The following is a 56,786-nucleotide window of genomic DNA, read 5'->3' as shown; positions in this document are numbered from 1 at the left end:
CGTACGAGCAGAAAACGGCATATATGAGCGATTTGATGAGCTTCATCAGCAGCGTACATTTCCGCCTGATTTGTATAAAAAGTGGCTGGATGAAGCAGGTTTTACGATTGAAGCAGTCACCGCCGATTTTACAAATGATGCACCAACAAGTGAGTCAGAACGGATTTTTTTCAAAGCGAAAAAGAGCAGCTAAACCGCCGCTCTTTTTTTGTTTTGTAAAGACTTTGTAAAGAAGAAGGAACTGAGTTAATCTTGTCGAATTGATGTATCAATGCCAAAAGTGGCAGAAGCCTCTTTTCTGTCTTCAGCGGCTTTTTGCTGCGTCATTTTGCAGAGCGATGAAAACAAGTCACCCGCAAATTCTTCGATGACTACAATTCCGCGTCCTGTTACGCCGCCTTTAGCAGCAGTCCTCTCTGTCAGCATATCCAATGACCAATTTTTCTTTTTTAACAACTCGCCAAGACCGATCATCATGTGCACCGACATTTTTTCCGCTTCTTCATCTGTAAGCCCGTATTTCATCGCCTCTTTTGCATACATGCTTGCCATTTTAGAGAAAAAAGCAGGCCCGCAACCCGTTAAATCAGATGCCGCCCGGATCATCTCATCGTTCGTTTCAAATGAAGCGCCAGCTAAGTTATTTAATAAATCGATGATTTTTTTCTGCCAGTCTGTTCCACACGAGTCGCCAAATGAATAAAGGATGCCACCGGCTGAAGCGGTGTTCGTGACAGCAGGAATGACACGTGCACACGCGCATGGAAGAACGGATTCCATCTGTGCCGTGGAGACCGCACTTGCAGTGGAGATAAGGCAGTGGTCTGCTGTGACGTATGGAGCAATGGATTCAAGAAGAGGCTTTAAATCAGGCTGACGAACTGCAATGAATAGCAGCTGTGTCTGTTCAGCTACTTGTTTTACGTTTTGGCAAACGTGAATACTTGGAAAAGATTTTTGCAATCGGTATGCTTTTTCAATTGAACGATTGTATACGTAAAGAGATTCAGGTGGAATGGTATGGGATGTAATGAATGATTCAGTCAGTACCGTACCGATGCTCCCTGTTCCGACAATGCCAATGTTCATGACGTAATCTCCTTCCTAGTTCATCTTTTAACTATACGTGCGAAAAAAATGATTTATTCCAGTTGAAAAGGAGGATCAAACATGGATATGAAGCAGCTTCTTCACAAGTACAAAATTCCAGCAGCAGGAGGTCTAGCTGTTCTTATGTTTTGGTTGTACGGTTTAACGGAAGAAGAAGCAGTCCCTCCTGAGCCTGCGCTAGTTGAAGAAGCACCTGTAGAAGTGATGGCAGAAGAAATTCTAACTGAAGAAGCGGTACCGGTTGAAGTAGCGATTGATGTAAAAGGAGCAGTTACAATGCCTGGCATTTATAGGATGACGAGTGATCAAAGGGTGAATGATGCGATTAATAAAGCAGGTGGGTTGACGGAAACAGCGGATGCTGCAGCGGTAAATTTAGCACAAAAAGTGCAGGACGAGATGGTCATTTATGTGCCGGCAAGAGGGGAAGAGGTGCCGCCGATCATCGCTTCATCTACAAACGGTGGAGCATCCGCAAAAAGCAATGAGACTGCAGAAGGTACTCTTATTAACATTAATGAGGCAGATTCATCCGGTTTGCAGAAACTTCCGAGTGTGGGGGAAGTGAAAGCACAGGCCATAATCGATTACAGGGAAACGGAAGGTCCGTTTGCGGCCGTGGAAGAATTAAAAAACGTGTCGGGAATTGGAGACAAAACATTTGAAAAGCTAGAATCGCTCATTACAGTGCAATAAGCAGACATGAATTTGACGAAACTCAGGATTTGCCGCTAAACTAAAAGCAAAAACCGGTTAAGATCGGAAGAGACAGAAAAGAGGGTTTTTATGGAAAGAAAAAGCTGGGATGAATACTTTTTAACGATTGCAGAAGCCGTTGCCACACGTTCTACGTGCAACCGGTTAAATGTTGGCTGTGTCATTGTCAAAGATAAACATATTGTATCGACCGGATATAACGGCTCGATTCACGGTCATGAACATTGTGATGAAGCAGGATGCTTATTGTCTGAGCAAGGACGGTGTATCCGTTGTCTACACGCTGAATTAAATGCAGTACTGCATGCGGAGCGTGACAAGCTAAAAGGGGCTTCAGCTTATGTTACCCATGAACCTTGTGAGAATTGTGCGAAAACACTTGCGCAGGCCGGTATCGAACGAATTGTGTACCGGAATGCGTATCCAAACAAATGGAACAGTCATTTTTTGAAAGATATTGACGTTTTACATGTACCTTCGCTGAATTGAAAGGATGATGTGAATGACCTTTCTCCGGATCGGCGTTGCAGCGCTTTGTTCGGTTTTATATGTACTTCATGCACCGGGCTTCATTATCTTTTTTTTCTTTATATTATCCGTTACACTTTGGAGCGGAGCAGAGCGCCGCGATCGTCTCTTTATGGTGGCAGGGCTGCTTCTTGTATACGGAACCTCCCTGTTTCATGAAGCACGTCACATATCACAATTTACCGGTGAAGAAGCGGAATGGACTGTTGTTTTTACGAATGATGTACGGATTGACGGCGACCGGTTAAATGCAAGCGTGAAAGATGTACAGACTGGTGAACCATTCCGTCTTTCCTATCGAATCGAATCGGAAGAAGCTAAAAAGCATATTGCGGCAGTCCTATCTCCTGGTTTGACGTGCCGGATGAAGGCAGAAGCTATCAAACCAAATGAAGCACGGAATGCCGGTGAGTTTAATTATCGGGCCTATTTATCCACTCATCATACTTATTTTATTTTAACTCCTGATTTGATCTCCACGGATCAATGTATGATGAATAATTCCATCCGTTATGTGCCTGCTAGATGGCGCACTGCTGCACTTGAACGAATTCATAATCAGTTTCCAGATCCACTTAACGCGACCGCTGCTGCGCTTTTATTCGGCGATCGCTTGTTGAGTAGTGAAGATGTCAATGAAGATTACGAACGGCTTGGCATCGTTCATATTTTATCGATTTCGGGCTTGCATGTTACGATGCTGTCAGGAATGCTATTTTACGGGTTTATTCGTATAGGTATTACACGTGAGCGGGCGAGGATGATCATTTTAATGGCATTGCCGCTTTATGTGCTTTTAACCGGAGCCTCTCCGCCTGTCGTCCGCGCCTGCTTGATGACGGGAGCGATTTTAACTGCGTCATCTTCACATGTACGTCTGAAGCCGGCATCAGCGCTTGGAGCGGTGTTTATCGCTATGATAGTGCTAGATCCTTATCAAGTGTTTCAAGTGGGGTTTCAACTATCCTATGCGGTTACATGGGCGCTCGTTTTATGCACAGGTGCCATTTTAAAACGTTGTCGGAATGCAGTTGAATTGTCAGTAGCGGTCTCGATTTTGTCACAAATGGCGGCCCTTCCTTTTTTAATTTATCACTTTTCTGAGCTGTCGATTATTGCACCAGCAGCTAACCTATTATTTGTACCGTTTTATTCGGTCGTGATGTTGCCGTCACTTTTTACTGCATTTGTTCTTTCTTTTCTAATGCCTGTGCGGATGATAATAGATCCTTTAAATGTGTTGCTGAAAATGATGGATAGCTTGGCCGCGGAAATGGCGGATCTTCCGTTTGCGGTTTTGGTTACCGGACAGCCGGATGTACAATGGATCGTGATTGCTGCTATTGTGGTTATTGCCTCGTATTTATTGTGGGAAAAAATGAATACAGTCCGGTACAGTTTATTGGTTTGTGGTTTGCTGCTTAGTATGATGACCGGAATGAGCCGGTTTTCTTCTGAAGGAGAAGTGACCTTTATTGATGTCGGACAGGGCGACAGTATCTTTATTAAGCTGCCATATGGAAAAGGAACCTATTTAATTGATACGGGCGGGCGTTTGCCTTTTGAAAAAGAACCGTGGACAGAGCGAACGCATAGGTTTTCTGTTGGAAAGGATACCGTTGTGCCTTTTTTAAAACGAAAAGGGATAACCCGACTAGATAAACTTATTTTAACGCATGCAGATTTCGATCATGCCGGTGCAGCCACTGAAGTGCTATCAGCGATACCTGCGGATGAGATCATTATTTCACCGGGTTCAGGCAGCGTGGCTGTCATGGAATCAATATTGGTGACGGTTTCGACTGGAAAGATGAATGTGCGTGAAGGGCTAGAAGGAGAAAAGTGGACGAAAGGAGATGCGGTGTTTCAGTTTTTATCGCCAGATGACCGAGAATATGAAGGGAATAACGATTCACTTGTATTATATGCGGAAATCGGTGGGAAAAAATGGCTGTTTACGGGTGATTATGAAGAAGCAGGTGAAAAAGAATTTCTGAAAAAATATGATGTCGATGTTGATTGGTTGAAAGTCGGCCATCATGGGAGCCGCTCGTCGACATCCGCTCGCTTTGTGGAAGCAATCAGGCCTGAATATGCTGTTATTTCTGCAGGAGTAGCTAATCGATATGGACATCCGCATAAAGAAGTGCTTGAAAATTTGTCGAACGCTGGCGTGAAGGTGTTTAGAACGGATCTGCATGGTAGCATCTCATATGTATTTAAAGAAGACAGGGGAACGATTTCAAGTGCGCTTGCGCCAGAATAAAAAATCCGCCTGAATGTAGGCGGATTTTTTTCCGTGCGATAATCAGCCAACAAGCTGAATGACAGTGGCAAGGACAAACATTGCAGAGAAGAAGACGAATGAGACAGCAAAGCCTACTCCGGAGTCAACTGCGTCGTTGCGTGTAGATTGTACATTTTTTTCGAATTCGTTCACAATTACCCCTCCTATTTCAATATAAGTATAGACAAATAGCTAAGAAAAATCCAGACTCTGTTGCGTATTTCAGCAAGTGCAGACAAAAAATGTACACATTTATCCTGCACCTTGCGGAATAGCTTTTGTTTTTCTAAAATAAAGAAAGATAAAATGAAAGAAGAATCGGTAGGGATCTGCCCGTTAATGGGGATAAATGAATGGAGACGAGTGAATGGATGTATTAAAGGAATTGAAAAACAGCCGGTTTCGTTCATTGTATTTATGGTATGGGCCGGAACAATATTTTATTGAAGAAGCACGAAAGCTATTAATTAAACATGCATTGGACGGTGATGATGCAGATTTGAATGTCATCTCATTTGATATGACAGAAGTTCCTATTGACCTGGCTGTCGAAGAAGCGGAAACGCTACCGTTTTTAGGAGAGCGAAAAGTTGTGTTTGTTCAAAATCCGCTTTTTTTTACTGCTGAAAAATTAAAAATCGAACATGATTTAAAAAAACTGGAGCACTATTTAAATGATCCATCTCCGTTTACGATTCTCGTCTTTCAAGCTCATTTTGAAAAACTAGATGAACGAAAAAAAATAACGAAATTAATCAAAAAACAGGCAGGCGTGCTGGAAGCAAAGCGGCCGGCAGAACGGGAATTGTCGGGTTGGATTAAAAGCAAAGCGGCTGAAGAAGGGGCCATCATAAATGAAGCGGCCATCCATCAGCTATTAAACATTGCAGGATTTCAATTGTCTGTATTGGCAACGGAGATATCGAAATTAGCGCTGTATGCAGGTGCTGGAGGAGAAATTACAGAAGAAGCGGTCACGAAGTTAACGGCACGAACACTTGAAAGTGATATTTTTCGCCTTGTGGATCAGATTGTATCGGGCAAACTGCAGGAGGCCTTTCGTATTTATTATGATTTGCTTCGCTTAAATGAAGAGCCGTTAAAAATTTTAGCGGTCATTGCTGGTCAGTTCAGGCTGATTTATCAGGTAAAAGAATTATCAAAAAGAGGGTATGGGCAGCAGCAAATTGCGGGTCATTTAAAAGTGCACCCATTTCGAGTGAAAATTGCATCAGGGCAAAGCCATTCTTTTTCTGAAACGCAGCTTGCATTCATTATACAGTTGCTCGCTGAAAGTGATTATGAAATGAAAAGCAGCGGAATGGAGAAGAAAATGATTATTGAAATGTTTTTCTTCCGGCTGCAAACAATGATGAGAGCAAAATAAAAAAAGTGTCCATGGCGGACACTTTTTTATTAGTTAGCCAATTTCTTCATAAGACGGCTTTTTTGGCGGTTCGCAGCATTTTTGTGGATAAGACCTTTTGCTGCAGCTTTATCAACTTTGCTGACTGCTTCTACAAGCAATTCTTTTACGTTTTCATCATTATTAGCAACGGCCGTTTCAAACTTTTTCACTGCAGTACGCATTGTAGATTTAACATGTGCGTTGCGAGCTGTACGAGTTTGAGCCGTTTTTGTGCGTTTGATGGCAGATTTAATATTTGGCATTCCTGTCACCTCCTAAAGTGGATCGAAGTTTTATTCGTACCCGATTATCATTCATTTATTGAAGTAAACAACAAGAGATATTCTAACAAAGGAATGAGAGAATTGCAATAGGAATCATGTGTAAAGGAATAAACTATTACACTCAGGGCCATACTGATTTTAAAAAAGAGAGGTGCACAGTATGGAAGAATGGTCAATAAGAACGGATTTGGCGTTAGAATCAGCACTTATAGCTGAGGAAAAGCATGGCAGCAAATTAGATGGGATTATATCGAAAGAGGAACAGCGGGAAAATACGCTTGTGACAACGGTAACGATCAATGAAGAAGGAGAGAGAATCACAGGGAAGCGGCCGGGGCTTTATATAACAGTTGAATCAGAGGACTTACGCGGTTCTGATTCATCTCGTCATGCCGCTATTAGCCGTGTGTTGGCTAAGGAAATTAAAGTGTTTATTGAATCTGCGGGCTTGAGCCGTGATGCATCGTGTTTAATTGCCGGTCTTGGAAATGATCACGTTACACCGGATTCACTCGGTCCGCGCGTCACCGATCGGCTTATTGTGACCAATCACTTATTTAAACTGCACCCCGAACATGTACAGAAAGGCTACCGTCCGGTCAGTGCGATTTCACCAGGTGTAATGGGCATGACCGGCATCGAAACAGGTGACATTTTGCTTGGGCTAATAGAGCGTGAGAAACCTGACTTTATAATCGTCGTCGATGCGCTAGCATCTCGTTCGATTGAGCGGTTAAATGCGACAATACAAATGACAGATTCTGGTATTCAACCAGGTGCTGGTATTGGCAATAGGCGAAAAGAAATTAGCCGCCAAACCGCCGGTATTCCTGTTATTGCAATTGGGATTCCAACCGTTATTGACGCTGCGACGGTCACACGTGATGCAGTTGAACTTGTTATGAAGCATCTTGAAGAGAGAAGTGGGCATGATGATGAAAACTGGAAGCAGGCGTTTTTGGGCAATATTGGATTACTCGATGAAAATGAAAAGCGGCAGCTAATTAGTGATGTTCTCACACCAGCAGGATTAAACATGATCGTCACACCAAAAGAAGCCGATCTATTTATTCAAGGAGCGGCGGCTGTTATTGCAAGCGCATTGAACGAAGCGCTTCATGACAGGCCACCAGAAGAAACACGTTCTTTTTTTGCAGGCTGAATTTCGGTCTGCTTTTTTCTTTTCTGCATATGCATATAGGACAAGACGTGAAAAGGGGTTGGCACGTATCCTTCTGCAAAAAAAATCAAACGCAGCGATCTGGATCGCCCCAGCATGTGCGGCGCTTATCGTCATGCCTTTTTGGACAGCGGGTTTGTTTACTGTGATGCCTTTTTCGTATCATTTTTCCTTCGAATCAATGAGCAGGGCAGCGGCAGAACTGCCGGTCTCGTCTTTTTACCGGCTGCTTACATTTGAAAACAAATCATTTAAAGCCGCAAAGACGGAACAAGTAGATACGCTTCAATGGGTGGATGCGGCTTTTCATGCGGCATCGAGCATTAGTCTTCGAGATCCACGGACGTTTCTTGGAAAAGAACTGCCTGGATTTTCAATTTATGATGGACGTATTTTAATTGCAGGTGAAGGAACCAACTATACGAATATGCCGATAGAATCGGTAGAGCCAGATCCGAAATCGATTTCGCAGCCGCCAGTGGAAGACGAGCCGGGACAGGTGCCGGCTGCATATGAGAAAAAAATACTTCTTTATTTTACGCATACAAGTGAAGCATTCACGCCTGGAAATGGACAAGCTCCAGTACACATTGTTGAAGTAGGTGACATGATTGCTGAAAAATTAGCAGAAAGAAAAATTGGCGTGTCCGTTAACAAAACAGATATAGGCGAATTGCTCAATAAAAAAGGGAAACAATATAGTGCGTCATACGAAGAATCAAGAACAGTTGTCGCGTCTGCTCAGCAGCAACAGCCGTCACTTGAATATTTAATTGATATTCACAGAGATTCGCAGTTAAAAGATGTAACGACAGCCGTGATCAACGGACAACAAATGGCGAAAACGGTGTTTGTTGTCGGTGGTGAGCACCCTGGATATGAAGAAAATGCTCGTTTTGCAGCAGCCCTTCATGAATTATTTGAAAAATATTATCCTGGACTGTCACGCGGCGTTATTGTGAAATCAGGAAGTCAAACGAACGGGAAATTCAATCAAGATTTATCTAAAAGAGCGGCGTTGATTGAAATGGGCGGCGTGGAAAATACGCGGGAAGAGCTGGAACGAAGCGCGGCAGCATTTGCAGATATTTTATCCCGTTTTGTGAAATCGGAACAAAATGAATAACTGTCTCGTTCAATGTTCGTTGTCAATTGTATAGCGCGCTGATATAATCACATTAGTATACATGTGCCGATAACAGGAGTGAACTATAACAATGAATGATAACGGAAGATTAGAACGGCAGGAGAGAATCCGCAATTTCTCGATTATTGCCCATATTGATCATGGGAAATCGACGCTCGCAGACCGTATTTTAGAAAAAACAAATGCGCTCACTGCGCGTGAAATGAAAAGCCAGCTCCTTGATTCAATGGATCTTGAACGGGAACGTGGCATTACAATTAAATTAAATGCTGTTGAGCTTACGTACACAGCAAAAAACGGAATTGAGTATATATTCCATCTTATTGATACACCAGGACACGTCGACTTCACATACGAAGTATCGCGCAGTCTGGCAGCATGTGAAGGAGCCATTCTCGTCGTTGATGCTGCACAGGGCATTGAAGCGCAAACGCTTGCGAATGTGTATCTTGCACTAGATAATAACTTGGAAATTATGACGGTTATTAATAAAATTGATTTGCCAGCAGCAGAGCCTGAGCGTGTGCGTCAGGAAGTTGAGGACGTGATCGGACTAGATGCATCGGATGCCGTGCTTGCATCTGCGAAAGCAGGCATTGGTATTGAAGAAATTTTGGAGCAAGTTGTTGAAAAAGTGCCGGCACCAACAGGCGATCCAAATGCGCCGCTTACAGCGCTTATTTTCGACTCATTGTATGATCCATACCGCGGTGTTATCGCTTATATTCGCGTGGTTAATGGTACGATTAAAGTCGGTGATAAAATTAAAATGATGGCAACAGGCAAGGAATTTGATGTCACAGAAATTGGCGTATTTACACCGAAAACGACGCCCCGTGATGAACTGACAGTAGGGGACGTTGGATATCTTGCTGCCGCGATTAAAAATGTCGGCGACACACAGGTGGGTGATACGATTACATCCGCAAAAAATGGCGCATCAGAAGCGCTGGCGGGGTATCGGAAATTAAACCCAATGGTATACTGTGGGCTTTACCCGATTGACGCTTCTAAATACAATGATTTGCGTGACGCACTTGAAAAGCTTGAATTAAATGATTCTGCTCTTCAGTATGAACCGGAAACATCACAGGCGCTTGGATTTGGTTTCCGCTGTGGATTTCTCGGTCTACTTCACATGGAAATTATTCAAGAGCGGATTGAACGTGAATTTAAAATTGATTTGATCACAACAGCACCGAGCGTTATTTATCAGGTGACAATGACAGATGGGGAAGAACTTCGCATTGATAACCCTTCTGATATGCCAGATCCGCAAAAAATCGCTCACGTGGAAGAACCATATGTTAAATCATCGATCATGGTTCCTAATGATTTTGTTGGCACAGTAATGGAGCTGGCACAAGGTAAACGTGGTATCTTTATCGATATGCAGTACCTTGATACGAATCGCGTCAGTGTTATTTATGAAATGCCGCTGTCTGAAATTGTTTATGATTTCTTTGATCAGCTGAAATCAAGCACGAAAGGCTACGCATCATTTGATTATGAATTAATCGGCTACAAGCAGTCGAAACTTGTAAAAATGGATATATTGCTGAACACGGAAACAGTGGATGCACTCAGTTTTATCGTACACCGTGATTTTGCCTATGAACGGGGAAAAATCATCGTTGAAAAATTAAAAGAACTTATTCCGCGCCAGCAGTTTGAAGTGCCTATTCAAGCAGCCATTGGAAATAAAATTGTCGCTCGTTCGACGATTAAAGCGATGCGTAAAAACGTCCTTGCCAAATGTTATGGCGGTGATATTTCCCGGAAACGGAAGCTTCTTGAGAAGCAAAAAGAAGGGAAAAAGCGTATGAAGCAAGTGGGCTCGGTTGAAGTGCCTCAAGAAGCATTTATGGCCGTTCTCAAAATGGATGATCAATCGAAATAAAAAGACAAGGTGTCCGTATTTCGGGCACCTTCCTTTATGTACAGAAAGGTGTGAACAGCATGATAAACGCAGCCTACATCCACATTCCATTTTGCCATCACATCTGTCATTATTGTGATTTTAATAAAGTGTTTATGAAAAACCAGCCAGTAGAACAATATTTACAGAACCTCGATAAAGAAATGAGTATGGGGGAAAATAAGTCTGGCTATAAGTCGATTTTCGTTGGAGGCGGGACGCCGACATCGCTCAATGAAACACAGCTTCAGTATTTTGTGGAATCGATCGCCCAACAGCTGCCGCTCGCATCAGACGGAGAATACACATTTGAGGCGAATCCGGGTGATTTAACACCAGCAAAAATGAGCATTTTAAAGAGGGGTGGTGTAAATCGGCTTAGCATTGGTGTACAGTCATTCAATGATGTTCACTTAAAGCGAATCGGGCGGACGCATACAAAAAAAGATGTGCTGCAGACGGTGCGTAATGCGGAAAAAGCGGGCTTCGATAATTTGAGCATTGATTTAATTTATGGATTACCGGAGCAGACGATAGAAGATGCGATTGACACGACGCGCCAAGCACTCGCGCTCGGACTTCCTCATTATTCCGCTTATTCCTTGATTATTGAACCCAAAACGGTCTTTTACAATTTAATGAGTAAAGGAAATTTGCCGCTGCCAAAAGAAGAAGCAGAAGCGGACATGTATGAAGCTGTTATGCATCTAATGTCAGCATCCGGGCTCCATCAATATGAAATCAGCAACTTTGCGCGTACGGGATTTGAGAGTATTCATAATTTAACGTACTGGAACAATGAAGAATATTACGGGTTCGGTGCCGGGGCACACGGGTATGTGAAAGGCGTTCGATATGCAAACTATGGTCCATTAAAAAAATATATGGAGCCGCTTGAAAGAGGGGAATCACCACGTATGAGAACCCAACAAACGACAAAACAGGAACGAATGGAAGAAGAAATGTTTCTTGGTCTCCGTAAAGTAGCGGGCGTCTCGATCGCTGCTTTTCAGAGGAAATATAATCAAAATCCATTGACCCTTTTTAAAGAAGCGATTGGGAACATGACAGAACGAAATTTGCTGGAAGTAACGGATGAATCAATTCGTCTGACGCATAAGGGGAAATTTCTTGGCAATGAAGTATTTCAATCTTTTTTAATTGAACCGAAAATGTGAGCGAACTCATTGACAGACTATCTGAATTTTGATAATTTAAATGTAGATTTAGCACTCGTATCGAAAGAGTGCTAAAAGAGGTGATGAAGGATGTTGACAGATCGCCAACTTTTCATCTTACAAATTATTATTGATGATTTTATTCGTTCCGCCCAGCCGGTCGGATCGAACAACCTTGCAAAAAAAGAGGACGTATCGTACAGTCCGGCTACGATTCGGAATGAGATGGCAGATCTTGAAGAGATGGGATTTTTAGAAAAAACTCATACGTCATCAGGGCGTATCCCATCAGAAAAAGGGTATCGTTATTACGTCGATCATTTACTCGCACCGGGATCTCTTGCGCGCAGTGAACAAACCGCTATTCATTCTATTTTTAGGGATCGGCAAAACGGACTTGAAAAAGCGGTGCAAAATGTCGCAACGATTTTATCGGAGTTGACGAGCTACACATCGATTGTACTCGGCCCGAAATTTAATGATCATAAAGTGAAGAAATTGCAAATCATTCCAATTGATCGAGAAACAGCTGTCGCTATTATCGTGACCGACACCGGCCATGTTGAAAATCGGCTTTTTTCGTTGCCTGAAAGAATTGCAGCAGCTGATATTGAAAAAATGGTTAATATTTTAAATGATCGCCTAGCTGGTGTGCCGCTATCAGAACTTCATGGTAAGTTATACAAAGAAACGGCTAAATTGATGAAGCGGCATCTTCAAAATTATGAAGCGGTGCTACAAATGTTTGCGGAGGCGGCAGTCGGCCCATCTACTGGAAAACTATTTATTGGCGGCAAGACAAACATTTTAAACCAGCCGGAATTCCGGGATGTTGAAAAGGTACGACTCGTCATGAATATGATGGAAAAAGAAAGCGACATTTATGAACTTGTCCGGCCGACAAAAGCAGGTATCCGTGTGAAAATTGGCACAGAAAACGCGGAACAAGCGATGGAAGACTGTAGTTTAATTACTGCATCCTATTCTGTCGGTGATGAGCCGGTTGGAACGATTGCGATTCTCGGTCCGAAACGGATGGAGTATTCACGTGTGATCACACTCGTTGATTTTTTAAGCCATGATATGACGAACGTGTTAACACGTCTGTATAATACGAGCTCGTAGCACGATGAAATTTAGCTTGGAGGTGGAACCAGTGGCAGAAGAACAAAAGCCATTGACAGTGGAAGATCCGGTTCAACAAACGGAATCTTCTGTTGAAGAACAAATAGAAGAAGTAGTAGGCGAAGAAATAATAGAAGAAGTAGAAGAAAGCAAAGAAGAAGTGCTTCAAAAGCAACTTGATGAAACAGAGGACCGCTATTTACGTCTTCGTGCTGATTTTGAAAATTTCAGACGCCGTACTAACCTTGATCGCGAAGCGCAGGAGAAATACCGCGCACAGCGTCTTGTGATGGAACTTTTACCAGTGCTTGATAACTTTGAGCGTGCGTTGCAAGTGACACCGGAGCATGAAGAAACAAAATCTGTTTTACAAGGCGTTGAAATGGTGTATAAAACACTTGTAGCTGCTCTTAAAAATGAAGGTGTGGAGCCGATTGAAACAGTCGGTTCTCCTTTCGATCCGACTGTTCATCAAGCCGTCATGACGGAAAACGATGAAAACGCGGAGCCGAATTCGATTTTGGCCGAGCTTCAAAAAGGATATAAATTGAAAGACCGGGTTATTCGGCCATCAATGGTAAAAGTAAATCAATAATTATTTATATGTAAATGATTTCAGGAGGGAACTTGAAAATGAGTAAAATTATCGGAATTGACCTTGGTACAACAAATTCTTGTGTATCTGTACTTGAAGGTGGAGAAGCAAAAGTTATTCCAAATCCAGAAGGAAATCGTACAACGCCATCTGTTGTTGCTTTTAAAAACGATGAGCGTCAAGTCGGAGAAGTAGCGAAGCGTCAAGCCATTACTAACCCGAATACAATTATGTCAATTAAACGTCATATGGGAACAGCCCATAAAGAAACAATCGAAGGAAAAGAGTACTCACCGCAAGAAATTTCAGCAATGATTTTACAGCATTTGAAAGCATATGCAGAAGATTATCTTGGTGAAACAGTTAGTAAAGCTGTTATTACAGTTCCTGCATACTTTAACGATGCAGAGCGTCAAGCAACAAAAGACGCCGGTAAAATCGCAGGTCTTGAAGTTGAACGAATTATTAACGAGCCTACTGCAGCAGCACTTGCGTATGGCATGGATAAAACAGACGAAGATCAAACCATTCTTGTTTATGACCTTGGCGGCGGTACATTTGATGTGTCCATTTTAGAGCTTGGCGATGGCGTATTTGAAGTTCTTTCAACTGCCGGCGACAATCGTCTAGGTGGCGATGATTTTGATGAAGTCATCATTAACTACCTCGTACAGGAATTCAAAAAAGAAAATGGCATTGATTTATCAAAAGACAAAATGGCAATGCAACGTTTGAAAGATGCAGCGGAAAAAGCGAAAAAAGATTTGTCGGGTGTTACATCAACACAAATTTCACTTCCGTTTATTACAGCGGGAGAAGCTGGACCGCTTCATTTAGAAACAACGTTGTCACGTGCGAAATTTGATGAACTTTCATCAAATCTTGTTGAGCGTACAATGGGCCCTGTCCGTCAAGCTCTTCAAGATGCAGGTAAATCAGCATCTGAACTGGATAAAATCATTCTCGTTGGTGGATCAACCCGTATTCCTGCTGTACAGGAAGCGATTCGTAAACAAACGGGCAAAGAGCCGCATAAAGGAGTTAACCCGGATGAAGTTGTTGCTATGGGTGCAGCGATTCAAGGCGGTGTATTAACAGGCGATGTAAAAGACGTTGTTCTTCTTGACGTAACACCGCTATCGCTCGGTATTGAAACAATGGGTGGCGTATTTACGAAGTTGATCGACCGTAATACGACAATTCCTACATCGAAATCTCAAGTATTCTCAACTGCGGCAGATAACCAGCCGGCTGTTGATATTCACGTACTTCAAGGGGAGCGTCCGATGTCTGCGGATAATAAAACGCTTGGCCGTTTCCAATTGACGGATATTCCGCCAGCACCACGCGGCATTCCGCAAATAGAAGTGACATTCGATATTGACAAAAATGGTATCGTAAATGTAAAAGCGAAAGATCTAGGTACGCAAAAAGAACAAAATATTACGATTCAGTCTTCTTCAGGTCTTTCTGATGATGAAATCGAACGCATGGTAAAAGAAGCAGAAGAAAATGCTGATGCAGATAAAAAGCTAAAAGAAGAAGCTGAATTGAGAAACGAAGCCGATCAGCTTGTTTTCACAACGGAAAATATGGTAAAAGAGCTCGGCGATAAAGTAGGCGAGGAAGAGCTTCAAAAAGCAACTGAAGCGAAAGATGCATTGAAAGAAGCTCTTGAGAAAAATGATATGGAAGACATTCGTACAAAACGTGATGCTTTAAATGAAATTGTACAACAGCTGTCTATGAAGCTTTATGAAGAAGCAGCGAAGCAAGCGGAAGCACAACAAGGTGCTGAAGAAACTTCGAAAGATGATAGCGTTGTAGATGCTGAATTTGAAGAAGTAGACGATTCAAAAGATAAAAACTAAGTATTTGTTACATGAAAAAGTCAAAGTCAGCGGTTTTCCGACTTTGGCTTTTTTTGTGAAACAATTGTCATATGTTCCACGATATATGTTAAAATAGCGGTTATGTGAATGAAACGGGAGTGAGAAACGATGAGTAAGAGAGATTATTATGATGTGCTCGGCATCGAAAAGAGTGCATCAAAAGACGAAATTAAAAAAGCGTACCGAAAACTATCGAAAAAGTTTCATCCGGATATTAATAAAGAAGCAGGTTCAGATGAAAAATTTAAAGAAATTAGTGAAGCGTACGAAGTGCTAAGTGATGAATCGAAAAAAGCGCAGTATGATCAATTCGGACATGCTGGATCAAACCAAGGCGGTTTTAATGGTGGAGGTGGATTCGGCGGATTCGGCGGTGGATTTGATGATATATTTAGCACGTTTTTTGGCGGCGGAGGTGGACGTCGGCGCGATCCGAATGCACCAAGGCAAGGTGATGATCTTCAATACACGATGACGATAACGTTTGAAGAAGCGGTTTTTGGAGTAGAGAAGGATATTATCATTCCGAGAGAAGAAGAATGTACAACGTGTAAAGGAAGCGGTGCAAAACCAGGTACATCACCGGAAACGTGTTCACACTGTGCCGGCGCTGGACAGGTGAATGTGGAACAAAGTACGCCATTTGGCCGCGTTGTCAATCGCCGTACATGTCCTCATTGTAGCGGGACTGGTAAAATGATTAAAGAAAAATGTACAACATGTTCAGGGAATGGCCGCGTAACGAAAAATAAAACGATCAACGTAAAAGTGCCGGCAGGCATTGATGAAGGGCAGCAAATTCGTCTGACTAGTCAAGGAGAAGCCGGCGTTAACGGCGGACCTGCAGGTGATTTATATATTGTTTTCCGCGTTAAGCAGCATGAACTGTTTGAGCGGGATGGCGATGATATTTATTGCGAAATGCCAGTGACATTCGTTCAAGCCTCGCTGGGCGATGAAATTGAAGTACCAACCATTCAAGGCAAGGTGAAATTGAAAATACCGGCTGGTACGCAAAGCGGCACGACATTCCGTTTGCGTGGCAAAGGCGTAGCAAATGTGCGTGGATATGGTACAGGTGATCAGCATGTTCATGTGAAAGTCATTACACCAATTAAATTAAGTGAAAAACAAAAACACCTTCTTCGTGAGTTTGCAGAAGTAAGCGGCGAACAGCTGAGTGAAGAAGATGGTTTTTTCGATAAAGTGAAGCGCGCATTAAAGCGTGACTAATTGCATGATAGGAGCTGGCACGAATGAAGTGGTCAGAAATTTGCATTGAAACAGTCAATGATGCAGTGGAGCCGATTTCGAATATTTTACATGAAGCAGGAGCGAGCGGTGTTGTGATTGAAGATCGCGCAGAGCTGGACAAAAAACGGGAAGGCGGCTTATTTGGTGAATTGTACGAGCTGAATCCAGACGATTACCCTGAAGAAGGTGTCGCTGTTAAAGCTTATTTACCGGTAAACAGCTTTTTACAGGAAACGGTGGATGATATTACAGAAGCGGTGAAAAATCTTACTGTATATCAAATTGACACTGGCAATTTACGTGTGTCGGTGAATGAAGTGCATGAAGAAGACTGGGCTACAGCGTGGAAGCAGTATTACAATCCTGTCAAAATATCAGAAAAATTTACGATTGTGCCGACGTGGGAAGAGTACGAGCCTTTTTCCACAGATGAATTAATTATTGAACTTGATCCTGGCATGGCGTTTGGGACAGGGACACATCCGACGACGGTTATGTGTTTGCAGGCGCTGGAACGGTTTGTGAAGTCTGAAGATCATGTTGTCGATGTCGGCACAGGTTCAGGTGTTCTTGCCATTGGTGCAGCGCTCCTCGGTGCAAAACGTGTTACAGCTCTTGACTTGGACGAAGTGGCTGTATCTGCTGCTCGTCAAAATGTGGCTTTAAATAAAGTAGAACAGGTTATTTCTGTGTCGAAAAATAATTTAATCGATGGCCTTGATGACAAAGCAGATGTTGTCGTAGCGAATATTTTAGCAGAAGTGATTATTTCATTTGTGAAAGATGTGGAATCCATTATGCGTCCGGGCGGTACGTTTATTGCATCTGGTATTATCGGACAGAAAAAAGAAGACGTGAAACAAGCGATGGCAGGTGCAGGATTAATTATTGAAGAAACAGTCGTCATGGAGGACTGGGTATGCATCGCAGCGAAAAAAGCAGAATAAAAAAATGAGGTGCAGTCGATGCAACGATATTTTTTAGACGAAATGCCGGAAGATCATAAAATTACGATTACCGGAGATGATTTTCATCACATTAGTCGGGTCATGCGGATGGAACCAGGCAGCCACATTTATATAGTGTATCCTGACGGACGGACATCTATTTGTACCATTACAGAGATCAAGGAATCAGAAGTAGCCGCAGAAGTGACAGAATGGGTGGAACGATCAGTCGAATTGCCTACAGATATCGTTATTTCGACTGGTCTTGTGAAAGGCGATAAATTCGATTATATTATACAGAAAGGAACAGAACTCGGCGCTGCCGGGTTTGTTCCATTTGAAGCAAGTCGTTCTGTCGTCAAGTGGGACCGGAAAAAAGGCGTTAAAAAGACAGAACGATGGCAAAAAATTGCTAAAGAAGCAGCGGAACAGTCGCATAGGGACCGCATTCCCTTCGTGTCCGAACCCGTTTCGCTCACACAAGTTATCGAAAGTGGAAAAGACTATGATGTGTTGCTATTTGCATATGAAGAAACGGCGAAAGTGGGGGAAATGTCTCCTTTTTACGAGGCAGTCAGCGGGTTAACAGAAGGGAAACGACTGCTGATCGTGACCGGGCCTGAAGGTGGATTTTCTGAGAAAGAGGCAGAACAATTAATAAAAGGCGGGTTTACTGCATGCGCACTCGGACCGAGAATTTTGCGCGCTGAAACAGCACCATTATACGTATTATCCGCTGTTTCGTTTTATCTAGAATTGAAGAGGTGATTACAATGCCAACAGTGGCATTTCATACGTTAGGCTGTAAAGTAAATCATTATGAGACAGAAGCAATCTGGAAGCTGTTTGAACAAAACGGCTACGAGCGAACTGATTTTGAAAAAACATCAGATGTATATGTGATTAATACGTGTACAGTGACAAATACAGGAGATAAAAAAAGCCGGCAGGTGATTCGCCGTGCTGTGCGAAAAAATCCAGATGCGGTTATTTGTGTCACCGGCTGTTATGCACAGACATCACCGGCTGAAATTATGGCTATTCCAGGCGTTGACGTCGTCGTAGGCACACAGGACCGGATAAAGATGCTGGATTATATTGAGCAATTCAAAAAAGAACGACAGCCGATTAATGCAGTAGGTAACATTATGAAAAACCGTATATATGAAGAGCTTGATGTACCGGCGTTTACAGATCGAACGCGTGCTTCTCTCAAAATACAGGAAGGTTGCAATAATTTCTGTACGTTTTGCATCATTCCATGGGCGCGCGGTTTAATGCGGTCACGTGATCCAGAAGAAGTCATCCGTCAGGCAAATCAGCTCGTTCAGTCTGGCTATCAAGAGATTGTATTAACGGGTATCCACACGGGCGGTTATGGATCTGATTTTAAAGATTATAATTTCGCTATGCTTTTACGTGATCTTGAGGCGAAAGTGACGGGATTAAAACGCATCCGAATTTCATCTATTGAAGCTAGTCAATTAACAGATGAAGTGATCGATGTCATTGATCAATCAAACATCGTTGTTCGTCATTTGCACATTCCAATTCAATCTGGTTCAGACACAGTATTAAAGAGGATGCGCCGCAAATATACGATGGACTTTTTTGCAGATCGTTTGAACCGGTTAAAAAAAGCACTTCCGGGTCTTGCTGTTACATCTGACGTTATCGTCGGTTTTCCAGGTGAGACGGAAGAAGAATTTATGGAAACATACAATTTTATTAAAGAACACCGTTTCTCAGAGTTGCATGTATTTCCCTATTCAAAACGGACAGGTACACCGGCAGCGCGTATGGATGATCAAGTTGATGAAGAGATCAAAAACGGGCGTGTGCATAAATTAATCGCATTATCTGATCAACTGGCGAAAGAATATGCAGCGGAATTTGAAAATGAAGTGCTTGAAGTGATTCCAGAAGAACCTTTTACAGAAGGCGGAGAAGGACTTTATAGCGGCTATACGGATAACTATATGAAAGTTGTTTTTCCAGCGACAGAAGAAATGGTCGGGAAAATTGTCAAAGTGAAAATAACGAAAGCAGGCTATCCGTATAACGAAGGACAGTTCGTTCGGGTACTTGATACGGTACACGCGTAAAAGCTGGCAATTTGCCAGCTTTTTTTTGCCAAAATTCTCGCAAGCCTAACAACATCGGTGTTATGATATGGAAGTACGGACAACCAATGAATGGGGGGTTACCTGTGATGACAGATACATATGGAAACATAGCAAAAACCATTGATCATACGTTATTGAAAGCAGATGCTAAAAAAGAAGATATTGAGAAGCTTTGCAAAGAAGCAAGCCGTCATGGATTTGCTTCTGTATGCGTTCATCCATCACGTGTCAAGCAAGCAACGGAACTTTTGCGCGATTCGGGCGTAAAAGTATGTACAGTTATTGGATTTCCACTCGGCTCGACGATGACCGAGGTAAAAGCATTTGAAACAAACATAGCGATTGATCACGGTGCGAAAGAAGTCGATATGGTTATTAATATCGGTGCTTTAAAAGACGGCGATTTTGACGAAGTGGAAAAAGATGTTCGTGCGGTTGTTGCATCTGCACAAGGAAAAGCGCTTGTTAAAGTGATTATTGAAACGAGCCTTCTCACTGATAAAGAAAAGAAGAAAGCGTGTGAACTAGCTGTATCAGCAGGTGCTGATTATGTGAAAACATCGACAGGTTTTTCTGCCGGCGGTGCCACAGAAGAGGATGTTACATTAATGCGCAAAACAGTTGGACCCAAAATTGGTGTAAAAGCATCAGGAGGCGTTCGTTCCCAGCAAGATGCGATGACAATGATTAAAGCGGGTGCAACACGGATTGGTGCGAGCTCAAGTATCAGCATTGTAACTGGTGTAGAAGGCGACAGCACCTATTAATTGTGCAACTTTTGTAAAGAAAGTTTCTTGACCGTGTCAAAACGTTGTATTATAATAGTTCAGTACATGGAATTTCCATCGTAATGTGTTCGGAGGGAGGGAAAAAGAAATGTCAAAAACTGTTGTTCGCAAAAACGAATCGCTTGAGGATGCTCTGCGCCGTTTCAAAAAAACTGTTTCCAAGACAGGCACCCTGCAGGAATATAGAAAACGCGAATTTTATGAAAAACCAAGTGTGAAACGCAAAAAGAAATCAGAAGCAGCTCGTAAACGTAAGTTCTAAGAGGAGGTTTTAGTATGAGTCTTCTCGGACGTCTTAATGACGAGATGAAGCAAGCGATGAAGAGCAAAGAGAAAGAAAAACTGACAGTCATCCGTATGCTTAAAGCAGCATTGCAAAATGAAGGCATTAAGGCGGGCGGCCGCGACCTGACGGAAGAGGAAGAACTGACAGTCCTTTCTCGCGAAGTGAAACAGCGCAAAGACTCCCTCCACGAGTTTGAAAAAGCCGGCCGCGAGGATCTTGTGGCCAAAATTCAGACTGAACTGACTTACGTGAACGAATATATGCCTGAACAGCTTTCAGAAGAAGAAGTTTCATCTATTGTCGACGCGGCAATCGCTGAAACAGGTGCTTCCGCAAAAGCAGATATGGGGAAAGTAATGGCCGCTCTTATGCCAAAAGTAAAAGGCAAAGCAGATGGATCATTGGTGAACCGTCTCGTGCAGCAAAAGTTGTTGTAACAAAAAGAACTGCCATCCATTAGGGTGGCAGTTCTTTTTGTATGTATTATTTCTTTTTTTCTGAAACTTTTTACATACTGAATCCGTATAAATAAAAAGACCCGGCAGAAAGGCGGTGAGATACATTCGATATGTACAATGGAGTGCCATGCTAGTGGTCGTATCGCTGCTTACAGCGTATGATGAAGGCGGACCTTTCGTTCAATTGGCGACAAATCCTGTTATTGTCGTAGTCCTATTATCAATCATGCTGACCGGGTTTATACTAGAATTATTTACACCCGGATTTGGGATTCCCGGTGCAGTTGGTACACTGGCATTGCTTGTTTTTACAGTAGGGCACGTTATGTCAGGAGAGGCGGGTATTTTGACAGTGCTGCTTATTGTTTGTGGTGTTCTGTTTATTCTGGCAGAAGTTATTTTGCCAGGCGGAGTCGTAGGCTTGATTGGTTTTAGCTTATTTTCTGCTGGCGTTCTATTTGCCGGAGCCAGTTTGCTCTGGATGGCGATCTCGTTAATAATCGCGTTTTCTATTGCGACAGCGGCATTGATAATAATGATAAAGGTGTTGGGGAAAGAAATGAAATTTTTTAAAAAATTCATTTTAAGCGACTCAACCGATACAGAGCGCGGCTATGTATCGAATGAAAATCGCACAGATTTAATTGGGAAGATCGGCAGGACAAAAACACCACTTCGTCCGTCTGGAACAGTTATTATTGAAGGCGAGCGAATTGACGCTGTAGCAGAAGGCGTTTTCATTATGGCTGGTAAAGAAGTAGCCATTGTAAAAACAGAAGGTGCACGAATTGTTGTAAGAGAAATCGAATAAAAGGAGGAATTTTATTATGGTAGTTACCAGTACAATTATGCTTCTCGTTGCAATTGCAGCAGCTATTATTTTACTTAGTATTTTACTTACGTTTGTCCCGGTTATGCTCTGGGTATCAGCACTTGCTGCCGGTGTAAAAATTAGTATTTTTACGCTTGTCGGGATGCGTTTGCGTCGGGTTATCCCGAGCCGTGTTGTGAATCCGCTCATTAAAGCGTCAAAAGCAGGACTAAATGTATCAATCAATCAGCTTGAAAGTCATTATTTGGCAGGTGGTAATGTCGATCGTGTCGTCAATGCCCTCATTGCTGCGCATCGTGCGAATATTGATTTAACATTTGAACGAGCGGCCGCTATTGACCTTGCGGGCCGTGACGTTCTTGAAGCCGTTCAAATGAGTGTTAACCCGAAAGTAATTGAAACACCCTTTATTGCAGGTGTTGCAATGAACGGAATCGAAGTAAAAGCGAAAGCGCGTATTACGGTACGTGCGAACATCGACCGTCTCGTTGGTGGTGCTGGTGAAGAAACGATCGTTGCCCGTGTCGGCGAAGGAATTATCTCTACAATTGGTTCAAGTGACCACCATAAAAAAGTGCTAGAAAATCCGGATATGATTTCTCAGACTGTCTTGAACAAAGGATTGGACTCGGGTACAGCATTTGAAATTCTTTCGATCGATATTGCGGATGTTGATATTGGTAAAAATATAGGCGCTGAACTTCAGACCGAACAGGCAGAAGCGGATAAAAACATTGCGCAGGCGAAAGCAGAAGAACGCCGTGCGATGGCGGTTGCAAACGAACAAGAAATGATTGCACGCGTGCAGGAAATGCGTGCGAAAGTCGTTGAGGCGGAAGCAGATGTTCCACGTGCCATGGGAGATGCGCTTCGTTCGGGCAATATTGGCGTTATGGATTACTTGAATATCCAAAATCTCACTGCTGATACCGACATGCGCGGTGCGATTGGTGATATGACAGGAAAGAAAAAAGAAAATGACAGCAAATAAAGGAGGTCATCCGGGTGGAAGGACTCATCTTTGTCATCATTGCCGGCTTGATCTCGATGTTTTTCAATAAGAATAAAAATAAAGACGAACCAAAAACAGTCCGTAAAAAAGTAGAACAACAAGCAAAAAGAGTAGTGAAACAGGCGGAACAAAAAGCGATGGAAGCTCCTGTGCAAAATTCCATACGAACACCTGCCATTGTTCAAAAGCCGATTCAAAAACGGGAAACAAGACCGTCACGGCCAGCCAAACCGGTGTCACAGCCTATGAAGGGTGTCGAAAAATGGTCAGAACAGGACTTTTTAAAAGGCGTTATTTTGTCTGAAGTGCTCGGCCCGCCAAAATCAAAGCGTAAAAAGTGATGAATGCCTCTTTCTTTTCATAAACATATGAAAAAGAAAGGGGCGTTTGTTTTTATGAAGAAAAGAGAAGGGGCGGCATTTATCAGTAAATTGGCAGGACTGCCTGCTGATGCAGCCGGGGGAGTACCGCGAATCACGATCATTGGAAGCACGCAAATTGCGATTCAATATCCAGAACGCCTTGAGCAATTTACAGAACAGGATGTCCGCATAAAGCTGCCGGGATCAATTCTTCACATAAAAGGGAAATTACTTGAAGTAAAGGAATTAATGCCGGAAGAAATCCTCGTCGAAGGAACGATGACAAATATACAACTAGAAATGAAACAGGGTCATCGCTTTGGCTAATCTTTTTTTATCCGGTGGAGTGACTGTTATCGTCTCCGGCCCGGATGCTTCATTATTACCCGGCAGGCTGCATGAGCGAGGCGCCATACTTGTGCACATTAAATATGAAAAAAAGAATGTCATTCGTTTTCAAATGCGGGTTCGAGAACTTGGACTTTTACGAAAAGAAGCGCGCCAATTCAATGGAACCATTCGCTTGGAAAAAGGAACGGGCTTGCCTTTTTTAATGCAGCGTGCGATTCAAAATTATCCTTTTGTGTTAACGAGTATGTGTTTCTTTTTCATTATCATTTTGCTTTCAGCCATGATTATCCGTATTGATGTCACAGGAGCGGATACGCAAACGGAAAAGTTGATTCGGACATTTTTAAAACAGGAGGGCATTCGTGAAGGAGCTATCCGATTTGATCAGATCGATGAACAAGAACTCAAACAACGCGCCCTGCTACAAGTGCCAGGTGTCACGAGATTTTCGCTGAAGAAAAGTGGTGTTGTGTATAAAGCAGATGTATCAGCCAGCAGCCCGAAAAAAGAAACGGTTTCTAGCAGCCGCCATTTAAGAGCATCAAAAGCAGGTGTCATTCATGATTTGTTTGTGGAACAAGGCTTGTCGAAAGTACGTCGCAGTGAATTTGTTGAAAAAGGAGACCGGCTTGTGACCGGAACGAAAAAAAATCCAGCACGCGGCACAGTTATAGCAGAAACATGGTATAAAGCAACTGTGAGGATGGTGAATGATTCACTACAGGCGAGAAGCAGTAAAAAAAGACTAACTGTATATGCATCGTTACAAGATAAAGAATACGCCCTCTGGACACAAGCGTCGTTGCGCAAACCATTTCAGTCAGAAGAAAATGTATATCAATTTCATTTTTTCTCGTATAAGCTGCCACTATCTTTCCGCACAGTGACCGATTACGAATTGAAAAAAGTAAACACGATTGAGACAGCGAACGAAATGGAAAAGAGAGCGATTCAAACAGCAAGGACACAGTTGATGGCCAGGCTTCCGGAAAAGGCGCACATTCAAGGTGAAAACGTTTTACAGAAGCGGGTTGGGAATGGTAAAGTAGAGATGATTATACACTTCCAAGTACTTGAAAATATTGCAACTAACTAACCTGTCAACGAAGGAGACTGAGGAATGCAGGAAGAATTGAAGTCAGCAGCCGTCGCTCTAGGCGACCAAAACGAAGCAGTATTATTATTCGGGGTATCCGATCGTAATTTAACGATTATGGAAGAAGAGTTTCATGTCTCCATCGTGACACGCGGTGAAGCAGTTCATTTAACAGGACCGGCAAATAACGTGGAAAAAGCCCGGATTGTAGTTGAACAGCTGCTTGCTGTCATTCGCAAGCAAATTAATATTAGTGAACGGGATGTCATCAACGCTGTACAAATGGCGAAAAATGGCACGATTGAATATCTGAATGAATTGTATGAAGAAGAAATTACGAAAAATGCAAAAGGCAAATCGATTCGTATTAAGACGCTTGGACAACGCGATTATATTGAAGCGATCCGCAGTAAAGATCTTGTATTCGGCATCGGCCCCGCAGGCACTGGAAAAACGTATTTGGCGGTCGTTATGGCTGTCCGTGCGCTCAAAAACAGTCGCGTTAAGCGAATTATATTAACACGTCCAGCTGTTGAAGCCGGTGAAAGCCTTGGCTTTTTGCCAGGTGATTTAAAAGAAAAAGTTGATCCATATTTACGTCCTCTCTACGATGCACTGCATGACGTTCTCGGCGCGGAACATACAGATCGGATGATTGAGCGCGGTACGATTGAAATTGCGCCACTTGCTTATATGCGAGGCCGGACGCTTGATGATGCGTTCGTCATTTTAGACGAAGCACAAAACACGACGAATGCTCAGATGAAAATGTTTTTGACGCGTCTTGGATTTGGTTCGAAAATGGTGATTAACGGTGATCAAACGCAAATTGATTTGCCAAAGGGCGCGGTATCTGGACTTGTTGCAGCAGAACGTATTTTAGAAAAAACGAGCGGTATTTCATTTATTTATCTTAATCAAAGCGATGTTGTTCGTCATCCACTCGTCGCAAAAGTTATTAATGCGTATGAAAAAGTGGAAAAAGGGGATGAAAAAAATGGTGCTCGACGTTGATTTTTTGGATGAAACGAATAGCCTGGATGAGGAAACGAGCAAGCTGTCAGAAAAACTACTCCAGTTTTCCGCCAAACAAGAAAACATTCCGAACGGCAGTGAAGTGTCGGTGACATTTGTGACGAATAGCCGCATTCAAGAAATCAACCGGGAGTATCGCGATAAAGATGTACCGACTGATGTTCTGTCCTTCGCACTTGAAGAAATGGGTGAAGATGAAGTAGCGATCACCGGTGGGAACATGCCGCGTGTCCTCGGTGACATTATCATTTCGGTTGAACGGGCAAAAGAACAGGCAGAAGACTACGGTCATTCGTTTGAGCGGGAGCTGGGCTTTTTAACGGTTCACGGATTCCTCCATTTGCTCGGATACGATCATATGACAGAAGAAGATGAGAAAGAAATGTTTGGCCGGCAAAAAGAGATTCTTGATGCGTTTGGACTTGAAAGATAGTCGAATTTTCAGCGCTGTCCGCCTTATGTCTTCATTCCGGTTTGCCGGCAACGGACTGAAACTGGCTTTTCTGGAGCCTAATATGCGTATTCATTTTGCTGCCGGTACTATTGTATCGGCAGCCGGTTTGATTTTTTCGCTCACACGTTTGGAATGGTGTATCATTATTGGCCTGATCGCAGGAACGATGGCGCTTGAAATTGTCAATACAGCGATTGAAAAAGCAGTTGACCTCGTGACGAAAGAGTATAAGCCGCTGGCGGGCATGGCAAAGGATCTTGCTGCCGGCGCTGTACTGTTGTATGCTTGTGCAGCGGTTATTATCGGACTGATCATTTTTATCCCAAAATTATAAAAGAGGTGAATAATATGGATCAGCACGTATTGATTGAAGAAGCGAGAAAAGCGCGCGACCTCGCATATGCTCCATATTCCAAATTTAAAGTAGGTGCGGCATTGCTGACCAAAGATGGCCACATTTTTGGCGGTTGTAACATTGAAAATGCAGCCTATAGTGTTGTCAATTGCGCGGAGCGTACAGCGATTTTTAAAGCATGGTCAGAAGGTGTTACAAACTACACAGCGATTGCGGTTATAGCCGATACGAAAAGGCCGGTACCGCCATGTGGTGCGTGTCGTCAAGTAATCGCGGAGCTTTGTCCACCTGATATGAAAGTTATTTTAACTAATTTAGAAGGCGACGTGCAGACACTTACCGTAATGGAACTTCTGCCGGGTGCCTTTTCACCGGAGGATTTGAATGGGTAATAAAGCGTATAAATCAGGGTTTATTTCTATTATTGGCCGGCCTAATGTCGGTAAATCAACATTTTTAAATCGCGTCATCGGTCAAAAAATTGCTATTATGAGCGATAAACCACAAACGACACGCAACAAAATACAGGGTGTTTACACAACAGATGATTCACAAATGGTCTTTATCGACACACCGGGCATTCATAAACCGAAGCATAAGCTTGGGGATTTTATGATGAAAACAGCGACAAACACGTTAAAAGAAGTTGATCTCATCTTATTTATGATTAATGCAGAAGAAGGATTAGGTCGCGGTGATGAATTTATTATCGAGAAGTTGAAAGAAATAAAAACACCAATTTATCTAGTCATCAATAAAATTGACCGTATTCATCCAGATCAGCTCATGCTTTTAATTGATCAATATAAAGATTTATTGGATTTTGCGGAAGTGGTACCAATTTCAGCGCTGGAAGGGAATAATGTTGACCGGCTGCTTGAGCAAATTGAAAAGCTTCTTCCAGAAGGACCACAATATTATCCGGCTGACCAGGTCACAGATCACCCAGAACGGTTTATTGTGTCAGAACTGATCCGTGAAAAAGTGCTTCATTTAACGCGTGAAGAAGTTCCGCACTCAATCGCGGTTGTCATTGATAAAATTGCGAAGCGTGACGGCAAAGATATGATTGATGTGATGGCGACAATTATTGTTGAGCGAGATTCACAAAAAGGCATTGTTATTGGACGCGGAGGGGCTTTGCTGAAAGAAGTGGGCAAACGATCACGTCATGATATTGAAAATTTACTAGGGTCAAAAGTGTTTCTTGAACTGTGGGTAAAAGTGCAGAAAGACTGGCGAAATAAAGCGTCTAATTTGCGTGAGCTAGGCTTTAAAGAAGACGAGTATTAAAAAGTACTCTGAAGGGGTTTTGGGGCTATGCTTGAGAAATTAGAGGGCATTGTGCTAAGAACGAACGATTACGGTGAAACGAATAAAATCGTTACAATGTTTACGCGTGAAAAAGGAAAGAAAGCCGCGGTGGCAAGAGGTGCGAAAAAGACAAATAGCCGATTATCTGGTGTGACGCAGCCCTTCACACATGGTCATTTTCTCGTACAAGAAAGCCGCGGACTTGGAACGATGCAGCAAGGAGAAGCTCTGTCGTCCATGCGTTACATACGTGAAGATTTAATGAAAACGGCGTACGCCGCCTATATTGTTGAAATGACGGATCGAACGACAGAGGACGGTGAAGTAAATCTGCCTTTGTTTAATTTGTTACAGAAAAGTCTTGATTATATAAATGAAGGTGCTGATGCAGCGATTGTGACGAACATATTCGAAATGAAAATGCTCTCGCAAGTTGGACTGCGTCCTGAACTATCTTCGTGCGTCGTCTGTGGAGAAACGGAAGGCAAGTTCGGCTTTTCAATCCGTGAAAATGGTCTGATATGCCATCGGTGCACAGGACAGGACCCGCATTTTTTACCGTTATTTCCAGCGTCCATTCGCCTGTTGCGTTTATTTTATTTTTTCGATCTTGAACGCCTTGGCAATATTGATGTGAAAGAGCCGACGAAAAAAGAACTACGAGCCGTGATTTCGATGTATTACGATGAATACGCTGGCTTGTATTTGAAATCACGCCGTTTTCTGGAGCAGATGGAGCGGCTTGATTACAATTTTCAATCGAAAGAAGAAACGAATGATGATTGACAAAACAGCTATTATGCATTACGTTTTAAATAGACAAAAGAAATAATAACTGCGACGATGGAAAAAGTATGCGATGAACTCTTTTAAAAGCGAGCCCAGGATAGTGTGAGCCGGGTAAAAGAACAGCGAGGAAAGGCATTCCGGAGCGGGATAATTTTAAAAAAAGCGGCCAAATTAAAGGCAAGTAGGGTGGAACCGCGGGTATATATAGCCCGTCCCTATGTACAAGAGACTGTTGTACATAGGGACGGGCTTTTTGATGCAGAAAAAAGGAGGAAGTAGATATGAATATTCAAGATATGATTTTAACGCTGCAAAAGCATTGGTCTGACCAAGGCTGTATTTTAATGCAAGCGTATGATGTAGAAAAAGGAGCAGGAACGATGAGTCCGTATACATTTTTACGGGCAATTGGACCGGAGCCTTGGAATGTAGCCTATGTTGAACCGAGCCGTCGTCCGGCAGATGGGCGTTACGGTGAAAACCCAAACCGTCTTTATCAGCATCACCAGTTCCAGGTGATCATGAAGCCATCACCAGATAATATTCAAGAATTGTATCTTGATTCGTTAAAAGCGCTCGGAATCGATCCGCTTGAGCATGATATCCGATTCGTTGAAGATAACTGGGAAAATCCATCACTAGGATGCGCAGGACTTGGCTGGGAAGTGTGGCTAGATGGGATGGAAATTACACAGTTTACGTATTTTCAGCAAGTAGGTGGTCTCGAGTGCAAACCGGTATCGGTTGAAATTACATATGGTATTGAACGTCTCGCTTCGTACATTCAAGAAAAAGAAAACGTATTTGAGCTGGAATGGACAAATGGATTTACCGTTCATGATATTTTTTATCAGCCGGAATTTGAGCATTCTAAATATACATTTGAAACGTCTAATGTAGATATGTTATTTGACTTGTTTGGTGTATACGAAAAAGAAGCGAAGCGCCAAATGGATGAAGGACTCGTTCACCCAGCATACGACTACGTGCTGAAGTGTTCGCACGTCTTTAATCTACTCGATGCGCGCGGTGCTATTTCTGTTACAGAACGTACTGCTTACATCGGACGGATGCGTAATCTTGCTCGTCAAGTCGCGAAAACATTTTATAATGAGCGGGAAAAGTTAGGCTTCCCGATATTGAAACAGAAAGGAATGGCTGATCATGAATAAACAGGATATCCTACTCGAAATTGGATTGGAAGAAATGCCGGCTCGTTTTGTGACACAGTCAATGAATCAACTTGGCGAAAAGGTGAGTAAATTTTTAAATGAACAAAATATTGAACATGGTGACGTATTGCTTTATTCTACGCCGCGACGCCTTGCTGTCATTGTAAAAGATACCGTCGATGCACAAGCTGATACGAACGAAGAGGCGAAAGGTCCTGCGAAAAAAATTGCTCAATCAGAAAACGGCGAATGGTCGAAAGCTGCTGCTGGTTTTGCGAAAGGCCAGGGGATGTCGGTAGACGATATTTACTTTAAAGAAGTGAATGGCGTTGAATATGCATATGTAAATAAATTTGTGAAAGGCCGTTTGACAGCTGAGCTGCTTCCGTCGTTAAAAGACATTGCACTAAGCTTAACATTCGGTAAAAATATGCGCTGGGGCAACAGTGATATTCGCTACGTGCGTCCAATTAAATGGATCGTGGCACTGTTCGGCACGAAAATCATTCCATTTGAGATGGCTGGTGTGCAAAGTGGAAACGAAACGATAGGTCACCGTTTTCTCGGAACGACTGCAACGATTGTGAATGCTTCTTCGTATGAAGAGACATTGAAGCAGCAATCCGTTATTGTCGATCCAATCAAGCGTCGAAACATGATAGTCGAAGGTTTAAAAGAACTTGAAAAACGAAACAACTGGGCTATTCCAATCGATGATGCTCTTTTGGAAGAAGTGAATAATCTCGTTGAATATCCGACGGCTTTGTCCGGTTCATTTAGCGAAGAATTTCTTGATTTGCCTGAAGAAGTGCTCATTACATCGATGAAAGAACACCAGCGTTACTTCCCGGTGAAAAAGGCGGATGGCACATTGCTTCCTCATTTTGTTACAGTGCGTAACGGAAATGATCATGCAATTGATAAAGTGGCTCGTGGAAATGAAAAAGTATTACGCGCCCGTTTAGCTGATGCAGATTTCTTTTATAAAGAAGATCAAAAAGCCAGTATCGATGATCTTGTGAAAAAGCTTGAAAAAATCGTGTATCACGAAAAAATCGGGACGTTGTCTGAAAAAGTCGGACGTATTCGCCGTATTTCATCGGCACTTGCCAATTTAACAAATGCATCAGAAGAAGTGAAAATCTCAACAGATCGTGCTGCGCAAATCTGTAAATTTGACCTTGTGACGCAAATGGTCTATGAGTTCCCGGAACTACAAGGGGTAATGGGAGAAAAATATGCCCGTCAAAAAGGGGAAAATGAGGATGTAGCCGTTGCTGTGAATGAACATTACAAACCGCGTTTTGCAGAAGACACGGTTCCATCCACTAAAACAGGTGCGCTTGTCAGTCTAGCAGACAAACTAGATACGATTACGGCATGTTTTGCTGTTGGTATTATTCCAACCGGCTCACAGGATCCATATGCGCTTCGCCGTCAGGCAGCTGGAATTGTGCAGACGATGATGGATCATGAATGGCATATGCCGCTTGCAGACGTGATCGCAGCTGGAGTGAAAGAAGTGCTGCATGATCGTATTGGTGAAAAAGATGCTTCCGCATTGCAAGAAGAAATCGTTGCGTTCTTCATACTTCGAGTGAAACACATTTTACAGGAAAAAGGAATTCCGTATGACATCATTGATGCGGTTCTGGCAAAGCGCAGCGGTACGTTAAAAGAAATGGAAGAAGCTGCATCTGTTTTGATGAACCATAAAGAAGATGAGGACTTCAAAGAAACGATGGAAGCGCTCAGCCGCGTTGTGAACATTGCGAAAAAAGCAGAAGATGGCCAGGATGTCGATCCATCTTTCTTTGAAAATGAAGAAGAAAAGCAACTGTACAGTGCGTATTCAGATTTGGAAACAGCATGGACAAAAGCTTCATCTATGCATGCACGGTATGAATTACTTGCTGGGTTAAAACAATTGATTGAACAATATTTTGACAATACGATGGTGATGGCAGAGGATGCACAAGTAAAGCAAAACCGCCTTGCATTGATGCGCTGTCTTGCTATGTTCATTCTTGAATTTGCAGATGTTCCAGCGATCATGACGAAATAAAACGGCTATTCAATACTACCCGATGTATGTTTTGCTCAAATAGTATATAATGATAAATAAATCGTATAACACATTAAGATTTATTTTAATGGGTGGTGGGGAAAATCGAGTTAAATAAGCGGCAGCAAAAAATATTAGAAATTGTCAAAGGGAACGGTCCGATTACTGGTGAACATATTGCAGAACAACTGAGTTTAACACGTGCAACTCTTCGTCCAGACCTTGCTATTTTAACGATGTCAGGGTTTCTGGATGCTCGTCCACGCGTTGGCTATTTTTATACAGGAAAGTCTAGTACGCAGCTCTTAACAGAAAAATTAAAGAAATTGTCCGTACGTGATTTTCAGGCAGTGCCGGTTATTGTAAAGGAGCAATCTACGGTGTACGACGCGATTGTAACGATTTTTCTTGAAGATGTTGGCACACTGTTTGTCGTTGACGAATCAGGCTGTTTGTCTGGTGTTTTATCGCGCAAAGATTTGTTGCGTGCAAGTATTGGCCAACAGGACCTAAATTCGCTTCCAGTAAATATTATTATGACACGTATGCCCAATATTACAGTATGCAAAAAAGACGATCTGATCCTGGATGTGGCAAAAAACTTGCTTGAAAAGCAGATCGATAGTGTACCGGTTGTTAAAAAAATAGAAAAAGGTTATGAAGTGACCGGACGTATCACGAAAACGATGATCACACGGGCATTTGTCTCATTAACAAATGATGATCATTAACAGGAAGGCGGCAAAAATGACGTGAATGATCCTATTATTTATATTGTGTCTGATTCGGTAGGGGAAACGGCCGAACTTGTCACTAAAGCAGCACTGAGTCAGTTTAGCGGTCCTGCGGTCATGAAACGATTTCCATACGTAGAAGATCTGTCTCACATTGATGAAGTTGTCAGCTTGGCAAAAGAAGATCAAGGCATTATTGTGTATACGCTGGTCAAACCGGAAATACGTCAGTATATGGTGGAAGCATCGGCAGCAGAAAATATTAAAATATTCGATTTGATTGGTCCTCTGATGGATCAGCTAGAATCGATGTGTGCAATGGAACCGTTATTTGAACCGGGCCTTGTACGCCGTCTGGATGAAGAATATTTCAAAAAAGTGGATGCGATTGAATTTGCCGTTAAATATGATGATGGACGCGATCCGCGCGGCTTATTGAAAGCTGACATCATTTTAATTGGTGTCTCACGTACGTCCAAAACACCATTGTCACAATATCTTGCGCATAAGCGGGTGAAAGTGGCTAATGTGCCCATTGTGCCGGAAGTTGATCCGCCCGAAGAGTTGTTTTCTGTTCCGAAAGAAAAATGCATCGGTTTAAAGATCAGCCCGGAAAAATTAAATCAAATTCGCAAGGAGCGCCTTATTTCATTAGGTCTTGATGATAATGCGAGCTATGCTGATGTTGAGCGTATCAAAAAAGAATTGACTTATTTTGAAAATATTGCAGCTCGAATAGGCTGTGACGTCATTGATGTAACGAATAAAGCAGTGGAAGAAACCGCTAATATTATTATGAGCATGTACCGCAGCCGGAAAAGTACATAATCACTCGATTATGTACTTTTCATTTTGATGAAAATGATCTATAATAAAGAATTGTGATAAAAATGTGATTGAAACAGGTTTAGACCTCTGTTCAAAGGAATAAACTAACGATGTAAATTTCATTTCGATATGCATAATTTTTGTCGGGAATGTGTTTTTTAAAACGAACTTTCGTTTGAAAGAAGGATTCTAAACAAGCGTGTAGAATAAGTACAAAATACGATTTTGTAGCTGGTGATAACACATGGCAGGAAGAATTTCTGAAGAAGCGATTCAAGAGATTAAACAGGGAGTTGACATTGCCGATATAATTGGCGATTATGTACAGCTGAAAAAACAGGGCCGCAATTTTTTGGGACTTTGTCCGTTTCATGGAGAAAATTCTCCATCTTTTTCTGTCTCACCTGAAAAACAGATTTATCATTGCTTCGGGTGTGGTGCAGGGGGGAACGTATTTACTTTTTTAATGGAAATGGATCAAATTCCTTTTCAGGAAGCTGCGGCTAGGCTTGCAGATCGTGCGGGTGTAATGCTTGACATTTCTGCTTCAGAAAAAAACGGTGAATCGTTCAAGCTAAATGAGTATGCAGACTTTCTTGAAGCGCATGCCCTTATGGCAAAATTTTATCGTCATCTTTTATTGAATACAGATGAAGGTGGCGAGGCGCTTCACTATTTGCATGAGCGCGGGTTTACAAATGAAGATATTGACCGCTTTCAAATTGGATGGTCGCTGCCTCAGAACGAATTTAGCCTGAACGTGTTGCAAAAACGTGGTTTTGATCCAGGGCGTATGGAACAGGCGGGGCTTTTGCTGAAAAATGAAGAAACCGGTCATTATTATGATCGATTTCGTGGACGGATCATGTTTCCGCTTCAGGATGAAAAAGGCAATGTAGTAGGCTTTTCCGGCCGCAGTATAGGTGACGCGCAGCCAAAGTATTTAAACTCGCCGGAAACAGCGATTTTTCATAAAAGCCGTCTTCTGTATCATTTTCATGCGGCAAAAACAGCGATTAAACGGCAAAAACAGTTTATTCTATTCGAAGGATTTGCGGATGTCATTGCCGCAGTGCGTGCCGGATTTGATCAATCTGTTGCTGTCATGGGTACATCGCTTACAGAAGAGCATATCCGAATGTTAAAACGAACATCAGAAGAAGCCATTATTTGCTATGACGGCGATAATGCCGGAGTAAATGCGGCTTTTAAAGCAGCACAAATGCTGGATAAGAATGGTGTAACTGTTAATGTGACGCTACTTCCGGACGGTCTTGATCCGGATGAGTTCATTAAACGAAATGGATCAGAATCATTTACAGCTTATGTAAAAGATGCATCGCTTACATTAATGGCGTTTAAAATGGAATACTTGAAACGTGGGAAAAATTTGCGGGATGAATCGCAGAAGTTTCGTTACATTGAAGATGTGCTTGCTGAAATCGCCAGTTTGAAAAAAGCAGTAGAGCGCGATCATTATTTGCGCCGGCTAGCCGGTGAGTTTTCACTTTCACTTCAAGCACTGCAGGAACAGGAGAAAGCATTTTTTCTGAAAAAAAGAGCGGAACGGCCGATACATCAAGATGACGAGAAAATAAAGATGCTCGTACAGAAAGCAAGGCCAATGAAGCAATATCCGCGTTATGAAACAGCGGAACGCCGGCTGTTGGCCCATATGCTGAAAAGTCCAGACGTTGCTGATCGCGTTCGGACGATGCTTCAAGGAGAACCGTTTACAATGGACGAGCACCAGGCACTTTTCACGTACCTTTTAGGTTATTATGAACAAGCAAACGCGCCGGATACAGCTTCTTTTTTGACAGTGTTGCCTGATGATCAATTACGCCGGCTAGCCGTTGACATCAGCTTGATGACAGTGAGTGATGAGCCTAGTGAAGAAGAACTGATGGATTACGTTAAAGAAATTAATAAACAGCGTCGCCGTTTTGAGATTGAAGAGAAGAAAAAAGAGCGGGATGAAGCTGAAAAAAGACATGATTATGTAGGCGCTGCGCATATTTTGAGTGAGATTATCGCACTCGAAAAATTGTTTTCCCGTTAAATGTGACGGCCAGGATGTTGGAAGGAGGGGGACTCATGACTGAAAAGTCAACAAGTTCCAAAGAAGCTGAATTAACACTTGATAAAGCAAAAGAACTCATTATTGAAACAGGTAAAAAACGCGGTGAATTAACATATAATTATGTGGCGGATAAACTTGCCTCGTTTGAAGTAGACTCCGGACAAATTGATGAATTTTACGAGTCGCTAACAGAACAAGGAATCGAACTTGTTGAAGAGGATAGCAACGAAAGCGATCCAAATATTCAAGAGCTTGAAAAAGAAAGTGAAGAGTTCGATTTAAATGATTTAAGTGTCCCGCCAGGTGTGAAAATTAATGACCCGGTCCGCATGTACTTAAAGGAAATTGGCCGCGTTGATTTGTTATCTGCCCAGGAAGAAATTGAGCTTGCTCACCGTATTGAAGAAGGCGATGAGGAAGCGAAGCGCCGTCTTGCAGAAGCAAATCTACGTCTTGTTGTCAGTATTGCTAAACGCTATGTCGGCCGAGGCATGCTGTTCCTTGACTTGATTCAGGAAGGCAACATGGGGTTAATTAAAGCCGTTGAAAAATTTGATTATCGTAAAGGGTTTAAATTCAGTACGTATGCAACATGGTGGATTCGTCAAGCCATCACACGTGCGATTGCTGATCAAGCACGGACGATTCGTATTCCCGTTCATATGGTAGAAACGATTAATAAATTGATCCGTGTTCAGCGCCAGCTATTACAAGATCTCGGCCGTGAACCAGTACCGGAAGAAATTGCAGAAGAAATGGATCTAACGCCAGAAAAGGTCCGGGAAATTTTAAAAATTGCTCAGGAACCGGTATCACTTGAAACGCCAATTGGTGAAGAAGACGATTCACATCTTGGCGACTTTATTGAAGATCAGGAAGCAACGTCCCCATCTGAGCATGCAGCATATGAATTATTAAAAGAACAGCTTGAAGATGTTCTAGACACATTGACAGACCGTGAAGAGAATGTCCTTCGTCTTCGTTTCGGTCTTGATGATGGACGTACACGTACACTTGAAGAAGTCGGCAAAGTATTTGGTGTTACGCGCGAGCGAATTCGCCAGATTGAAGCAAAAGCACTTCGTAAACTACGCCATCCAAGCCGTAGTAAACGGCTAAAAGATTTCCTTGAATAAGTGAGCAGCCGGGGTCCCACACCCGGCTTATTTTATATATTTAGAAAAAAAGAAGGACATTCCTCTTTTGTTACGAATTATTTAAAATTGAGGTGTGTCTCAAAATGAAAAAAGAAATTATAATTAACGAGATATTAATTTGGAAAGAAAATAATATGTTGCCACCCCATTATTGTGATTATTTGCTGGCATTGTACACACAAGGTGAAGATTATACAGAACCAGGTCGGCGAGCGAGAATACAGCGTATTCACTGGATGTCTTCGTTGTTGGCAATTGTGCTTCTGCCAATTTCTATATATGTCCTTCATTTTACGGAATTTTCATTTATTTTGCAAACAGTAGTTTTGACAAGTTTTGTCGGATTTCTGTTACTACTGGCTATGTACTTTTCACGCAAAAAAATATTGGTTCCAATATTTTTTTTAGGAGCAGCTGTCATGCTTCTACTTCTTTCAATGAAACTGATCACCTATTTCTTTGATGGAAATCCGCTTGCATTATATGGTATATTGCTTTTGAATTGTCTTCTCTGGCTGTATACAGGAATGAAGCTGCGGCTTATTTATTTTACGATTTCTGCCTTACTTGGCTTTGTTGTTATTCTTTATTTCGTATTTAAGGGATAAAATGTGTCTAATTTGCAACGGTCAGAAAAAATCTTTATCATAAGCCTTTTCGCCAACCCATTTTTCAAGTAAAATAATAGGTGTTTGTACTTTTTGAATATGATGCATACATAAAGGGAGGGAAAACAAATGAAACGTAATCCGATTATTCCATTTTGGCTGATTATGGTATTCGGTATCGGCTTGATGTTCTTCTTGTCATTAGATGGGATTGACAATGCGAAAGAAGTGGCGGAAGAAGAAAAGCACGCTGAAGAAGGTGGAGGCGACGTAGCTGCAGGTGGAGAATTCGATCCGGAAGGTCATTACCAGTCTTCATGTATCGGTTGTCACGGCAGCAGCTATGAAGGCGGCGTAGGACCTTCTCTTGTAGGTGTTGGTGAAAAACTTTCTCAGGAAGAAATTCAGGACATCCTTGTAAACGGTAAAGGTGCAATGCCAGCAGGACTTGTTCCGGCTGAAAATGCGGAAGCAATGGCTGCATGGTTAGCTGAAATTAAATAATAAAAAAGAGGTCTTTGCATTCCGCGAAGACCTCTTTTTCATCATGAATATGGTAGAATAAACAGGAATGAATAAAAAGAGCGGTGAACTTACTGATGAACAGCAATCAATTATCAAAAAGATTAGAAATAGTAGCATCATTTATCCATCCGGCCAAAACATTTGCAGATATCGGATCAGATCATGCGTATTTGCCGTGCTATGCTGTAAAGAAAGGCATCGTCACGCGTGCCGTAGCGGGTGAAGTAGTAGAAGGTCCTTTTCAATCTGCAAAGCGTCAGGTAGTCTCTGAAGGGCTTTCAGCGTATATTGATGTACGAAAAGGAAGCGGACTTGCTGTACTGGAAACCGGTGAGGTGGAATGTATTACGATCGCCGGAATGGGCGGTCCGCTCATTTCTTCTATTTTAAAAGCAGGTGCTGACAAACTGAGGGGTGTTAAAAAGCTTGTGCTTCAGCCGAATATCGCCGCTCATTCAGTCCGGACATGGCTTGATTCAAATGGCTGGGTCATTGAAGATGAAGCCATTCTAGAAGAAGATGGCCAGGTGTACGAGGTGATTAGCAGCGTTTTAGGAACAGGGAAAAAGCTGACAGAAAAAGAACGATACTTTGGTCCGCATTTAATGAATAGCCAGAACGAAGCGTTCCGGCTGAAGTGGCAGCGTGAACTTACTCAAATTGACCAAGTACTGGCACAGCTATCGGGTGCAAAAGACAGTGAAGGTGCTGCTCGCAAGAAACAGGAAATGATTCAAAAACGGCAATGGATAAAGGATGTGATGAGCAATGAAAACACCGAACGGTCATGAGGTTATTCAGCTGTTTGAACAATTTTCGCCGAAATCCTATGCAGTGGATGGTGATAAAGTCGGTTTGCAGGTCGGCCGACTTAATAAATTATGTAAACGAGTGATGATTGCGCTTGACGTTCTCGAAAGTGTCGTAGATGAAGCGATTGAAGAAAAGATCGATTTAATTATTGCACATCACCCGATCATTTACCGGCCCCTTGGCGCAGTGGTAACGGATCAGCCAGCAGGTCGGTTACTTGAAAAGCTCATTAAACATGATATTGCTGTCTATGCTGCACACACGAATCTTGATGTTGCAGCGGGCGGAGTGAACGATATGCTGGCCAATGCGCTTGGTTTAGAAAATACAGATATCCTAGTGCCGACGTATAGGGAAGAACTGCGCAAGCTTGTCGTATTTGTACCAGGTGATCATGCCAAATCAATGCGTGAGGCGCTCGGTGCATCAGGTGCTGGATTTATTGGTAACTATAGTCATTGCTCTTTTTCACAAAGCGGCACCGGTCGTTTTCGGGCTGAAGAAGAGGCGACACCGTTTATTGGTGAATTAGGCCAGATAGAATTGGTTTCAGAGGAGCGGATTGAAACAATTTATCCAGTCCGTAAGGAGAAAAAAGTGTTGGCGGCAATGTTTAAAGCGCATCCGTATGAAGAGGTGGCCTATGATCTATACCCGCTCCATAATAAAGGTGAATTGCTCGGCCTCGGCCGTATTGGCTATTTGCCGGAAGCGATGACACTTGAACAATTTGCCCATCACACGAAAGAAAAATTGGAATCTGGCGGTGTACGTGTTGTTGGTGATTTGACTCGTTCTGTTCAAAAAGTGGCAGTCCTTGGCGGCGATGGGAATAAATACTGGCAAGATGCAAAAAGGCGTGGAGCAGATGTGTATGTAACGGGGGACTTCTATTATCATACAGCGCATGATGCCGATGCAGAAGGGTTGGCCGTTGTAGATCCAGGGCACAATGTAGAAAAAATTATGAAAAACGGAACAGTTGTTGTATTAAAAGAAAAAGCGGCACAGCAAAAGTATGATGTAACGTTTATTTCGTCAACGATACCGACAGACCCGTTTCAATTTGTATAAGAAAAAAGCAGATCCGATCGTTCGGATCTGCTTTTTTAACGTGATGTTAAAGTAGACTTTTTTACTTTCGGTAAAATTTTACTTAGCGGTACTTTTTGTTCGCGTACCCATGTTGATTCGTCTTCTGGCTCAAATGCTTCTAAAAATTGAATCACTTCTTTAACGATTGGTGTCGGTGTAGAAGCACCGGCTGTCACTGCAACGATTTTGGCGTCTTTCAGCCAGTCAATTTTGATTTCAGATACATCGGATACGCGATAGGCGGTTGTGCCAGCAATTTCAATTGACACTTGTGCGAGACGGTTTGAGTTGTTGCTTTTTGGGTCACCGACGACGATCAGTACATCTGCTTCACCAGCTTGCTCGGCTACCGCTTCCTGTCTTACTTGAGTTGCCAAGCAAATTTCTTTATGCATATCGGCGTGCGGATATTTGGCTTGGATTGCTTCCATAATATCCATTACATCCCATTGACTCATCGTCGTCTGATTCGTGATGATAATTTTATCGCAGTCAATGGCAAGCGCATCGACATCTGCTTTATTTTCCACAAGATGAACAATTTCTGGTGCAACACCGACAGCGCCTTCGGGTTCAGGATGTCCTTTTTTGCCGATGTAAATAATGTGATAGCCTTCCGCTTTTTTTGTGCGGATTAAATCATGTGTAACTGTGACATCAGGGCATGTCGCATCAATCGTTGTTAAGTTTTTTTGACGAGCGATTTCGCGCACTTCCGGTGATACACCATGTGCGGTATAAATAATGGTTCCTTCTGTGACCTGTTCAATAATTTCTCTTCGGTTTTTCCCATCGAGTGTAATAATGCCATCTGCTTCAAATGCATCAGTGACATGCTTGTTATGGACGATCATACCAAGAATATAAATGGGGCGTGGAAGTGTTTTATCGAGAGCGGCGTTGCGGGCAATAACCATCGCATCAACGACACCGTAACAATAACCGCGTGGTGAAATTTTAATAATTTTCATGTAATAGGTCCTCCTTATTCTTCTCTTCTCTATTATAAAGGAGGAAGACATGAAAACAAAGTAATCAACTAATTCGTCCCGGAAACCATGGTGTTGATTCAGATGTTTTGAGCGGCTCTTTTTTGACCGGTCTCAAACGCTCTGAAGGCTCTGGAGACTCTGGAGACTCTGGACTGCTTTCCCCCCCATCCGGTGTCGAATTCATGGCACGATACAGTTTCCACATGGATGGTAAATTTTTTACGAGCGGTCCGTATTGTTCAATAAGGGGCCGCATTTGCTCGGCCGCTGCCATCAACTGGCGAGCTTGTTCCATCCAGTTGCCTGACTTCAGAATAGATGTCGGGGTAGCCGCTGGGATAGGGGGTGGGATATGTGAAGCGGGAGGCGGTGGATAATAAAAACGACGGCCTATGTTTGGAGCATGTCGGTACAGCAAAACTGTCACCCTTTCCTTTTTCTCTATCGTATTCAATAAATGGACGGGAGGTGAGTAAAGCTTCCTTTGCTTTATAGACTCATTTAGTATATCATCATAACGTGCATAAATTATCGAACATGAAAGGGTGGAGAAGCCCATTGGCAAATCAAACATTTGAGCAATACGGATTAAAACCGTTTATTTATAAAGGAATTGAGGCACTTCGTTTTGCAGAACCGACCCCGATTCAACGCAATATAATTCCGCTTATTTTAAAAGGGGAAAGTGCAATCGGTCAATCGCAGACTGGAACGGGGAAAACTCATTCATACGTAATCCCTATTTTAAACCGGATTGATGTAAATAAAAAAGAAGTACAAGCTGTGATTACAGCACCGACACGGGAACTTGCAACACAAATTTATCAAGCATTTCAAAAAATCGCGAAAGAGTCGGATGAAGATATCGTGGTACGCCATTTTGTTGGTGGTACGGATAAAAAGCGTGACGTTGAGCGTTTAAAAATACCTCCGCATATAATGGTCGGAACACCGAGCCGTATGGCAGATTTAATTGGGGATAATGCAATTTCTGTTCATAAAGCGGACATATTTGTAGTGGATGAAGCTGATTTGATGCTTGATATGGGCTTCATTAATGACGTCGATCGGATTGCATCAAGTATGCCAGAAAAACTGGGCATGTTTGTTTTCTCAGCGACAATTCCGGAAAAATTAAAACCTTTTTTAAAGAAATATATGGAAAACCCAGAATATGTGCACATTGAACCGAAGCGTCTTTCAGCTGCTAATCTCGATCATTTATTAATTCCAGTTAAAAGCCGTGACAAGGTGGACGTCGTTCATGATTTGTTAGTAGCATTTAATCCATATTTAGCGGTTGTGTTTACAAACACGAAACAAAAAGCGGATGAAGTAGCAAATAAGCTTTTAGAAAAAGGATTGAAGACCGGCCGTATACATGGTGACTTGCCACCGCGTGAACGAAAAAAAATGATGAAGCAAATACACGATTTAGAATATCAATACATTGTGGCGACAGATCTTGCTGCACGTGGAATTGATATTGAAGGTGTCAGCCACGTCATTAATTACGAGCTGCCATCAGATCTTGACTTTTATATTCATCGTGCTGGCCGGACAGCGCGTGCTGGAGCATCTGGTATTTGCGCAACGGTATATGCACCATCTGATGAAGATTCAATAGCTAGACTTGAACAAAGAGATATCATTTTCCGCCATGGTGATGTGCGAAATAAGGAGATTATCGAAACGGCTGACCGCAACCGTCGGAAAAAGCGCGAGAGAAAAGACGACACGGTTGATCCGAAAGTGCGGGCCATTACAAGTCGTCCTCAAAAAGTAAAACCGGGTTATAAGAAAAAACGGAAATTTGAAGTGGCGAAACAACAAAAACGCCAGCGTCGTATTGACGCTAGAAAAAAGTAACAGGGAGTTTTGAAAGTGAAAATCGGATCACATGTTTCAATGAGCGGTAAAAAAATGCTGCTCGGTGCAAGTGAAGAAGCCGTTTCGTACGGTGCAAGTACATTTATGGTCTATACAGGTGCACCACAAAATACACGCCGTAAAAGTATTGAAGACTTAAATATTGAAGCAGGCCGACTCCATATGGAGCAAAATGGCATTGATGAAATCGTTGTTCATGCACCATACATTATTAACCTTGGTAATACAATTAAGCCAGAAACGTTCCAGCTGGGTGTTGATTTTCTACGAATGGAAATTGAACGTTCGACCGCGATTGGTGCTAGTCAAATTGTCCTTCATCCCGGTGCACACGTTGGGGCGGGTACAGAAGCAGGCTTAAAAAAAATCGCCGAAGGTTTAAACGAAGTGCTAACAAGTGATCAAACCATTCAGATTGCGCTTGAAACGATGGCTGGCAAAGGAACAGAATGTGGCCGCAGTTTTGAAGAAATTGCTATGATTATGAATATGGTACCGCAAAACGATAAATTGTCTGTCTGCTTTGACACGTGTCATACACATGATGCAGGGTATGACATAAAAGAAGATTTTGATGGTGTACTCGAACAATTTGATCGAATTGTCGGCATAGATCGGTTAAAAGTACTTCATATTAATGATAGCAAAAATGAGAGAGGCGCAGGGAAAGACCGTCACGAAAATATCGGCTTCGGTCATATCGGTTTTAATGCGCTGAACTATATTGTCCATCACCCACAACTTGGAAATGTGCCGAAAATATTGGAAACACCATATATCGGTGAAGATAAAAATACGAAAAAACCGCCATACCTCCATGAAATCGCCATGTTGAAAGCGAAAACATTTGATGAAGGTGTGCGGGAAAAAGTACAGGCAAGTATTACAGTTTAAGAAAGTGTTTATAAGGACGGAGCATCTCTTCCAGTGCCACCGCTTCTCGCTTGCCGAGAATGCGTTCAGCTGTCTGAAGAAGCTCTGTCCGTTTTTGTTCCGAAAATAAATCGACTTTATGAGTTGACAGCCAGTGAATAAAATCATGAGCCTGCTGATCTGTCACAGACACATTGAATTTTGCCGCTTGTTCAAGTAATTCTTTTTTTGTAATATTTTGAACTCGTTTGTTCACGAGATCGTGCAGAGGCTGCATTCTCATTCTCCTTTCTTGCAACGGCTTCGTTTACTTAGTGATATTCATGATGTATACTAAACTACAACTAAATCGTAATCATTCTTACTGCTAAAGGAGTCATCATCAACATGGAACAGAAGACCGTTATCGATATTCACGATGTGAATTTCAGATATGACCGTGAAAGTGTTCTCGAGCATATTAACTTATCTGTGCCTGAGGGCGCGTTTGTCGGTCTTGTTGGCCCAAATGGATCGGGAAAGTCTACGTTACTTAAAATTATTCTAGGGCTGTTAAAACCAAAAGAAGGGGACGTCGTCTTATTCGGCACCCCGCAGCAAAAATTTAAAGATTGGGACCGAATCGGTTTCGTTTCACAAAAAGCAAACTCCTTTAATACAGGATTTCCAGCGACGGTTCATGAAGTGGTCATGGGCGGACTCGCAAAGAAAATGGGCTTGTTTCATCGTCCAGGACAAAAGGAAAAAGAAGCGGTTGAAAAGGCAGTCAAAGCGGTCGGCATGGAGTTATTTTTGAAACGCAATATTGGTGATTTATCAGGAGGACAACAGCAGCGCGTCTTTATTGCTCGGGCTATCGTCTCCAATCCGTCTATTTTAATTTTAGATGAGCCGACTGTCGGTGTAGACAGACAAAATGTTGAGTCGTTTTATCATATGCTTACGCATTTAAATAAAGAACTTGGCATGACGTTATTGCTTGTAACACACGACATTGGTACGATTACAGATAAAGTGACACATGTTGCCTGCTTGAATAAATATTTACATTTTCATGGCAGTATGAAACAATTTATTCAATTAGATGAGCAGGAACTATCTCATTTATATGGACATGGAATTCGACTGCTAGATCATCATCACGACCATTGAAGGGAATATCATTATGATTGAGGCGATACTAAAATATGAATTTTTACAAAATGCGTTTTTATCAGGTGCAGTTATCGGCATTATTGCGCCGCTTCTCGGCGCGTTTATCGTCGTTCGACGTCTTTCGCTCATCGCGGATGCATTAAGCCATGTTACACTTTCTGGCATTGCAGCAGGATTGTATCTTGGACAGACCGTTCCAACAATGGCAACCATTAATCCGCTTTACTTTGGCATGCTGTTTTCAGTCGGCGGCTCACTTTTAATTGAACGGCTGCGCAGTGTTTATAAACATTATCAAGAACTAGCCATTCCGATTATGATGTCCGGAGGTATTGGTATTGGCGTTATTTTTATTTCACTTGCAGATGGATTTAATACCGATTTGTTCAGTTATTTATTCGGCAGTGTCAGTGCGGTTAGCCGTGGAGACTTTTATGCAGTCATCGCAATTGGTATTACTGTTCTTGTTACGGTGTTTCTATTGTATAAAGAGCTGTTTGTTTTATCATTTGACGAAGAATATGCAAAGGCATCGGGAATTCCAGCGAAAGCCGTTCATCTTGCGTTTATTATTTTAACGGCGCTCGTCATTTCAGTCTCGATGCGTATTGTCGGCGTACTGCTTGTTTCTGCGCTTATGACGCTTCCAGTTGCAGCAGCAATGCGCGTCGCAAAAGGATTTAAGCAGACGATCTGGCTATCTATTTTATTTGGTGAAACGGCTGTACTAATTGGTCTTATCAGTGCATTTTATCTTAATCTCGCACCGGGCGGGACGATCGTTGTGACATCGATTGTGCTTTTATTTGCCGTCATTCTATGGAAAAAAGACCGGAATTAAAATGGAAGGGGCTTCGCATCATGAATCTAACAAAAGCGATGGGGCTGTTAAAAGAAAAGGGCTATAAACAAACGGGGAAACGGGAAGAAATGCTTGCTCTTTTTGCTCGTCATGATAAATATTTAACGGCAAAAGATGTGCTTGAAGAAATGAAAGAAGATTATCCAGGGCTGAGTTTTGATACGATTTACAGAAATCTAGCGTTGTTTGCTGAAATGGACATATTAGAAGAAACGGAATTATCGGGCGAACGTCATTTTCGTTTTGCTTGCTCACATAATCATCATCATCATCATTTTATTTGCCTCGCGTGCGGGAAAACGAAAGAAATTCATATGTGTCCGATGAATAACATTGAAGAGTTATCCGGCTGTGATATTACTGGCCATAAATTTGAAGTATACGGACAGTGTAAAGAATGCATAAAAAAAGCGTGACTAAGAAAATCTTGGTCACGCTTTTTTTTATGGGCGGGTAATCGGGCCAATTTCGTTTGTTTTGATCCACTGATGAACCCATGCGTCCGCTTCATACCAGTTATCGACTCGAATGACGTTATCCGGAATAGAATCCTGGTTGTACGGCGTGTTAAATAGTACGACAGGAATGTGCAGCTCTTCTGCGATCATGACAGCATTGTCATGTTTATCTTCAAAAAAGATATCGACTCCATTTCGTTTTGCAGCCGCTACTTTATTATGAGAACCAATAAGTTCAAGGTGATCATAAAGGATCTTTTGTTCTTTGAACCATGTTTCAGTAATTTCGAATAAGTGCTTGCGGCGGGCACTAATAAACAATAAATGAAATTGTTGCTGCCATTTCGATAAAATGTATTCGGCACCGTCTGCAGGCGGGGAAGATGCATAAATTGCCGGTTCAGTCTCATCAAACCAGGCACGCATTTGATCTAGCGGAATGTTGAGTGCTTCTGATAGGTCATACTTTGTAATGTCCTGTAACGTTATGTTTAACGAAAAAGCATCATTGATAAAGGGAACGAGGCTGGTCGGACATGTTACTGTGCCGTCAATATCAATGCCAAAGCGCTTTTCTTTTACTTGCTTCATTGTGGGGCAGCAAGTGCTTGCTTGCGATAATGTTCTTCCGCAATCAAGTCAATTTCTTTTTTCAACTCTTCGACCATTTTTTCTTCGGGTACTTTTCGGACCGTTTTTCCATGACGAAATAAAAGACCTTCGCCGCGTGCGCCTGCAATACCAATATCTGCTTCACGTGCTTCACCAGGACCGTTTACGGCACATCCGAGCACAGCGACTTTAATTGGCGCTTTAATCGTTGAAATGTACTCTTCCACTTCATTTGCAATCGCAATTAAATCGATTTCAATGCGGCCACATGTTGGACAAGAAATAAGTGTTGCAGCATTTGCGGCAAGACCAAATGACTTTAATAATTCACGAGCTACTTTTACTTCTTCTACAGGATCGGCACTTAGTGAAATGCGGAGTGTGTTGCCAATACCTTTGCTTAAAATAGCGCCGAGCCCAGCGGCGCTTTTTACCGTTCCAGCAAACAATGTACCAGATTCAGTAATACCGAGATGAAGAGGATAGTCGAATGCTTTTGCTGCTTTATCATATGCTTCAATGGCTAAGTTGACGTCAGATGCTTTCATCGAGACGATAATATCGTAGAAATCAAGGTCTTCTAAGATTTTAATATGATGAAGTGCGCTTTCAACCATACCATCCGCTGTTGGATAACCGTATTTTTCAATAATTTTACGCTCTAAACTCCCGGCATTAACGCCAATACGAATCGGTATACCTTTCGCTTTTGCCGCATTAACAACGGCTTCTACTTTTTCGCGGCGGCCAATGTTCCCAGGGTTAATGCGAATTTTATCAACACCTGCTTCAATTGCTTTTAACGCCAGTTTATAGTCAAAATGAATATCAGCAACGAGAGGGATGTTAATCCGGCTTTTAATTTCCGCCAGAGCATCTGCTGCGCGCTCATCAGGACATGCAACGCGGACAATCTGACAGCCGGCTTCTTCAAGCCGGTTAATTTCCGCGACAGTTGCTTCTACATCGTGTGTTTTTGTAGTGGCCATACTTTGAATGATGACTTCATCGTTGCCACCAATCGTTAAATTGCCAACTTTGACAGCACGGGTTTTCGTACGGTGGGTGATTTCACTCAATGGTGATTCGCTCCTTTAAAAGTTAATCTAAATATCGTTTCTTTACTCATTCTATCAGAGGAGAGCATGCTGAGACAACAATTGCGTTTACTTCGGTGCACTGGGTAAATAACGGATAGCCATAATGAGTATCGTACTTGTTATGGTCCAGTCAAATAGATAACCAAAAGGCAGTGTAAGACCCATCAGTTCTGTCATCGCAATGAGTAATGTAGGCAGTGTAACGGCATATGTAGTCATTCGAAATGTGTGGCGGTACTCCGCACGTTTTTTCAATAGATGAGCGAGCCATAAGCCTAACCCACCAAAAATAGACACTTTGATAAATAATATAAAGGAAACAAACAAATAGTACATAATGAGCATAGCTGGAAGCAGAATAAATGAATTCGCTGTTATTATATCGTTTTCCATCGTTAAGATCGGCAATTTTGTTTCGATCACTGCTCTTGCTGATTCATTGCCACCTATTGCATATAGGACCATGTAGACAATCATCGGGATACACATGATAAGCGCAAGGAAAAAAAGGTAATTAATCGTCTTGCCAATTCCTTGCATACGAAATGCGGCAATATATTTTGGTGAATGAAGACTTTTTATAAGCTGCTTAAAAATAGACATAATTACTTGTTCCTTTCTTTAAAATAAAGCTTTCTATAATTGTAGACACACGATCTGTTCAATTCAAGAAGAATACATAATATCAAGTTCGATACATTTTTTGGTAGACTTAAATAATAAATGAACAGGATGAAATTTTTCTGGCATTTCTTTCTTTTTATAGGCATATTTATTGCGTCATGTTCACAATTTTGCTAATCTTATGTATGAGTTAGATAAGTCAATTTTATTTTTGGGAGGAATTTTATAATGGCATTTGAACTACCACAACTACCTTATGCGTATGACGCACTTGAGCCCCACATCGACAAAGAAACAATGAACATCCATCACACAAAACATCACAACACGTATGTAACGAACTTGAACAATGCACTTGAAGGCAATGAAGAGCTTCTTTCTAAATCAGTAGAAGAAGTTATTGCAAATCTTGATGCCGTTCCTGAATCTGCGCGTACAGCTGTCCGTAACAATGGCGGCGGACATGCAAACCATTCTCTTTTCTGGCAGCTTCTTTCTCCAAACGGCGGCGGTGCACCATCTGGAAAATTAGGTGATGCAATCGATTCAAAATTTGGCAGCTTTGATGCATTTAAAGAAGAGTTTGCAAAAGCGGGCGCTACTCGTTTCGGTTCTGGCTGGGCATGGCTTTCTGTTGCAAATGGAGAGCTTGAACTTTCTAGCACGCCAAATCAGGATTCACCGATTATGGAAGGCAAAACGCCAATCCTTGGTCTTGACGTCTGGGAGCATGCGTACTATTTGAACTATCAAAACCGTCGTCCTGATTACATTTCTGCATTCTGGAACGTTGTAAACTGGGATGAAGTATCAAAACGTTACGAATCAGCTCTATAATCTTATAGAAGCATCTTTTAAACCGGTCCCGTATGTGGACCGGTTTTTTTGTGGAAAAAAACATGCCGGTTCGTTACAATGGGATATAGGTAGAAAAGAAGGTTAGAAAGGAATAGGCGGTTGAGAAAAGCAAATAAAAAGAAAAAGACACACGTTCCATTTCGAATGAATATGTTGTTTTTTATCGTCTTCCTACTATTCTCTGCACTTATTTTCCGACTAGGCATCGTGCAGATTGTACAGGGAGAGGATTATCAGCGTAAAATTGAACGGACAGAAGACGTCACTGTAAATACGAGTGTACCACGTGGGAAAATTTTTGACCGAGATGGACAGATTGTGGTCGATAATATGCCGCAAAATGCGATTACATATACAAGGCCGAAAAATCCAGATGCAGATGAAATGATAAAGACAGCGGAAAAGCTGGCTCAGCTGATCGAAAAAGAAATCGATGAAGTGACGGTGCGTGATAAAAAAGACTTTTGGATTGGTAAAAATAAAGAAAAAGTGAAAGCCAAAGTGACAGATCAAGAGTGGAATGCTTATGAAAACGATGAAATAACAGAAGATGAAATTTATAAATTGCAGTTAGAGCGTATTACAGAAGAGGATTTAAAGGAGTTAACAGCTGACGAGCTTGAAGTGCTGGCTATCTATCGTGAATTTACATCTGGCTATGCATTAACACCGCAAATTGTAAAAAACGTCAATGTAACGGATGTTGAATATGCGGTCGTCAGTGAAAATTTATCGTCGCTTCCCGGTGTGAATACAACAACGGACTGGGAACGTGCTTATTTGTATGACAGTACATTAAAAACGGTACTTGGTAATATTTCATCATCTAAAGAAGGTCTTCCGAAAGAAATGGTTGATTATTATTTATCACGTAGCTACAGCCGAAACGATCGTGTTGGGAAAAGTTACCTTGAGTATCAATATGAGGGAGTACTGCGCGGGCAGAAAACAAAAATGAAAAATATTACCGATAGATCTGGTAATGTGCTGGATTCAGAAATCATTACAGAAGGACAGCGTGGTAAAGACCTTATATTAACAATCGATATGGATTTACAAACGGCAATCGACAAGATTATTGAAGAAGAGCTTGGCGCAGCGAAACGTTCTGGGGGACATCCGCTTTTGGACCGTACGTTTGTCACGATGATGGATCCGAATACAGGTGAAATTTTAGCGATGGCCGGCAAAAAATATGAAGTGAACGACGGGAAAGCAGAAATACTTGATTTTGCATCAGGCAATATGACGACTTCTTATGCAATGGGATCAGCCGTTAAAGGGGCAACCGTTTTGACGGGATATATGGCAGGCGTCAATCAACCAGGTGAATACATTGTTGATGAACCGCTTAAATTTGCCGGAACGCCAAACTCGAAAAGCTCATGGTTTAACCGGGGAGGTGCAATGGGCATCAGTGACACGTACGCGTTAATGCGCTCTTCTAACGTATATATGTTTAAAACAGCAATGAAAATTGGCGGTGCAAGCTATATTCCGAATGGCGGGTTGAAATTAGATCCGGATGCATTTGGCACGATGCGAAACTATTTTAATCAATTTGGTCTTGGTGTCAAAACGGGAATCGATTTACCGAATGAACAGGATGGCTATGAAGGATATGTCGATCAGCCGGGGAAATTGCTCGATTTTTCAATTGGGCAATTTGATACGTATACGCCGCTTCAGATGGCTCAGTACGTATCAACGATCGCGAATGGAGGCTATCGGATGGAGCCGCACATTGTAAAAGAAATTCGTCAGCCCATTTCAGATTCGAATAAACTTGGGCCGGTGGCAGAAGAATTTCAGCCGAAAGTATTAAATACACTTGATCTAGAACCGGGCTGGATTGAACGTGTTCAGGAAGGATTTCGTCTTGTGGCACAGGCATCTGAAGGAACAGCCTCTAGATATTTCGCTAGTGCACCATATAGCATGGCCGCTAAAACAGGAACAGCTGAAGGTGTATATGATGGTGAATGGGACAAGAGCAAAGGGAGTCGCCCGATGACTTGGAACGTCACGCTTGTTGGCTATGCGCCATCCAACAATCCGGAAGTCGCTATGTCCGTTGTCGTACCTTGGGCATATGAAAGCAGTGCTAACGCTATTTCAATTAACAATGTGATCGGTCGCCGGGCGATGGACGCATATTTTGAGCTGAAAAAACAAAAAGCGAAGGCAAAACCGGCAGAAGCTGTTATTGATCAGGATATTATCTCAAATACAACCGAATGACGAAAAAGAGCTGTTGTGTAATCTGACTAGAATACACAGCAGCTCTTTTTAGTTTTTAAAAAAAGGGGATATATGTAAGTTCACTTTGGAACCGCTGTATAAAAAGGATAAAATCTATTTTATTGACATTCAAGTAGTATCTTGTGCAGAAGAGGATCGTGATCCGTAAGTATTAAAAGAAGGAACAAAGCTTGTTCTAGTTGATGAAAGAGACAGTTGCTAAAAATAACTATGTATAGAGTCCTTCTTTATATATAAAAGTAAAGACAGCAGTTTCTTTTGTTTTGTTTCCTTTACAAAACATTAACACTTCGTTAAAACCTTATTAATACTACTCCGTTATTGTATGGAGTGTAGAAAATAATAAAAAACAAACTTGCAGGGGGAAATGAAGAAATGAAACCAGTAAAAGTTCTTACTTTATCAGCATTGCTCGGATCGGCACTTGTACTTGGCGCTTGTGGAAACGACGCAGCAGACACAGGAACAGAAAATGGAGAAAACACAGAACAAACTGACGCAGGTGATGCGCAGCTTCAAGGTGAAATTTCTATCGATGGTTCATCAACTGTCTATCCGATCATGGAAGCTGTTGCCGAAGAATTTATGCTTGAACAGCCTGATGTAAAAGTAACTGTTGGATTATCAGGAACAGGCGGCGGCTTTGAAAAATTCATCGCTGGTGAAACAGCAATGAGTAACGCATCTCGTCCAATTAAAGAAGAAGAAGCTGCTGCACTTAAAGAAGCAGGCATTGAATATACAGAATTCCAGCTCGCTAACGACGGTTTATCAGTTGTAGTACCTAAAGACAATGACTGGGTTGATCAGTTAACTGTAGATGAGTTGAAAAAAATATGGCTTGATAATGGTACTGCGAAAAAATGGTCTGATATACGCGAAGGATGGCCTGAAGAAGAAATTAAATTCTATTCACCTGGGACTGACTCAGGTACATTTGATTACTTTGATGAAGTCATTTTAGATGGCGGACAAATTGACAAAGCAGCTACTCTTTCTGAAGATGATAACGTACTTGTTCAAGGTGTAACAGGTGACGAGAATGCAATTGGTTACTTTGGTTATGCATACTACCTTGAAAATAAAGATAGCCTAAAAGCAGTTCCAATCGTGAATGAAGAAGGAAATGCAGTTGAACCTAACGCTGAAACAATTGAAAGCGGTGAATATGCTCCACTTTCACGCCCGCTATTCACATACGTAAGCAATGCAGCGATTAAAGATGACGCAGCAACAGCAGCATATGTACAATTTACACTTGAAAATGCAGCAACACTTGCTGAAGATGTAGGTTATGTATCATTGCCAGAAGAAAAGTACGATGAGCAATTGTCTACACTTGAAGGATTGAAATAAGCACTGTATCAACTAAAAAGCGGATAAAGATGACGTACACCAATGAGAGTAATGTCCTTCATTGGTGTACTCGGGTTGAAAGGAGCAATCGGGTTGAAAACAAAAAACAAAGAACTCAGTCCGGTTCATGAGCTGCTTGAAAAAAAATATAATGGCGGCTTTTTGAACAGAAGAGAAAAAATAATACCGATCATTCTTTTTTTTATGGCGGCGGTGTCAGTTTTAACAACACTAGGTATTGTTTTAACATTAATTTTTGAAACATTTACGTTTTTTGGGGATGTATCTATTGTTGAGTTTTTTACAGCGACAGAATGGTATCCATTTTCTAAAACAGAAGCCGTTTATGGCATATGGCCACTCGTTCTAGGTACATTAAAAATCACATTAATTGCTTCGCTGTTTGCCGTGCCACTCGGACTTGCAGTTGCTCTTTATTTAAGTGAATATGCGGGCGCCCGTACGCGCAAAATTATGAAGCCGATTCTTGAAGTACTTGCAGGTGTGCCGACGATCGTATACGGTTTTTTTGCCCTTACGTTTGTTACACCGTTCTTGCGTGGTTTGTTTCCATCGATTGAATTATTTAATGCGATCAGTCCAGGGATTGTTGTTGGGATCATGATTATTCCAACGATTGTTTCTTTATCAGAAGATGCGTTGTCTTCAGTACCAGAGCCGGTGCGCCACGGCGCACTAGCGATTGGCTCTACAAAATGGGAAACAGCGTCTAAAGTTATTTTCCCAGCCGCTTTATCAGGAATTCTTGCTTCAATCGTTCTCGGTATATCCCGTGCTATCGGTGAAACGATGATTGTGTCTATTGCAGCTGGATCTACACCGTCTGCAGCACTTAACTTGACATCGTCGCTTCAAACGATGACATCTTACATCGTACAGGTAACGACAGGTGATGCTGGTTTCGGTACAACGATTTATTACAGCATTTACGCAGTTGGCTTCACGTTGTTTGTCTTTACACTGGCGATGAATGTGCTGGCCCAGTTCATCTCGAAGCGTTTTAGGGAGGAATACTGATGGAGAACGTAGAACGAATTAAATCCGAAGAAATGATCAATCGTATTGACAGCAGGCTTACTAAAAACAAGGTTGTTAAAGGACTTTTCTTTACAGCAACGCTTTTTACGTCGATTATACTTATTGTATTGCTTTATCGTATTATTGTACAAGGAGCTCCATATTTATCTTGGGATTTTCTTCAAAACTTTGCATCACGCCGTCCAGAACAAGCTGGCATTAAAGCAGCGGTCGTCGGTACGATTTGGATGATGGCTGTCGTTGTACCAACAGCTGCTATTTTTGGTGTAGGATCAGCAATTTATCTGGAAGAATACGCAGGGAAAAATGCTCTTACACGCTGGATTCAAATGAACATATCGAATCTTGCTGGTGTTCCTTCTGTCGTATTCGGTTTACTCGGTTTAACGATTTTTGTTCGGTTATTTGGCTTTGGAAACAGTATTCTTGCTGCCGGTTTTACAATGTCTCTTCTCGTATTGCCTGTAATTATTGTTGCATCACAAGAAGCGATTCGTGCAGTTCCAAACGAGTTAAAAGAAGCTTCTTATGGACTTGGTGCAACGAAATGGCAGACAATCTCCCGGGTTGTTATTCCGTATGCAGTTCCTGGAATCGCGACAGGTAGCATTCTTGCTTTCTCACGGGCAATTGGTGAAACAGCACCTCTCATCGTTGTGGGAATTCCGACATTCGTTGCATTTTTACCGTCAGGTGTATTCGACTCCTTTACTGCTTTACCAATGCAAATATACAACTGGACAAGTCGACCACAGGAAGAGTTTCATAATTTAGCGGCGGCAGGAATCATTGTGCTTCTCGTTGTGCTTATTATGATGAACTCCGTTGCAGTGTGGATTCGAAATCGTTACCAGAGCAGATAACTCGTTTTGAAGAAAATGATTTTATATTTGGAGGGAACTTTACATGACGCTAACTGCAGTCAAATCAAAAGAAAATAATCAAGCCGGGCAAACAGAAAATGTGCTGGTTTATAATACAAAAGACTTAAACTTATGGTATGGCGATCATCATGCACTGAAAAATATTAATCTTGAAATTAATGAAAGAGAAGTAACGGCTATTATCGGTCCATCCGGTTGCGGGAAATCGACTTATATTAAAACGCTGAACCGCATGATTGATCTTGTACCAGGTGTTAAAACAAATGGTAGCATTGAATATCGTGAACGTGACATTTTCAATAAAGACTTTCTCGTTGAGGAATTGCGTACGCGTGTCGGAATGGTCTTCCAGAAGCCAAATCCATTTCCAAAATCAATTTATGAAAACATTGCATTTGGTTTGAAAATTCATGGAATCAAAAACAAGCAAATCATTAATGAAACAGTTGAAAAAAGTTTACGGGGCGCTGCTCTTTGGGAAGAAGTAAAAGATCGAATTCACGAACCAGCATATGGACTTTCAGGAGGACAGCAACAGCGTCTTTGTATTGCTCGCTGCCTGGCACTTGAGCCGGACGTCATTTTGATGGATGAGCCTACATCTGCTCTTGATCCTGTATCGACACTTAAAATTGAAGAGTTGATTCAGGAATTAAAACAGCGGTACTCGATTATAATTGTGACACATAACATGCAACAGGCAGCACGTATTTCGGATAGAACAGCGTTCTTCTTAAATGGAGAAGTTGTGGAGTACGATGTGACGGATACGATCTTTAATAGCCCTGCAGATAGTCGCACAGACGATTATATTTCAGGTCGATTCGGGTAATGAGAAAGCCGGCGCTGCCATTGCGCCGGCTTTTTATTTAATATACAGTAAATTCCCTACTGAATGAAGTATTACTTTATTAACATAGATGCGATTTCTTCGTTGGGCATATCCGCAGAAAATGTGAATGTGCCAATTTGAAGCTTTGAAGAATACTCATTTTCTTTTAAATATGTATTAAATGATCCTTTATCATCAATAACCCCTGCCTTCTTTAAGGCGTCGATGATATCATCTGAAGACATGCCTGCTTTAATAGTGACTGTGATCTCTTTGCTTTCAGAAATGGCAGACTCATCTGCTCTGATTCGTTCCTTTTCAGCATTAGCAGGTGAGATAGTTTCTACAGATGCTTTTTTTACCAGTTGTTCATTCAATTCGTTATTAGTCAGCACGGTGTAATTGTCCTCTTCCAACAACTGAATCATTTCTTCATTGGATAGCAATTGGTCCTTTGACATGTAATCAAAAAGAAAAAAGGTAGCTGTAGCAGCAAGTAGACCAAATCCAAATGAACGTATAGATTGCTTCGTCATATGTCAGTGTCCTTTCGGTGAAGCTTGGGATTGGCCAGTATTCTTTTGACCTGTTTAACGGATAAAGAGGATTGCCCGGCAATCTGAGGAATGTCAACGCCCTGGTTATAAAGCGCTATTACTTGATTTTGAATAATTTGATTGATTGGCCCTGGTTTTTTTATGGAAGGAGAAAGATCATCACTGATTAATAATTCTTCTTCAATAAGTCTTATTTTTTTGTTTATTTGATAATGTTCTTGCAACATTTGCAACGATAATTCTTCCAGATCTTTTTCGAGTTGCTGTTGTCTGTCTTTTAGAAAGAAAGACAGTACGATAAAGGCGGTGCCTGCTGCAGCAAGCCCAATGAGCAGTCCATTCATAATAGTGTCCTCCTTGATGCTAGTCATCCTATTATACCACATATGAGCAGGAAAAAGATGAGAATGATGCAGATTGCCGCACCGTTTGGAACGTGGTACGATAGCATTATAAACAATTTAAGGAAAAACTGCCAGACCGGGGTGATACATATTGAATAAA

The 56,786-nt window shown here is 42.0% G+C and carries 63 protein-coding genes (2 of these 63 cut by a window edge); 52 read left to right on the top strand and 11 right to left on the bottom strand.

What is annotated here, in order from left to right; translation table 11 throughout:
- Positions 1-193 carry the 3' end of a class I SAM-dependent DNA methyltransferase gene (locus BLL40_RS01750; RefSeq protein WP_073710176.1) on the top strand. It extends 539 nt beyond the left edge of the window, so 193 of the gene's 732 nt are visible here — the last part of the coding sequence; its start codon lies off the left edge, out of view; it ends in the stop codon at positions 191-193.
- A gap of 53 nt (positions 194-246) precedes the next feature.
- Here BLL40_RS01750 and BLL40_RS01745 read toward each other — a convergent pair whose 3' ends face one another.
- Positions 247-1,089, bottom strand: coding sequence for a pyrroline-5-carboxylate reductase dimerization domain-containing protein (locus BLL40_RS01745; RefSeq protein WP_073710175.1), 843 nt, complete (start codon positions 1,087-1,089; stop codon positions 247-249).
- A gap of 81 nt (positions 1,090-1,170) precedes the next feature.
- On the opposite strand from BLL40_RS01745, the gene BLL40_RS01740 reads away from it, so the two are divergent.
- The 3 genes from BLL40_RS01740 (at position 1,171) to BLL40_RS01730 (ending at position 4,621) form a co-directional block, all read left to right on the top strand.
- Entirely contained in the window at positions 1,171-1,806 is a 636-nt protein-coding gene (locus tag BLL40_RS01740) for a helix-hairpin-helix domain-containing protein (protein WP_095532810.1), read from the top strand.
- A 90-nt stretch (positions 1,807-1,896) separates the two neighbouring features.
- Entirely contained in the window at positions 1,897-2,316 is a 420-nt protein-coding gene (locus BLL40_RS01735) for a deoxycytidylate deaminase (protein WP_073710174.1), read from the top strand.
- 13 nt (positions 2,317-2,329) lie between these two features.
- The gene (locus BLL40_RS01730; protein ID WP_073710173.1) at positions 2,330-4,621 is read left to right on the top strand and encodes a DNA internalization-related competence protein ComEC/Rec2; all 2,292 of its coding nucleotides are present in this window, start codon (positions 2,330-2,332) and stop codon (positions 4,619-4,621) included.
- 42 nt (positions 4,622-4,663) lie between these two features.
- On the opposite strand, the gene BLL40_RS01725 is transcribed toward BLL40_RS01730, so the two are convergent.
- Positions 4,664-4,795 (bottom strand): YqzM family protein, encoded by a 132-nt coding sequence (locus BLL40_RS01725; RefSeq protein WP_073710172.1) that lies wholly within the window; start codon positions 4,793-4,795, stop codon positions 4,664-4,666.
- Positions 4,796-5,009: 214 nt separating this feature from the next.
- On the opposite strand from BLL40_RS01725, the gene holA reads away from it, so the two are divergent.
- Positions 5,010-6,029, top strand: a complete 1,020-nt coding sequence (gene holA, locus BLL40_RS01720) for a DNA polymerase III subunit delta (protein ID WP_073710171.1) — start codon at positions 5,010-5,012, stop codon at positions 6,027-6,029.
- 29 nt (positions 6,030-6,058) lie between these two features.
- On the opposite strand, the gene rpsT is transcribed toward holA, so the two are convergent.
- The gene (gene rpsT, locus BLL40_RS01715; RefSeq protein ID WP_073710170.1) at positions 6,059-6,313 is read right to left on the bottom strand and encodes a 30S ribosomal protein S20; all 255 of its coding nucleotides are present in this window, start codon (positions 6,311-6,313) and stop codon (positions 6,059-6,061) included.
- A gap of 181 nt (positions 6,314-6,494) precedes the next feature.
- Here rpsT and gpr point away from each other — a divergent pair, with 181 nt between their 5' ends.
- The 35 genes from gpr to BLL40_RS01540 all read left to right on the top strand — a co-directional run bounded on the left by gpr (position 6,495) and on the right by BLL40_RS01540 (position 39,887).
- On the top strand, positions 6,495-7,496 hold the full coding sequence (gene gpr / locus BLL40_RS01710) for a GPR endopeptidase (protein WP_073710169.1): 1,002 nt from the start codon (positions 6,495-6,497) through the stop codon (positions 7,494-7,496).
- A complete protein-coding gene (gene spoIIP, locus BLL40_RS01705; protein WP_083566195.1) occupies positions 7,453-8,640 on the top strand; it encodes a stage II sporulation protein P in 1,188 nt (395 codons plus the stop codon). The genes gpr and spoIIP overlap by 44 nt, the downstream gene beginning before the upstream one ends.
- A 91-nt stretch (positions 8,641-8,731) precedes the next feature.
- Positions 8,732-10,561: a translation elongation factor 4 gene (lepA, locus tag BLL40_RS01700; RefSeq protein WP_073710167.1), complete on the top strand. Its 1,830-nt coding sequence runs from the start codon at positions 8,732-8,734 to the stop codon at positions 10,559-10,561.
- Between the two features lie 59 nt (positions 10,562-10,620).
- On the top strand, positions 10,621-11,757 hold the full coding sequence (gene hemW / locus BLL40_RS01695; RefSeq protein WP_073710166.1) for a radical SAM family heme chaperone HemW: 1,137 nt from the start codon (positions 10,621-10,623) through the stop codon (positions 11,755-11,757).
- 90 nt (positions 11,758-11,847) lie between these two features.
- Entirely contained in the window at positions 11,848-12,882 is a 1,035-nt protein-coding gene (hrcA, locus tag BLL40_RS01690; protein WP_073710165.1) for a heat-inducible transcriptional repressor HrcA, read from the top strand.
- A 4-nt stretch (positions 12,883-12,886) separates the two neighbouring features.
- Positions 12,887-13,477 carry a nucleotide exchange factor GrpE gene (gene grpE, locus BLL40_RS01685; RefSeq protein ID WP_143180073.1) on the top strand — a complete coding sequence of 197 codons (591 nt, stop codon included), beginning with the start codon at positions 12,887-12,889 and terminating at the stop codon, positions 13,475-13,477.
- A gap of 38 nt (positions 13,478-13,515) precedes the next feature.
- Complete coding sequence (dnaK, locus tag BLL40_RS01680; protein ID WP_073710163.1) at positions 13,516-15,348, top strand: molecular chaperone DnaK; 1,833 nt, start codon at positions 13,516-13,518, stop codon at positions 15,346-15,348.
- Positions 15,349-15,477: 129 nt separating this feature from the next.
- The gene (dnaJ, locus tag BLL40_RS01675; protein WP_073710162.1) at positions 15,478-16,602 is read left to right on the top strand and encodes a molecular chaperone DnaJ; all 1,125 of its coding nucleotides are present in this window, start codon (positions 15,478-15,480) and stop codon (positions 16,600-16,602) included.
- A gap of 23 nt (positions 16,603-16,625) precedes the next feature.
- On the top strand, positions 16,626-17,570 hold the full coding sequence (gene prmA, locus BLL40_RS01670; RefSeq protein WP_073710161.1) for a 50S ribosomal protein L11 methyltransferase: 945 nt from the start codon (positions 16,626-16,628) through the stop codon (positions 17,568-17,570).
- An 18-nt stretch (positions 17,571-17,588) separates the two neighbouring features.
- Positions 17,589-18,338, top strand: a complete 750-nt coding sequence (locus tag BLL40_RS01665; protein ID WP_073710160.1) for a 16S rRNA (uracil(1498)-N(3))-methyltransferase — start codon at positions 17,589-17,591, stop codon at positions 18,336-18,338.
- Between the two features lie 5 nt (positions 18,339-18,343).
- A complete protein-coding gene (gene mtaB, locus BLL40_RS01660; RefSeq protein ID WP_073710159.1) occupies positions 18,344-19,675 on the top strand; it encodes a tRNA (N(6)-L-threonylcarbamoyladenosine(37)-C(2))-methylthiotransferase MtaB in 1,332 nt (443 codons plus the stop codon).
- Positions 19,676-19,782: 107 nt separating this feature from the next.
- On the top strand, positions 19,783-20,463 hold the full coding sequence (gene deoC / locus BLL40_RS01655) for a deoxyribose-phosphate aldolase (protein ID WP_073710158.1): 681 nt from the start codon (positions 19,783-19,785) through the stop codon (positions 20,461-20,463).
- Positions 20,464-20,572: 109 nt separating this feature from the next.
- Positions 20,573-20,746, top strand: a complete 174-nt coding sequence (gene rpsU, locus BLL40_RS01650) for a 30S ribosomal protein S21 (RefSeq protein ID WP_018393973.1) — start codon at positions 20,573-20,575, stop codon at positions 20,744-20,746.
- A gap of 14 nt (positions 20,747-20,760) precedes the next feature.
- Positions 20,761-21,207, top strand: coding sequence for a GatB/YqeY domain-containing protein (locus BLL40_RS01645; RefSeq protein WP_073710157.1), 447 nt, complete (start codon positions 20,761-20,763; stop codon positions 21,205-21,207).
- Positions 21,208-21,322: 115 nt separating this feature from the next.
- Positions 21,323-22,039: an NfeD family protein gene (locus tag BLL40_RS01640; protein ID WP_245797870.1), complete on the top strand. Its 717-nt coding sequence runs from the start codon at positions 21,323-21,325 to the stop codon at positions 22,037-22,039.
- A gap of 16 nt (positions 22,040-22,055) precedes the next feature.
- Positions 22,056-23,051, top strand: coding sequence for a flotillin-like protein FloA (gene floA, locus BLL40_RS01635; RefSeq protein WP_073710156.1), 996 nt, complete (start codon positions 22,056-22,058; stop codon positions 23,049-23,051).
- Between the two features lie 14 nt (positions 23,052-23,065).
- On the top strand, positions 23,066-23,413 hold the full coding sequence (locus BLL40_RS01630; protein WP_073710155.1) for a hypothetical protein: 348 nt from the start codon (positions 23,066-23,068) through the stop codon (positions 23,411-23,413).
- A gap of 54 nt (positions 23,414-23,467) precedes the next feature.
- On the top strand, positions 23,468-23,761 hold the full coding sequence (locus tag BLL40_RS01625) for a YabP/YqfC family sporulation protein (protein ID WP_159434175.1): 294 nt from the start codon (positions 23,468-23,470) through the stop codon (positions 23,759-23,761).
- Complete coding sequence (locus tag BLL40_RS01620) at positions 23,754-24,881, top strand: sporulation protein YqfD (RefSeq protein WP_073710153.1); 1,128 nt, start codon at positions 23,754-23,756, stop codon at positions 24,879-24,881. Before BLL40_RS01625 ends, BLL40_RS01620 begins: the two co-directional genes overlap by 8 nt.
- Positions 24,882-24,905: 24 nt before the next feature.
- Positions 24,906-25,895 carry a PhoH family protein gene (locus BLL40_RS01615; protein WP_073710152.1) on the top strand — a complete coding sequence of 330 codons (990 nt, stop codon included), beginning with the start codon at positions 24,906-24,908 and terminating at the stop codon, positions 25,893-25,895.
- Positions 25,879-26,349: an rRNA maturation RNase YbeY gene (ybeY, locus tag BLL40_RS01610; RefSeq protein WP_073710151.1), complete on the top strand. Its 471-nt coding sequence runs from the start codon at positions 25,879-25,881 to the stop codon at positions 26,347-26,349. The genes BLL40_RS01615 and ybeY overlap by 17 nt, the downstream gene beginning before the upstream one ends.
- Positions 26,327-26,704: a diacylglycerol kinase family protein gene (locus tag BLL40_RS01605; RefSeq protein WP_073710150.1), complete on the top strand. Its 378-nt coding sequence runs from the start codon at positions 26,327-26,329 to the stop codon at positions 26,702-26,704. Before ybeY ends, BLL40_RS01605 begins: the two co-directional genes overlap by 23 nt.
- A 14-nt stretch (positions 26,705-26,718) precedes the next feature.
- Entirely contained in the window at positions 26,719-27,117 is a 399-nt protein-coding gene (locus BLL40_RS01600) for a cytidine deaminase (RefSeq protein WP_073710149.1), read from the top strand.
- Entirely contained in the window at positions 27,110-28,018 is a 909-nt protein-coding gene (era, locus tag BLL40_RS01595; RefSeq protein ID WP_073710148.1) for a GTPase Era, read from the top strand. Before BLL40_RS01600 ends, era begins: the two co-directional genes overlap by 8 nt.
- A gap of 27 nt (positions 28,019-28,045) precedes the next feature.
- Complete coding sequence (recO, locus tag BLL40_RS01590) at positions 28,046-28,825, top strand: DNA repair protein RecO (RefSeq protein WP_073710147.1); 780 nt, start codon at positions 28,046-28,048, stop codon at positions 28,823-28,825.
- A gap of 284 nt (positions 28,826-29,109) precedes the next feature.
- Positions 29,110-30,000 (top strand): glycine--tRNA ligase subunit alpha, encoded by an 891-nt coding sequence (gene glyQ / locus BLL40_RS01585; protein WP_073710146.1) that lies wholly within the window; start codon positions 29,110-29,112, stop codon positions 29,998-30,000.
- Positions 29,993-32,065, top strand: a complete 2,073-nt coding sequence (gene glyS / locus BLL40_RS01580) for a glycine--tRNA ligase subunit beta (RefSeq protein ID WP_073710145.1) — start codon at positions 29,993-29,995, stop codon at positions 32,063-32,065. The genes glyQ and glyS overlap by 8 nt, the downstream gene beginning before the upstream one ends.
- 92 nt (positions 32,066-32,157) lie before the next feature.
- Positions 32,158-32,796 carry a transcriptional regulator CcpN gene (ccpN, locus tag BLL40_RS01575; RefSeq protein WP_073710144.1) on the top strand — a complete coding sequence of 213 codons (639 nt, stop codon included), beginning with the start codon at positions 32,158-32,160 and terminating at the stop codon, positions 32,794-32,796.
- Between the two features lie 21 nt (positions 32,797-32,817).
- A complete protein-coding gene (locus BLL40_RS01570) occupies positions 32,818-33,627 on the top strand; it encodes a pyruvate, water dikinase regulatory protein (RefSeq protein WP_073710143.1) in 810 nt (269 codons plus the stop codon).
- A 244-nt stretch (positions 33,628-33,871) separates the two neighbouring features.
- Positions 33,872-35,689, top strand: coding sequence for a DNA primase (gene dnaG, locus BLL40_RS01565; RefSeq protein WP_073710142.1), 1,818 nt, complete (start codon positions 33,872-33,874; stop codon positions 35,687-35,689).
- A 35-nt stretch (positions 35,690-35,724) separates the two neighbouring features.
- Positions 35,725-36,846 (top strand): RNA polymerase sigma factor RpoD, encoded by a 1,122-nt coding sequence (gene rpoD / locus BLL40_RS01560; RefSeq protein WP_073710141.1) that lies wholly within the window; start codon positions 35,725-35,727, stop codon positions 36,844-36,846.
- Positions 36,847-36,950: 104 nt separating this feature from the next.
- A complete protein-coding gene (locus BLL40_RS01555; protein WP_073710140.1) occupies positions 36,951-37,475 on the top strand; it encodes a hypothetical protein in 525 nt (174 codons plus the stop codon).
- A gap of 129 nt (positions 37,476-37,604) precedes the next feature.
- Positions 37,605-37,979 (top strand): cytochrome c550, encoded by a 375-nt coding sequence (gene cccA, locus BLL40_RS01550; protein ID WP_073710139.1) that lies wholly within the window; start codon positions 37,605-37,607, stop codon positions 37,977-37,979.
- Between the two features lie 95 nt (positions 37,980-38,074).
- Positions 38,075-38,791 carry a tRNA (adenine(22)-N(1))-methyltransferase gene (locus BLL40_RS01545; protein WP_073710138.1) on the top strand — a complete coding sequence of 239 codons (717 nt, stop codon included), beginning with the start codon at positions 38,075-38,077 and terminating at the stop codon, positions 38,789-38,791.
- Positions 38,769-39,887 (top strand): Nif3-like dinuclear metal center hexameric protein, encoded by a 1,119-nt coding sequence (locus BLL40_RS01540; RefSeq protein ID WP_073710137.1) that lies wholly within the window; start codon positions 38,769-38,771, stop codon positions 39,885-39,887. The genes BLL40_RS01545 and BLL40_RS01540 overlap by 23 nt, the downstream gene beginning before the upstream one ends.
- 35 nt (positions 39,888-39,922) lie before the next feature.
- On the opposite strand, the gene BLL40_RS01535 is transcribed toward BLL40_RS01540, so the two are convergent.
- Both BLL40_RS01535 and vrrA read right to left on the bottom strand, forming a co-directional pair.
- Positions 39,923-40,879, bottom strand: coding sequence for a 4-hydroxy-3-methylbut-2-enyl diphosphate reductase (locus tag BLL40_RS01535; protein WP_073710136.1), 957 nt, complete (start codon positions 40,877-40,879; stop codon positions 39,923-39,925).
- Positions 40,880-40,943: 64 nt separating this feature from the next.
- A complete protein-coding gene (vrrA, locus tag BLL40_RS16735) occupies positions 40,944-41,318 on the bottom strand; it encodes a VrrA/YqfQ family protein (protein ID WP_159434174.1) in 375 nt (124 codons plus the stop codon).
- 140 nt (positions 41,319-41,458) lie between these two features.
- Between vrrA and BLL40_RS01525 the strand changes: the two genes are divergently transcribed.
- Positions 41,459-42,769 carry a DEAD/DEAH box helicase gene (locus tag BLL40_RS01525; protein WP_083566191.1) on the top strand — a complete coding sequence of 437 codons (1,311 nt, stop codon included), beginning with the start codon at positions 41,459-41,461 and terminating at the stop codon, positions 42,767-42,769.
- 15 nt (positions 42,770-42,784) lie between these two features.
- On the top strand, positions 42,785-43,684 hold the full coding sequence (locus BLL40_RS01520; RefSeq protein WP_073710133.1) for a deoxyribonuclease IV: 900 nt from the start codon (positions 42,785-42,787) through the stop codon (positions 43,682-43,684).
- Here BLL40_RS01520 and BLL40_RS01515 read toward each other — a convergent pair.
- Entirely contained in the window at positions 43,674-43,940 is a 267-nt protein-coding gene (locus BLL40_RS01515; RefSeq protein ID WP_073710132.1) for a DUF2624 family protein, read from the bottom strand. The genes BLL40_RS01520 and BLL40_RS01515 overlap by 11 nt on opposite strands.
- 110 nt (positions 43,941-44,050) lie before the next feature.
- Between BLL40_RS01515 and BLL40_RS01510 the strand changes: the two genes are divergently transcribed.
- The 3 genes from BLL40_RS01510 to BLL40_RS01500 are packed head-to-tail and all read left to right on the top strand — an operon-like array spanning position 44,051 to position 46,096.
- A complete protein-coding gene (locus BLL40_RS01510) occupies positions 44,051-44,815 on the top strand; it encodes a metal ABC transporter ATP-binding protein (RefSeq protein ID WP_073710131.1) in 765 nt (254 codons plus the stop codon).
- A gap of 13 nt (positions 44,816-44,828) precedes the next feature.
- Positions 44,829-45,659, top strand: a complete 831-nt coding sequence (locus BLL40_RS01505) for a metal ABC transporter permease (RefSeq protein WP_073710130.1) — start codon at positions 44,829-44,831, stop codon at positions 45,657-45,659.
- 20 nt (positions 45,660-45,679) lie between these two features.
- Positions 45,680-46,096 carry a Fur family transcriptional regulator gene (locus BLL40_RS01500; RefSeq protein ID WP_073710129.1) on the top strand — a complete coding sequence of 139 codons (417 nt, stop codon included), beginning with the start codon at positions 45,680-45,682 and terminating at the stop codon, positions 46,094-46,096.
- 27 nt (positions 46,097-46,123) lie between these two features.
- Here the strand turns inward: BLL40_RS01500 and BLL40_RS01495 are convergent, their stop codons facing one another.
- The 3 genes from BLL40_RS01495 to BLL40_RS01485 form a co-directional block, all read right to left on the bottom strand.
- Positions 46,124-46,729 (bottom strand): hypothetical protein, encoded by a 606-nt coding sequence (locus BLL40_RS01495; RefSeq protein ID WP_073710128.1) that lies wholly within the window; start codon positions 46,727-46,729, stop codon positions 46,124-46,126.
- Positions 46,726-47,820, bottom strand: a complete 1,095-nt coding sequence (ispG, locus tag BLL40_RS01490) for a flavodoxin-dependent (E)-4-hydroxy-3-methylbut-2-enyl-diphosphate synthase (RefSeq protein WP_173799884.1) — start codon at positions 47,818-47,820, stop codon at positions 46,726-46,728. The genes BLL40_RS01495 and ispG overlap by 4 nt, the downstream gene beginning before the upstream one ends.
- A gap of 96 nt (positions 47,821-47,916) precedes the next feature.
- Positions 47,917-48,453, bottom strand: a complete 537-nt coding sequence (locus BLL40_RS01485) for a DUF1189 family protein (RefSeq protein WP_073710126.1) — start codon at positions 48,451-48,453, stop codon at positions 47,917-47,919.
- A 249-nt stretch (positions 48,454-48,702) separates the two neighbouring features.
- Between BLL40_RS01485 and BLL40_RS01480 the strand changes: the two genes are divergently transcribed.
- The 6 genes from BLL40_RS01480 (at position 48,703) to pstB (ending at position 55,725) form a co-directional block, all read left to right on the top strand.
- Entirely contained in the window at positions 48,703-49,311 is a 609-nt protein-coding gene (locus BLL40_RS01480; protein WP_018393939.1) for a superoxide dismutase, read from the top strand.
- A 165-nt stretch (positions 49,312-49,476) separates the two neighbouring features.
- Positions 49,477-51,573, top strand: coding sequence for a peptidoglycan D,D-transpeptidase FtsI family protein (locus BLL40_RS01475; protein WP_073710380.1), 2,097 nt, complete (start codon positions 49,477-49,479; stop codon positions 51,571-51,573).
- Positions 51,574-51,969: 396 nt separating this feature from the next.
- Entirely contained in the window at positions 51,970-52,950 is a 981-nt protein-coding gene (locus BLL40_RS01470; RefSeq protein ID WP_073710125.1) for a PstS family phosphate ABC transporter substrate-binding protein, read from the top strand.
- Between the two features lie 51 nt (positions 52,951-53,001).
- Positions 53,002-53,988: a phosphate ABC transporter permease subunit PstC gene (gene pstC, locus BLL40_RS01465; RefSeq protein ID WP_073710379.1), complete on the top strand. Its 987-nt coding sequence runs from the start codon at positions 53,002-53,004 to the stop codon at positions 53,986-53,988.
- Entirely contained in the window at positions 53,988-54,872 is an 885-nt protein-coding gene (pstA, locus tag BLL40_RS01460; RefSeq protein ID WP_073710124.1) for a phosphate ABC transporter permease PstA, read from the top strand. Before pstC ends, pstA begins: the two co-directional genes overlap by 1 nt.
- A 43-nt stretch (positions 54,873-54,915) precedes the next feature.
- On the top strand, positions 54,916-55,725 hold the full coding sequence (gene pstB, locus BLL40_RS01455; protein WP_073710123.1) for a phosphate ABC transporter ATP-binding protein PstB: 810 nt from the start codon (positions 54,916-54,918) through the stop codon (positions 55,723-55,725).
- Positions 55,726-55,796: 71 nt separating this feature from the next.
- Here pstB and BLL40_RS16730 read toward each other — a convergent pair whose 3' ends face one another.
- Positions 55,797-56,261 (bottom strand): endolytic transglycosylase MltG, encoded by a 465-nt coding sequence (locus BLL40_RS16730; protein ID WP_083566187.1) that lies wholly within the window; start codon positions 56,259-56,261, stop codon positions 55,797-55,799.
- On the bottom strand, positions 56,258-56,626 hold the full coding sequence (locus BLL40_RS01445) for a helix-turn-helix domain-containing protein (protein ID WP_073710122.1): 369 nt from the start codon (positions 56,624-56,626) through the stop codon (positions 56,258-56,260). The genes BLL40_RS16730 and BLL40_RS01445 overlap by 4 nt, the downstream gene beginning before the upstream one ends.
- A gap of 151 nt (positions 56,627-56,777) precedes the next feature.
- On the opposite strand from BLL40_RS01445, the gene BLL40_RS01440 reads away from it, so the two are divergent.
- On the top strand, positions 56,778-56,786 hold the 5' portion of the coding sequence (locus BLL40_RS01440; protein WP_073710121.1) for a DUF4912 domain-containing protein. 558 nt of this gene lie beyond the right edge of the window; 9 of the gene's 567 nt are visible here — the first part of the coding sequence; it begins with the start codon at positions 56,778-56,780; the stop codon falls past the right edge of the window.

Source organism: Domibacillus mangrovi (assembly GCF_001906925.1).
GTDB classification, from domain to species: domain Bacteria; phylum Bacillota; class Bacilli; order Bacillales; family Domibacillaceae; genus Domibacillus; species Domibacillus mangrovi.
Note: the sequence above shows the minus strand (reverse complement) of the source record. Positions and strands in the feature narration are given on the sequence as shown.

What these genes read in the sequence shown, in the direction of transcription:
- mtaB (WP_073710159.1), top strand. Translation starts at nt 18,344, where the DNA reads ATGCCAACAGTGGCATTTCATACGTTAGGCTGTAAAGTAAATCATTAT.
- BLL40_RS01475 (WP_073710380.1), top strand. Translation starts at nt 49,477, where the DNA reads ATGAATATGTTGTTTTTTATCGTCTTCCTACTATTCTCTGCACTTATT.
- BLL40_RS01445 (WP_073710122.1), bottom strand. Translation starts at nt 56,626, where the DNA reads ATGAATGGACTGCTCATTGGGCTTGCTGCAGCAGGCACCGCCTTTATC.
- BLL40_RS01505 (WP_073710130.1), top strand. Translation starts at nt 44,829, where the DNA reads ATGATTGAGGCGATACTAAAATATGAATTTTTACAAAATGCGTTTTTA.
- deoC (WP_073710158.1), top strand. Translation starts at nt 19,783, where the DNA reads ATGACAGATACATATGGAAACATAGCAAAAACCATTGATCATACGTTA.
- floA (WP_073710156.1), top strand. Translation starts at nt 22,056, where the DNA reads ATGGTAGTTACCAGTACAATTATGCTTCTCGTTGCAATTGCAGCAGCT.
- pstC (WP_073710379.1), top strand. Translation starts at nt 53,002, where the DNA reads ATGTCCTTCATTGGTGTACTCGGGTTGAAAGGAGCAATCGGGTTGAAA.
- BLL40_RS16730 (WP_083566187.1), bottom strand. Translation starts at nt 56,261, where the DNA reads ATGACGAAGCAATCTATACGTTCATTTGGATTTGGTCTACTTGCTGCT.
- prmA (WP_073710161.1), top strand. Translation starts at nt 16,626, where the DNA reads ATGAAGTGGTCAGAAATTTGCATTGAAACAGTCAATGATGCAGTGGAG.
- era (WP_073710148.1), top strand. Translation starts at nt 27,110, where the DNA reads ATGGGTAATAAAGCGTATAAATCAGGGTTTATTTCTATTATTGGCCGG.
- BLL40_RS01495 (WP_073710128.1), bottom strand. Translation starts at nt 46,729, where the DNA reads ATGAAGCAAGTAAAAGAAAAGCGCTTTGGCATTGATATTGACGGCACA.
- recO (WP_073710147.1), top strand. Translation starts at nt 28,046, where the DNA reads ATGCTTGAGAAATTAGAGGGCATTGTGCTAAGAACGAACGATTACGGT.
- BLL40_RS01740 (WP_095532810.1), top strand. Translation starts at nt 1,171, where the DNA reads ATGGATATGAAGCAGCTTCTTCACAAGTACAAAATTCCAGCAGCAGGA.
- BLL40_RS01745 (WP_073710175.1), bottom strand. Translation starts at nt 1,089, where the DNA reads ATGAACATTGGCATTGTCGGAACAGGGAGCATCGGTACGGTACTGACT.
- glyQ (WP_073710146.1), top strand. Translation starts at nt 29,110, where the DNA reads ATGAATATTCAAGATATGATTTTAACGCTGCAAAAGCATTGGTCTGAC.
- cccA (WP_073710139.1), top strand. Translation starts at nt 37,605, where the DNA reads ATGAAACGTAATCCGATTATTCCATTTTGGCTGATTATGGTATTCGGT.
- rpsT (WP_073710170.1), bottom strand. Translation starts at nt 6,313, where the DNA reads ATGCCAAATATTAAATCTGCCATCAAACGCACAAAAACGGCTCAAACT.
- BLL40_RS01470 (WP_073710125.1), top strand. Translation starts at nt 51,970, where the DNA reads ATGAAACCAGTAAAAGTTCTTACTTTATCAGCATTGCTCGGATCGGCA.
- BLL40_RS01480 (WP_018393939.1), top strand. Translation starts at nt 48,703, where the DNA reads ATGGCATTTGAACTACCACAACTACCTTATGCGTATGACGCACTTGAG.
- BLL40_RS01540 (WP_073710137.1), top strand. Translation starts at nt 38,769, where the DNA reads ATGAAAACACCGAACGGTCATGAGGTTATTCAGCTGTTTGAACAATTT.
- BLL40_RS01500 (WP_073710129.1), top strand. Translation starts at nt 45,680, where the DNA reads ATGAATCTAACAAAAGCGATGGGGCTGTTAAAAGAAAAGGGCTATAAA.
- BLL40_RS01545 (WP_073710138.1), top strand. Translation starts at nt 38,075, where the DNA reads ATGAACAGCAATCAATTATCAAAAAGATTAGAAATAGTAGCATCATTT.
- pstA (WP_073710124.1), top strand. Translation starts at nt 53,988, where the DNA reads ATGGAGAACGTAGAACGAATTAAATCCGAAGAAATGATCAATCGTATT.
- BLL40_RS01730 (WP_073710173.1), top strand. Translation starts at nt 2,330, where the DNA reads ATGACCTTTCTCCGGATCGGCGTTGCAGCGCTTTGTTCGGTTTTATAT.
- dnaG (WP_073710142.1), top strand. Translation starts at nt 33,872, where the DNA reads ATGGCAGGAAGAATTTCTGAAGAAGCGATTCAAGAGATTAAACAGGGA.
- BLL40_RS01615 (WP_073710152.1), top strand. Translation starts at nt 24,906, where the DNA reads ATGCAGGAAGAATTGAAGTCAGCAGCCGTCGCTCTAGGCGACCAAAAC.
- BLL40_RS01515 (WP_073710132.1), bottom strand. Translation starts at nt 43,940, where the DNA reads ATGCAGCCTCTGCACGATCTCGTGAACAAACGAGTTCAAAATATTACA.
- hemW (WP_073710166.1), top strand. Translation starts at nt 10,621, where the DNA reads ATGATAAACGCAGCCTACATCCACATTCCATTTTGCCATCACATCTGT.
- BLL40_RS01485 (WP_073710126.1), bottom strand. Translation starts at nt 48,453, where the DNA reads ATGTCTATTTTTAAGCAGCTTATAAAAAGTCTTCATTCACCAAAATAT.
- pstB (WP_073710123.1), top strand. Translation starts at nt 54,916, where the DNA reads ATGACGCTAACTGCAGTCAAATCAAAAGAAAATAATCAAGCCGGGCAA.
- BLL40_RS01605 (WP_073710150.1), top strand. Translation starts at nt 26,327, where the DNA reads ATGCGTTTGGACTTGAAAGATAGTCGAATTTTCAGCGCTGTCCGCCTT.
- grpE (WP_143180073.1), top strand. Translation starts at nt 12,887, where the DNA reads ATGAAATTTAGCTTGGAGGTGGAACCAGTGGCAGAAGAACAAAAGCCA.
- BLL40_RS01665 (WP_073710160.1), top strand. Translation starts at nt 17,589, where the DNA reads ATGCAACGATATTTTTTAGACGAAATGCCGGAAGATCATAAAATTACG.
- glyS (WP_073710145.1), top strand. Translation starts at nt 29,993, where the DNA reads ATGAATAAACAGGATATCCTACTCGAAATTGGATTGGAAGAAATGCCG.
- BLL40_RS01645 (WP_073710157.1), top strand. Translation starts at nt 20,761, where the DNA reads ATGAGTCTTCTCGGACGTCTTAATGACGAGATGAAGCAAGCGATGAAG.
- ybeY (WP_073710151.1), top strand. Translation starts at nt 25,879, where the DNA reads ATGGTGCTCGACGTTGATTTTTTGGATGAAACGAATAGCCTGGATGAG.
- rpsU (WP_018393973.1), top strand. Translation starts at nt 20,573, where the DNA reads ATGTCAAAAACTGTTGTTCGCAAAAACGAATCGCTTGAGGATGCTCTG.
- lepA (WP_073710167.1), top strand. Translation starts at nt 8,732, where the DNA reads ATGAATGATAACGGAAGATTAGAACGGCAGGAGAGAATCCGCAATTTC.
- dnaK (WP_073710163.1), top strand. Translation starts at nt 13,516, where the DNA reads ATGAGTAAAATTATCGGAATTGACCTTGGTACAACAAATTCTTGTGTA.
- gpr (WP_073710169.1), top strand. Translation starts at nt 6,495, where the DNA reads ATGGAAGAATGGTCAATAAGAACGGATTTGGCGTTAGAATCAGCACTT.
- spoIIP (WP_083566195.1), top strand. Translation starts at nt 7,453, where the DNA reads ATGACAGGCCACCAGAAGAAACACGTTCTTTTTTTGCAGGCTGAATTT.
- holA (WP_073710171.1), top strand. Translation starts at nt 5,010, where the DNA reads ATGGATGTATTAAAGGAATTGAAAAACAGCCGGTTTCGTTCATTGTAT.
- BLL40_RS01510 (WP_073710131.1), top strand. Translation starts at nt 44,051, where the DNA reads ATGGAACAGAAGACCGTTATCGATATTCACGATGTGAATTTCAGATAT.
- hrcA (WP_073710165.1), top strand. Translation starts at nt 11,848, where the DNA reads ATGTTGACAGATCGCCAACTTTTCATCTTACAAATTATTATTGATGAT.
- rpoD (WP_073710141.1), top strand. Translation starts at nt 35,725, where the DNA reads ATGACTGAAAAGTCAACAAGTTCCAAAGAAGCTGAATTAACACTTGAT.
- BLL40_RS01535 (WP_073710136.1), bottom strand. Translation starts at nt 40,879, where the DNA reads ATGAAAATTATTAAAATTTCACCACGCGGTTATTGTTACGGTGTCGTT.
- BLL40_RS01600 (WP_073710149.1), top strand. Translation starts at nt 26,719, where the DNA reads ATGGATCAGCACGTATTGATTGAAGAAGCGAGAAAAGCGCGCGACCTC.
- BLL40_RS01735 (WP_073710174.1), top strand. Translation starts at nt 1,897, where the DNA reads ATGGAAAGAAAAAGCTGGGATGAATACTTTTTAACGATTGCAGAAGCC.
- dnaJ (WP_073710162.1), top strand. Translation starts at nt 15,478, where the DNA reads ATGAGTAAGAGAGATTATTATGATGTGCTCGGCATCGAAAAGAGTGCA.
- BLL40_RS01625 (WP_159434175.1), top strand. Translation starts at nt 23,468, where the DNA reads ATGAAGAAAAGAGAAGGGGCGGCATTTATCAGTAAATTGGCAGGACTG.
- BLL40_RS01555 (WP_073710140.1), top strand. Translation starts at nt 36,951, where the DNA reads ATGAAAAAAGAAATTATAATTAACGAGATATTAATTTGGAAAGAAAAT.